The organism is Serratia sp. Sp408, assembly GCF_057180665.1.
In genome coordinates this window covers 57,672-115,342 of record NZ_JBXUFT010000007.1, presented here as the reverse complement: position 1 = coordinate 115,342, position 57,671 = coordinate 57,672, and the positions used below count along the sequence as shown (strand labels likewise).

The following is a 57,671-nucleotide window of genomic DNA, read 5'->3' as shown; positions in this document are numbered from 1 at the left end:
CGGCATTCAGCCCCCATCCGTGCAGCAGCACAAGATCGCGATCGCCTTCACCCATTGTTTTCCAGTACAGCGCACTCATCAGTTATTGTCCTTGTTGACCCGTCATGGAGGATCACTATGCTAGCAATCCACAGCCGTTGTTGGCTATGCCGACAACCCTTGCGTCTGGCGAAACAGGGAATTTGCAGCTGTTGCCAGCGCCAGTTACCGCGCATTCCGCTCTGCTGCCCACGCTGCGGTTTGCCGTCCGGCGACGCCCAACTGCCCTGCGGCCGCTGTTTGCTAACGCCGCCGCCGTGGCACGCGTTGGTGTTCGCCGGTGATTATGTCAGCCCATACCGCCAGTTGATTGGGCGTTTCAAATTCCGCCGTGCGCCCGAACTGGCGCCGGTGCTGGCTCGGTTATTGTTGTTGCGCTGGCTGCAAGCGCATCGAGAGCAATATCTGAACAGACCGGAGGTGATTTTAGCGGTACCCTTACACCATCAACGCTGCTGGCGTCGCGGGTATAATCAAGGCGATTTACTGGCTCGGCCACTGGCACGCTGGCTAGGCTGCGAATACCGACCGGCAGCGCTGGATCGCGTGCGGGCCACCGCGCCACAGCGGCAGCTGAGCGCCCGCCGCCGCCGGCACAATCTGCGCGCCGCCTTTTGCTGCCACGAAGATCTGGCCGGCAGGCATGTCGCCTTGCTGGACGATGTGCTCACCACCGGCAGTACGGTGACGGCAATCGCTACGATGTTACAGGCGCAGGGCGTGGCGTCGTTGCAGATATGGTGTATTTGCCGCACATTGTAGTACCACGGCAATGGGCGTATTATAACCTACTATAGAAGTCAACTATTGAGCTAATGCTATGATTCGTATAACAGATACTGCACAGGAACACTTTGCCAAACTGCTGGCAAACCAAGAGGAAGGCACCCAAATCCGCGTATTCGTGATTAATCCGGGTACACCTACCGCCGAATGCGGTGTCTCTTATTGTCCGCCAGACGCCGTAGAAGCCACCGACACCGAACTGAAGTTCGACAAACTGTCGGCCTACGTTGACGAGCTGAGCGCACCGTATCTGGAAGACGCCGAAATCGACTTCGTGACCGATCAATTGGGTTCCCAGCTAACGCTGAAGGCACCCAACGCCAAAATGCGTAAAGTAGACGAAAACGCCCCGTTGATGGAGCGCGTGGAATACGTACTACAATCGCAGATCAATCCACAGTTGGCTGGTCATGGCGGCCGCGTCACCCTGATGGAAATTACCGAAGACGGTCTGGCGATCCTGCAATTCGGCGGTGGCTGCAACGGTTGTTCGATGGTCGATGTGACCCTGAAGGAAGGGATCGAGAAAGAACTGCTGCAAAAATTCCCGGAACTGAAAGGGGTGCGCGATTTGACCGAGCACCAACGCGGCGAACATTCATATTACTGATGCGCCAACCGGCTCCCCCTGCCCGCCAGAGGGAGCCGTATCCGCTAGCCTACCGAGACTTTCCTGCGTCGCTTGTCCAAATCCTTTAACAGGCGATTCACCTGCCGATCGGCAAACATCTCCTCCAACGTATGGCTGAGCTTGCGCCGCCAGTTAGGGTATTGCGTACTGGTACCGGGGATATTCACCGGATCCGCCATGTCCAGCCAGTCTTCCGGTTGCAGACCCAACAACGCGCTGGCGCTGTCCGCCACGTAGCGCTGCAGGCCACGGTTTAACAACGGACTCATCTCCAGCAACGCCGCTTTCTTACCGACCTTCTGCGGCACGCAGCCGTAGTGATGCAACCCGTCCAGCAGACCCTGTTTGGCTCGTTCGCGATCGGCGTACAGTTCCGTCAGGATATCGGCGTCCGGATAAAGCCCCAGCGAAGCGCCCAACCGTAAATCCCCGCTCTGCCAATAACCGCGCAGGGTCGGCAAATCGTGAGTGGTTATGGTGGCCATTGCCTGCATTGGATAAGTCTGCGGCGCACGGAAACGGTTTTCGCCGTCGCGTTCGAAGTACAATACCTTGTAAGAATACACCCCGCTGTCGCGCAGTTTGCCAACGATTTCTACCGGCACGGTGCCTAAATCCTCGCCGATCACCATGCAGCGGTGGCGCTGACTTTCCAATGCCAGTACCGCCAACAGGTCGTCTACCGGGTATTGCACGTAGGCACCCCGATCGGCAGTTTCACCATACGGTATCCACCATAAGCGTAACAACGCCATGACGTGATCGATGCGCAGCGCGCCACAGCTGGTCATGTTGGCGCGCAGTAGATCGATAAACGGCTGATAGCCTCGCGCCGCCATCACGTGCGGATCCATCGGCGGTAAGCCCCAGTTTTGCCCCAGCGGACCGAGAATGTCCGGTGGAGCGCCAACCGATACCTGCAGGCAATACAGTTCGCGTTCACACCAGGTTTCCGCTCCCCCTTCCGCCACGCCAACCGCCAAATCACGGTACAGGCCAATCGGCATCCGCTGCTGCCGGCTCTGTTCGAAACATTCGGCAAACTGACTGGCGGCAAGCCATTGCAGCCACAGGTAAAAACTCACCTCATCCTGGTGCTGCTGGCAGAACTGCGCCACGGCGTCGCCGTTGCCCTGCCGATAGCGTTCCGGCCAGGCGGGCCAGCCCCACAGACCGTTGTCCTGTTTGCAAAGATGGGCATGCAGCGCATCAAATGACGCCTGCTGGTACAGGCTGCTGCCTCCTTCGACAACAAAGCTTTCAAACGCCTGTTTCTGCAGGTCTGCGGCGTTACGCGCCTGGAACAGCGGGAAGGCCAGTTTCAACGCCGCCAATTTCAAACGGGTCACCGTAGCGTAATCGACCCAATCACTGGCACGCGCTGTCGCCAGCTGCTGCTGGGTAGACGCGCTCTGCCACCATTGCTGTGCTGCGGCGCTGCGTTGGAAATCGTCTACCGCATTGACATCGATATACACCACATTCAGCCAGCGCCGCGATGACGGGCTGTACGGGCTGGCACTGTCCGGGCAGGCCGGATAAAGCGCATGAATCGGGTTCAAGCCGACAAACGCCCCGCCGCGTTCGCCTACTTCGGTCACCATGCGGCGCAAGTCGCCAAAATCGCCGATGCCCCAGTTACGATCGGAGCGCAGCGTGTAAAGCTGCACGCAGGCCCCCCACAGCTTCTTTCCTGTCAGCAGCGCATCAGGTTCGTAACAGCGTTTGGGAGCGACAATCAGACGGCAGGGCCAAGCCTTGTCTCCCTGACTCAACGTCAGTTGGTGATAACCCGTTGGCAGTTCTCCCGCCGGCAACGTCAACGTCTTACGCGCGCTGGCGCGCCCCTGCAAACGGCTGCCGTCTTCGCGTATCAGCTCCCAGTGATATTCGCCGCTGCCGGCCAGCGGCAGTACGATCGGACTGTCCTGATAAAACACTTTCACAACCGGCAGCGGCGCATCAGCCACCGGCACCACGGTACGGCTCATGGCATCCAGCAGTTTGCGCTTGGTTTCCTGCGCAATCGCCTGCCGCGTACCATGTGCATTGATGTAGTCGGCGGCGATGCCCGCCCGGGCCGCAGCCTGATCGATCCGTTTGCGCTCCATTCGCTCTCCTTAACGCTTGGCTTGCCAGATTCGCTGCTGATAATCGCGAATCGAACGATCCGAGCTGAACATTCCCACGCGCGCGGTATTCAGAATGGTGCGACGCGTCCATTCATCACTATCGCGGTAGAGTTCATCAACCCGCTGCTGCGCCTGGCAATACGAGGCGAAGTCCGCCAGCACCAGATACGGATCGCCGCCTTCCAGCAGACTGTGCAGCATCATGTCGAACGCCTTCTTGTCGCCATGGCTGAATGCGCCGCTGGCCAGTTCATCGAGTATCGCCTTCAGATGCTTGTCTTTTTTAGGGTAACTCAGTGGGTTATAGCCCTGCGCCAACAGCGCCTTCACCTGTTCGACCGTGTTGCCAAAGATGAAAATGTTGTCTTCGCCGACCTGCTCGGCTATCTCCACGTTGGCACCGTCCAGCGTGCCGACCGTCAAGGCGCCGTTCAGCGCCAGTTTCATGTTGCCGGTACCGGAAGCCTCTTTGCCGGCGGTAGATATCTGCTCGGAGATATCGGCCGCCGGGATCATCAGTTCTGCCACCGAAACGCGATAATCAGGAATGAACGCCACCTTCAAACGATCCTTCACCAGCGGATCGTTGTTGATCTTCTCGGCGGCCTGGTTGATCGCATAAATAATGTTCTTGGCCAGATAGTAGCCCGGCGCCGCCTTGGCGCCAAACAGGAATACGCGCGGCACCATGTCCAGGTTCGGCTCATCGCGCAATTGGCGATACAGCGACAGGATGTGCAGCAGGTTGAGGTGCTGACGCTTGTATTCATGCAGCCGTTTGATCTGCACATCAAAAATGGCGTCCGGGTTGAGCGTCAACCCCATGACACCGTGCACGTAGTTTGCCAGCGCCACTTTATTATCGCGCTTGATCTGCCGGTATTTTTGCCGGAACGCCGCGTCGTCGGCGTATTTTTCCAACTCTTTCAACGCGTCCAGATCGTTTGCCCACTCAACCTTCAGGGTATCGTCAATCAGCCCCGACAGCGCCGGGTTGCACTGCTTGAGCCAGCGGCGCGGCGTAATACCGTTGGTGACGTTATGAAACTTGTTTGGCCACAGCTGGTAGTATTCCGGGAATAAATCCTTCACCACCAGATCCGAGTGCAGTTGGGCCACGCCGTTCACCGCAAAACCGCTAACCACGCACAGGTTCGCCATGCGCACCTGTTTGTTGTGATGCACTGCCAGTTTGGCCCATACCGCGTCGTCGCCCGGCCAGTGTTTGGCCACCAGCTTCTTGAAGTTGGCATTGATCTGCTTGATGATCGAAAAATGGCGTGGCAACAGGCTGCGAACCAGCTTTTCATCCCAGCATTCCAGTGCTTCCGGCATCAGCGTATGGTTGGTATAGGCAAAGGTGTTGCTGGTGATCGCCCAGGCGGCATCCCAGGACATCTGGTGTTCATCCAGCAGGATACGCAGCATTTCCGGAATGGCGATGGTGGGGTGGGTGTCATTCAGCTGAATCACTTCGTACTTCGGCAAGTCTTCAATTTTTCGTCCGGCCTGATGATGCCGACGCAGGATATCCGCCACCGAACAGGCACACTGGAAGTACTGCTGCATCAAACGCAGCCGTTTACCAGCCTGGTGGTTGTCATTCGGGTACAGCACCTTGGTCAGCTTGGCCGCCTCGCAGCCCTGTTTCTCCGCCTGCAGGAACTTGCCGTCGTTAAAGTCGCCCAGGTCGAACGGATGCGGATGGCTCGCCTGCCACAGGCGCAGCGGCTGGCTGACGCCGTTACGATAACCGAGTACCGGCAGATCCCAGGCTTCGCCGCGCAGGGTCAGCGCCGGATGCCACAGTTCGCGGCCATCGGCCAGTTTTTCCAGCTTGCCACCGACGCCGACATCCACTGCCAGTGCTGAGTTATGCTGGAACCACGGGTAACGTTCGCGCTGCCAGTCATCCGGGGCTTCCTGCTGCTTACCGTCCTGGAAGGACTGGCGGAACAGGCCGTATTGATAATTCAGACCATAGCCGGTCGCCGGCTGCTCTACCGTCGCCATTGAATCGAGGAAGCAGGCTGCCAAACGCCCCAGCCCACCGTTGCCCAATGCCGGATCGGTTTCTTGTTCCAGCAAATCGGCCAGCTGTACGCCCTGCTCCGTCAGCGCCCCGGCTACCGTGTCATACCAGCCCAGATTGATCAGATTGTTGGCGGTCAGACGTCCGATCAGAAATTCCATCGAAATATAATTCACATGGCGCATCGATGTAGCCTTACTGCGCGGTGCCGGCTGCGCGGCCAATCGTTCGGCCAGCGCGCGGCTGACCGCTTGCCACCATTGCTGCTGGGTCATCTGCTGGGCGGAACTCAGGCCGAATTGCTGCCACTGGCGGGTCAATGCTGCCAGGAAATCGTCCTTTTTAAGCGTAGACTGTGACATAAGAGAACTCTCTGCTCTGTAGAAGTGTGCCAATTTTTCGCTATCCTGCCGGGAGGAACACGTCAAGGCATCATCCCGCCTGGGGATTAGCTGGGGAGGAGAGTTGGGGCGTAGTCAGAAGTGTGATCTCAGGCACTTTTTACCCCTCAGCAAGCAATGAGGCGACCCTAGAACATCAACGTCGCCAGCGGCGATCAAAGTGTAGTCGCTGGTAACCCTCTTCCCGCAACGATGTGTTATTTCTCTTGCCAGGCGATTAAACCAGAACGGCATTTTTGCTTGTCGATTTATGCCGAACGCGATAACGCCTCCGATGTGTAAAAAAGTGTGATCGACTGCAACTTACCGCCAAGCGAAAGCGGAAGCTTGTTGCAATACGTCTGGCGTTGTCAGAAGTTAAACGGGGTGATTAATTACGAACCCTAAAATAATTAACCTCACCCCGTTCCCGACAGGTAAAAAGCAACGGTGCCTGCGGGCAGGTTTCGGCGGCAGGAACCGCGCTTTGACTCTGGAATACTATGCTTATCCCATCAAAATTGAGCCGCCCGGTACGGCTGCAAAATACCGTGGTACGCGATCGTCTGCTGGCCAAACTGAGCGGTGCGGCGAACTATCGCCTGACGCTGGTCAACTGCCCGGCGGGATACGGGAAAACCACGTTGATCGCCCAATGGGCGGCCGGCAAGGCGGATCTCGGCTGGTATTCCCTGGACGAAAGCGACAATCAACCGGAGCGTTTTGCCAGCTATCTGATTGCCGCCTTGCAGCAGGCGTCCGGCGGGCACTGCGTCAAAAGTGAAGCGCTGAGCCAAAAACATCAATACGCCAGCCTGTCGGCGCTGTTTGGTCAGGTGTTTATCGAACTGGCCGAATGGCATCAGCCGCTGTACCTGGTGATCGATGACTATCACCTGATCACCAATGACGTCATCCACGAAGCGATGCGTTTTTTCCTGCGCCACCAGCCGGAAAACCTGTCGCTGATCCTGCTGTCACGCACCCTGCCACCGCTAGGGATTGCCAATCTGCGCGTACGCGATCAACTGCTGGAACTCGGCACGCCGCTGCTGGCATTTACCCATCAGGAAGCCAAACAGTTCTTCGACTGCCGTCTGAGCGCACCGCTGGAACAGCATGACAGCAGCCGGTTATGTGACGAGGTCGAAGGTTGGGCCACCGCCTTACAACTGATCGCGCTTTCCGCACGCCAGTCCAGCTCCTCCGCACACCAGTCCGCCAAGCGACTGGCCGGGCTGAATGCCAGCCATCTATCAGACTATCTGGTCGATGAAGTGCTGGATCACGTGGACGCCGAAGCGCGCGCCTTCCTGCTGCGCTGTTCGGTGCTGCGCTCAATGAACGACGCGCTGATTGTGCGCCTGACCGGCGAAGACAACGGCCAGCAGCGACTGGAGGAGCTGGAACGCCAGGGTATGTTTATCCATCGCATGGATGATACCGGCGAATGGTTCTGCTTCCATCCGCTGTTTGCCACCTTTTTGCGGCAGCGTTGCCAGTGGGAACTGGCGCTGGAGCTGCCGGGTCTGCATCGTGCCGCCGCCGAAGGCTGGCTGGCGCTCGGTTACCCGGCCGAAGCTATCCACCATGCGCTGGCGGCCAGCGATGTCAGCATGCTGCGCGACATCCTGTTGCAACACGCCTGGGCGCTATTCCATCACAGCGAACTGGCGTTACTGGAAGAGTGCCTCAACGCGTTACCTTACGATCGGCTAATTCAAAACCCGAAACTGGCGCTGCTGCAAGCCTGGCTGGCGCAGAGCCAGCACCGTTACATCGAGGTAAATACTCAGCTCGAACGCGCCGAACAGGCCATGCGCGATCAGCAAATCACCGTCGACCAAACGCTGCGTGCCGAATTCGACGCGCTGCGCGCGCAGGTGGCGATCAACGCCGGCAAACCGGAGGAAGCGGAACGGCTGGCGACCGAAGCGCTGAAGTTCCTGCCGCTGTCGAGCTATTACAGCCGCATCGTCGCCACCTCGGTAACCGGTGAAATTCATCACTGCAAAGGTGAATTGGCACGTGCGCTGCCCATGATGCAACAAACCGAACAGATGGCGCGCCGACATCAGGCTTTCCACTACGCGCTGTGGGCACTGCTGCAACAGAGTGAAATCCTGATTGCGCAGGGCTTCTTGCAGGCGGCCTATGAAACGCAGGACAAGGCATTCGAACTGGTACGTGAGCAGCATCTGGAACAGTTGCCAATGCACGAATTCCTGCTGCGCATCCGCGCGCAGGTTTTATGGTCATGGTCGCGGCTTGACGAAGCCGAAGACGCAGCCCGTCAGGGGCTGTCGATTCTGGCCAACTATCAGCCGCAACAGCAGTTGCAGTGCATCGCCATGCTGGCGAAATGTTCACTGGCACGCGGCGATCTGGACAACGCCCATGCCCATTTGCAACGCTGCGAAGCCCTGCTGCATGGCACCCAATACCACCGCGACTGGCTGACCAACGCCGATAAGCCACGGGTGATGCTGTGGCAGATGACCGGAGATACCGCCGCCGCCGCCAACTGGCTGCGCCACGCGGAAAAACCGGGCATGGCGGATAACCACTTCCTGCAGGGCCAGTGGCGCAACATCGCCCGCGTGCAGATCCTGCTGGGTCAGTATGACGAAGCCGAAGTGGTGCTGGATGAACTGAATGACAATGCGCGTCGGCTGCGGCTGGTTAGCGACCTTAATCGCAACCTGTTGTTAAGCAACCAGCTTTATTGGCAAATGGAGCGTAAAGGCGACGCACAGCGCGTGTTGATCGAGGCCCTGTCGCTGGCCAATCGCACCGGTTTTATCAGCCATTTCGTGATTGAAGGCGAAGCCATGGCGCAGCAGTTACGCCAACTGATCCAACTGAATACGCTGCCGGAACTGGAACAGCACCGCGCACAGCGTATCCTGCGTGATATCAACCAACATCATCGGCACAAGTTCGCGCATTTTGACGAGAACTTCGTCGATAAGCTGCTAACGCACCCACAGGTGCCGGAACTGATCCGCACCAGCCCGTTGACCCAGCGCGAATGGCAGGTGCTGGGGCTGATTTATTCCGGTTACAGTAACGATCAGATTGCCGGTGAACTGGCGGTCGCCGCTACCACCATCAAAACGCATATCCGCAACCTGTATCAGAAACTGGGCGTGGCTCATCGTCAGGAAGCGGTGCAACAGGCTCAGCAGTTACTAAAAATGATGGGTTATGGCGCCTGAAACTCCGCAAGACGGCCGGGTACCAGCGATGGGTATAAAACCTTAACAACGCTCTGGTCTTAAATGGCGCAGTTTTGGATACAATAGCAGCGTCCCCCCATTAAAAGGCAGTCGGAAGTCATGGAACAGTTTGAAGCGATCAATGTTGAGCAGGCCTACACGCGCTGGAAAGACGGCAGTGCGGCGCTGGTCGACATTCGCGATCCACAAAGTTTTGAAGCCGGCCATACGCCGGGCGCTTATCATCTGACCAACGCCACCCTGTCGGCATTTATGCAGCAGAATGATTTTGACCGGCCGGTCATGGTGATGTGCTACCACGGCAACAGCAGCCGCAGCGCAGCACAATATCTTCTTAATCAAGGATTTGATTCCGTTTACAGCATCGACGGCGGCTTTGAAGCCTGGCTACGTCAATATCCGCAAGAGGTAGAAACCTCCGTCTGACCACCGGCACTCCGAGGCTGTGACAACGCTGCTGGCTGCTACACCCCGCGGCGTTGATGGGATACCTCGGTGGATCCCAGCCGATGAGCCATGTCAGGGGTAAGGCAACTTCCCCCCGGCAAATTTGTCAGCACCGCCAAGGGCGCGCTCGCGCTTCCTGCGGACTTTATCCCACACCCTCAAGGCACTACCGCACCCTTTTCTTTGTCACAACATCGATTGCCCTCTCCCGTTAACGCACAATGCGTTGCCGAAAGTTAAAGCATTGCCAATGCCCGGGGCTTCGACGTTATAATCAGCCGTCGATTGCCGCTGGTGGTGCAAACCGCGGCAGAAATCATCTACTTATCACGGATCCCCCTATTTATGGTTCGAGTGATCGCCGTATCCAACCCCCGTCTGGCGCAGGCCTTTGTCGATTACATGGCTACGCAGGGCATCACGCTTGAGGTGCATAACACCGGCGAGGCGGCGGAAATCTGGTTGGCCGACGACGGTCGCCTGGAGCAGGTACAGCATGAACTGCAGCAGTTTATGATTGACCCGCTTAACCGCCGTTACCAGGCCGCCAGTTGGCAAACCGGCACCACCGGCACCGATATGCCCTACGAGCACGTCTCCTACCTGCAGATCATCCGCAGCAAAGCCGGCCCGTTGACGTTAACGGTGATGGTGCTGTGTATTCTGGTCTACCTGCTGATGCAGGTATTGGGCGATGATAACGTGATGTACTGGCTGTCCTGGCCGCAAAATAGCGAACAATATAGCCAGCTGTGGCGCTGGGTCAGCCATGCCCTGCTGCATTTCTCGCTGCTGCACATTACCTTCAACCTGCTGTGGTGGTGGTATCTCGGTGGCCCAATGGAAAAACGCCTCGGTGCCGGTAAACTGTTCGTGCTGGCGGTGGTTTCCGCCTTCTTCAGCGGCTGGGCGCAATCGCTGTTCAGCGGTGCGCTGTTTGGCGGTCTGTCCGGCGTGGTTTATGCGCTGATGGGCTACAGCTGGCTGAGCGGCGAACGCGCGCCGGAACGCGGCCTGATGCTGCCACGCGGTCTGATGGTGTTTTCCGTGCTGTGGCTGGTGGCCGGCTACTTCGATATTTTAGGAATGTCGATCGCCAACGCGGCACACGTCGCCGGTTTAGTGTTAGGGTTACTGATGGCATTTTGGGATACGCGACATCGCGCAAGCCACCAACAATAACAGCCAGGTACATATATAGGGGATTATCGTGAAGCAAACACAGCGTCATGACGCAATTATCGAGCTGGTGCGACTACAGGGATATGTCAGCACGGAAGAACTGGTCGAACATTTTGACGTCAGTCCGCAAACGATTCGCCGCGATCTGAATGACCTGGCCGATCAGAACAAGATTCAGCGTCATCACGGCGGCGCGGCGCTGCCGTCCAGTTCGGTGAACGCCGCTTACCACGATCGCAAGGTGATGTGGTCAGAAGAAAAGGCGCGCATCGCCCAACGCGTCGCCAGCCAGATCCCGGATGGCGCCACGCTGTTCATTGATATCGGCACCACGCCAGAAGCGGTAGCTCACGCGTTGATGAACCACAAGAACCTGCGGGTAGTGACCAATAACCTCAACGTCGCCACGCTGCTGACCGCCAAAGAAGATTTTCGGCTGATTCTGGCCGGCGGCGAAGTGCGCACCCGCGACGGTGGCATTATGGGCGAAGCGACGCTGGATTTCATTTCCCAGTTCCGCCTGGACTACGGCATCCTCGGTATCAGCGGTATCGATATGGACGGCTCGTTGCTCGAATTCGACTATCACGAAGTGCGCACCAAACGCGCCATTATCGAAAACTCGCGCTGCGTCATGCTGGTCACCGACCATTCAAAATTCGGTCGCAACGCAATGGTTAATCTCGGCAACATGAATCTGATCGACTATCTGTTCACCGACCAGCTGCCACCGCCGAGCGTGATGAAAATCATCGAGCAATACGACGTCCAACTCGAACTGTGCTAATCCCCGCCCGTTATTAACCCTCTCTCCCTGCGGGAGAGGGTCGCCCTAATTCCCCTGCATTCTGTATAGGTATTATCACCAAACTGTTATCTCTATCACGCCAGAATGTTTTTGTTTGGTTAAGGCTTGGCTTGTTTGTTGGTTTTTGATTACAATCATGAGCGAAAACGAACATGAAAGAGCTATTTCGAACATCTGGAGGAAGGTGACGTGGAAACCAAAGACTTGATCGTTATCGGTGGCGGCATCAACGGTGCCGGCATCGCGGCGGATGCTGCCGGGCGCGGGCTGTCCGTACTGCTACTGGAAGCGCAAGACTTGGCCTGCGCTACGTCTTCCGCCAGCTCCAAACTGATCCATGGCGGCTTGCGCTACCTGGAACACTATGAATTCCGTCTGGTGAGCGAAGCGCTGGCCGAACGTGAAGTGCTGCTGCGACTGGCGCCGCACATCGCGTTCCCGATGCGCTTCCGCCTGCCGCACCAGCCGCACCTGCGCCCGGCCTGGATGATCCGCACCGGTCTGTTCCTGTACGATCACCTGGGCAAGCGTACCAGCCTGCCGGGCAGCAAAGGGTTGCGATTTGGACCAGAATCGGTACTTAAGCCGGAACTGAAGCGCGGTTTCGAATATTCTGACTGCTGGGTCGACGATGCGCGCCTGGTGGTACTGAACGCGCAGGAAGTGGTGGAACGCGGCGGCGAAGTGCGTACCCGCACCAAAGTGACCCGTGCATGGCGAGAAAACGGCCTGTGGATGGTTGAAGCCAGCGATATCGACAGCGGCAAAACCTTCACCTGGCGCGCCAAAGGTCTGGTGAATGCGACCGGCCCGTGGGTGAAGCACTTCTTCGACGACGGTCTGAAGCTCAAATCGCCGTACGGTATCCGTCTGATCAAGGGCAGCCACATAGTGGTGCCTAAAGCGCATAACCAGCCGCAATCATACATTCTGCAAAACGAAGACAACCGCATCGTGTTCGTCATCCCGTGGCTGGACGAGTTTTCAATTATCGGCACCACCGACGTGGAGTATCACGGCGATCCGAAAGACGTGAAAATCGACGACAATGAAATCGACTACCTGCTGAAGGTGTATAACGACCACTTCAAGAAGCAGCTGGGACGCGATGATATCGTCTGGACCTACTCCGGCGTGCGCCCACTGTGTGACGACGAGTCCGACTCGCCGCAGGCGGTCACTCGCGATTACACCCTGGACGTGCATGATGCGGCTGGCCAGGCGCCGCTGCTGTCTGTGTTCGGCGGCAAACTGACCACTTACCGCAAGCTGGCAGAACATGCGATGGAAAAACTGGCCCGTTACTACCCGGGAGCCGGTCCGGCGTGGACCAAGAACGGCGCATTGCCGGGCGGTGACATCGGCGGCGATCGCGACGGCTACGCGGCCAAACTGCGACGTGAACACGGCTGGCTGCCAGAGTCGCTGGCACGCCGTTACGCGCGCACCTACGGCAGCCATAGCGCACTGATCCTGGCCGATGCCAACAGCCTGGCTGAACTGGGCGAAGATTTCGGCCACGGTTTGTATGAGGCCGAACTGCGCTATCTGGTGGAAAAAGAGTGGGTGGTCGAGCTGGATGACGCCATCTGGCGGCGTACCAAACTCGGCATGTGGCTGGATCAGGCGCAACAGGCCCGCGTCAAAGCCTGGCTGGCAGAACACGCGAAAGCGAAAACGCTGTCGCTGGCCTCGTAACAACCGCGTACTCACCCCGTGAAACCAGGGCCGGATAATCCGGCCCTTTTTTATTACAGCTTCACCGGCTTGATGTGCCAGATCTGGTCGGCATATTCCTGAATGGTGCGATCGGACGAGAAGTAGCCCATGTTGGCGATGTTCAGCACCGCCCGCCGCGTCCACTCATCCTGATGGCGATACAGCTCGTCGACCCGGTCCTGGGTGTCAACATAGCTGCGATAATCCGCCAGCAGCTGATAATGGTCGCCGAGATTAACCAGCGAGTCGAACAGATTACTGTAGCGCTTGGGCTCCTCCGGGCTGAAGGCGCCAGTGGCGATCTGCGTCAGCGCCTGGTGCAGTTCGGCGTCCTGTTCATAATACTGGTGCGGGTTGTACCCGTTACGCCGCAGCTCCTCGACCTGTTCGGCGGTGTTACCAAAGATAAAGATATTGTCTTCGCCGACGTGCTCGCGCATTTCAACGTTGGCACCGTCCAGCGTGCCGATGGTTAGCGCACCGTTGAGCGCAAACTTCATGTTGCTGGTGCCGGACGCCTCGGTGCCGGCCAACGAGATCTGTTCGGACAGGTCTGCCGCCGGAATGATCATCTGCGCCAGGCTGACGCCATAGTTGGGAATAAACACCACTTTAAGCCGATCGTGCACGCGCGGATCGTGGTTGATCACCTTGGCCACATCATTGATCAAGCGGATAATCTGTTTGGCGGCGTAGTAGGCTGACGCCGCCTTGCCGGCAAAAATCACCACGCGCGGCACGCGTTCGGTTTCCGGATCTTGCAGTAGCCGGTTGTAGCGGGTGATGACGTGCAGCACATTCAGCAGCTGGCGTTTATATTCATGAATGCGTTTGATCTGTACATCAAACAACGCATCCGGGTTGACCACCACGTTCAGCTTGCGGGCGATGTAAGCCGCCAGCCGCTGTTTGTTTTGCTGCTTGGCCTCCTGTACTGCCAGTAGAAAACTGGGGTAATCGACGTTGGGTTTAATCTCGCTCAACTGGCTGAGATCGGTGCGCCAGGTGTGGCCAATGGCATCGTCCAGCACCGCCGACAGCGGGCGATTGGCCAGCCCCAGCCAGCGTCGCGGCGTGACGCCGTTGGTTTTATTGCAAAAGCGATCGGGGAAGATACGGGCAAAATCGGCAAACAGCGATTGCACCATCAGTTCGGAATGCAGCGCAGAAACGCCGTTCACCTTGTGACTGACCACCACCGCCAGCCACGCCATACGCACTTTGCGGCCGTTCTGTTCGTCGATGATCGACAAACGCGCCAGCAGATCGTTGTCGCCCGGCGCCTCCTGTTGCACATACTTGAGGAAATGATCGTTGATTTCGAAGATCAGCTGCAGGTGGCGCGGCAGGATCTTGCCGATCATCTCCACCGGCCAGGTTTCCAGCGCTTCGCTCATCAGCGTGTGGTTGGTGTAGGAAAACACTTTTTCCACCACGCTCCAGGCGTCGAGCCAATTGAATTTGTGCTCGTCAATCAGCACCCGCATCAGTTCCGGGATCGACAGCACCGGGTGGGTATCGTTGAGGTGAATGGCGATCTTGTCTGCCAGATTATCAAAGGTCTTATGCATCGCCCAATGGCGATTGAGGATATCCTGCACCGTCGCCGATACCAGGAAATACTCCTGCCGCAGCCGTAGCTCACGCCCGGAATAGGTCGAGTCATCCGGATACAGCACCCGCGATACGTTTTCAGAATGGTTTTTATCTTCCACCGCGGCAAAATAGTCGCCCTGATTAAACTTGCCCAGGTTGATTTCATTACTGGCCTGCGCACTCCACAGCCGCAGGGTATTGGTGGCGTCAGTGTCAAAGCCGGGGATCACCTGATCGTAGGCAATCGCCAGCACCTCTTCGGTTTCTACCCAGCGGGTTTTCGCCCCTTCCTGCTGGACTCGTCCGCCAAAACGCACTTTGTAACGGGTGTTATGGCGCGGGAACTCCCATGGATTACCGTACTCCAGCCAATAGTCGGGTGATTCCATCTGCTGGCCGTCCACGATGTTCTGTTTGAACATACCGTATTCGTAGCGGATGCCGTAACCGCGCCCCGGCAGCGCCAGCGTCGCCAGCGAATCCAGGAAACAGGCGGCTAACCGCCCCAAGCCGCCGTTGCCAAGCCCCGGGTCGTTCTCTTCTTCCAACAGCTCGCCGAGGCTCAGGCCCATCTCTTCCAGCGCGTCCTGCAGATCCTGATAAATGCCCATCGACAGCAGGGCGTTCGACAACGTGCGCCCAAGCAGGAACTCCATCGACAGGTAATACACCTGCCGCACGTCCTGCGACAGCTGGGCACGGTTGGAACGCAGCCAGCGTTCCACCATGCGATCGCGCACCGCAAACAGGGCGGCGTTAAGCCAGTCATGCTGGGTAGCAATGGCCGGATCCTTGCCAATGATAAACATCAGCTTATAGGCAATGGAATGTTTCAGCGCTTCGACACTGACCGTGGGTGAGGTGTAGCTAAACGGTGAAGTCATTTTTCAATCCCGAGTGCGTGATTACAACAAGCATGGATATACCCTACCGGGCAGGTGTTACACCCAGGCGGCGCGCTGTGAATCGGTAAGCAGCCGCCTGGGACGAACCAGACCAGGAGCCGCCTCAAAGCAGCCGGCTATACAGCGACAGGTATTCTTTTGCCGCTACCTGCCAGCCAAAGTCGAGACTCATGGCATGACGCTGTACGTGACGCCAGTGTTTCTGGCGGCTCCACAACACCATGGCACGCCGAATGGCATTGCCCAGCGCGACGGCATCACAGTCATCAAACACGAATCCACTGGCGGTGCCGTCGGCCAGATTTTCCAGCGCGCAGTCCACCACCGTGTCCGCCAGTCCACCGGTGCGCCGTACCAGTGGTAACGTGCCATACTTCAGGCCGTACAGTTGCGTCAGGCCGCAGGGCTCGAAGCGGCTCGGCACCATAATCACATCAGCCCCGCCGATAATGCGGTGGGAGAAGGCTTCGTGATAGCCGATCTGCACCCCGACCTGTTCCGGATAATCGGCGGCCGCCGCCAGAAACGCCTGTTGCAATACCGCATCGCCGGCACCGAGCAGCGCCAGTTGCCCGCCCTGCTCCAACAACGCTGGCAACGCCTCCAGCACCAGATCCAGCCCTTTTTGGCTGGTCAGCCGACTGACCACCGCAAACAGCGGCACCGACTCATCCATTTTCAGCCCCATGGCCTTTTGCAGATGCAGTTTGTTTTTCACTTTTTCTTTCAGATCGTCGGCGTCATAACGCGCCCGGAGCCGCGCGTCGTTGGCCGGATCCCAGATTTTTTCGTCGACGCCGTTCAGAATGCCACTCAACCGCCCCTGATGCTGCCGCTCCTGCAATAGCCCTTCCATACCGTAGCCAAACTCCGGTCGGGTGATTTCACGCGCGTAGGTCGGGCTGACGGCGGTGATGTGATCGGCATAGAACAGCCCAGCCTTCAGAAAGGACATCTGCCCGTGAAACTCGAGGCCGTAAATGTCATAGAACGACTGGGGAAGCCACAGCTCGGTGACGTGATGTGCGGAAAACATGCCCTGATAGGCCAGGTTGTGCACGGTAAACACCGAACGTGCCGGGTGACCGTTTGCCGCCAGATAGGCGCAGGTCAGCCCGGCGTGCCAGTCATGGGCATGTACCAGCGTCGGCCGCCAATAGCGATCCAGCCCTTTGGCCAGTTCACAGGCCATCCAGCCAAGCAGCGCAAAGCGCCGGTGGTTGTCGGGGTAGGCATACATCGACTGGTCGTGGTACGGGCTGCCGGGTCGATCGTAAAGCCAGGGCGCATCAATCAGATAGATGCCAACGCCATGATAGCTGCCGTAGCGCAGCCCGACGCGGCCGGCGAACGAGTCGATTTCCGCCACCAGTACGGTTTCGGCAATGCCGGTGCGCAGATCAGGGAAAGCGGGCAATAACACCCGCACGTCGGCGCCGGCGTCAATCTGCGCCGCCGGCAGCGCGCCGACCACGTCTGCAAGCCCGCCGGTTTTGAGCAGTGGGAACATCTCAGAACATACGTGTAATACCTGCATCGCTACTCCTGAAATTCGGCCCGCTAACGGGCGCTGGGAGACACGTAAGGACGCGACCAGCGCGCCCACGGGGTCAAGGGCGACCCGCTATAACTTCGACAGCATGTCGCGCGTGACCAGCACGATGCCGCCTTCAGAGCGATAGAAACGCTTACTGTCTTCATCGGCATTTTCGCCAATCACCATGCCTTCCGGGATCTGACAGGCACGGTCGATGATGCAGCGCCGCAGTCGGCAGGAACGGCCGACGTTGACGTCCGGCAACAACACCGTGGAATCGATGGTACAGAAGGAGTTCACCCGCACACGCGGGAACAACACCGAATGCACCACCACCGAGCCGGAAACAATGCAGCCGCCGGACACCAGCGAGTTCATGGTCATGCCATGGCTGCCGGAGCGATCCTGTACGAACTTGGCCGGCGGCAACGGTTCCATGTGTGTGCGAATCGGCCAGGCGCGGTCGTACATATCCAGCTCCGGCGTCACCGACGCCAAATCCAGATTGGCGCGCCAATAGGCTTCCAACGTGCCAACATCGCGCCAATACGGCGGCAGCTCCGGATTGGAGGTTACGCAGGACAGCGTAAAGGGATGCGCCCAGGCGGCGTGCTGCGCGGTAATCTTCGGTATCAGATCCTTGCCGAAGTCATGGCTGGAATCCGGCGTCGACATGTCCTCTTCCAATAGGGTGAACAGATAGTCCGCATTAAAGATATAAATGCCCATGCTGGCGAGCGCCATATCCGGGTTGTCCGGCATCGCCGGCGGCTGCGCGGGTTTTTCCAGAAATTCCAGCACTCGGTCGTTTTCATCCACTTTCATCACGCCGAACTCGCTGGCTTGCTGCAACGGCACAGGCAGGCAGGCCACGGTGCACTGCGCGCCCTTTTCGACGTGGTCGATCAGCATGCGCGAATAATCCATCTTGTAGATATGATCGCCGGCCAGAATCACCACGTATTCCGCATCGTAACGGCGGATGATATCCAGGTTCTGATACACCGCGTCGGCGGTGCCCTTGTACCAGTGTTCGGTGCTAAGCCGCTGCTGTGCCGGCAACAGATCGACAAACTCGTTCATTTCCTCATTGAGGAACGACCAGCCACGCTGAATGTGCTGTACCAGGGTGTGGGACTGGTATTGAGTGATCACCCCAATCCGTCGGATACCTGAATTCAGGCAGTTGGACAGGGCGAAATCGATAATGCGAAACTTGCCGCCAAAGTGCACCGCAGGCTTGGCGCGGGTCGAGGTTAAGTCTTTCAGGCGTGAGCCGCGGCCACCGGCCAGAATCAGGGCAACGGATTTGATCGGCAATTGCCGCGCCAACATCAAAGGGTCTTTGTTTTCAAATCTAACCATGATTGACTCCTTTTAATTATTGTCTGCCAGTACGCAAAGCGAGTGCGCAGGCTGGCGCCAGGCGGGCAAATCCGCCTGCGAGTCTTCCTGAACAAACGGGGTGACTAGCTGCCAATCGCCGGCAGGCAAGGTCATATCGACCGTCTCGGGGCCGGCATTAATCACCACCAGCCAACGTTGGGACAGTCGAATTTGCAGCTGTGGTGGCGCATGCTCCCACTGCGATGCGCCAAGCGGCTGGCCCTGCGCATTCAGCCATTGCACGCAGCCATCCCCCTCCTGCCACCAGCGATCCTGACGCAGGGCGGGAATTTGTCGCCGCAGGCGGATCAGTGCAGCGGTATAGTCGAGCAGCGCCCGATCCGCCGACTGCCAGTCCAGCCAGGTAGTGGCATTATCCTGGCAATAGGCGTTGTTGTTACCGTGCTGGCTGTGACCATGCTCGTCGCCAGCCAACAGCATCGGCGTGCCCTGCGACAGCAACAGCGTGGCAAGTAGCGCTCGTTGGCTGCGACCGCGGCGCTGCCTCACCTCGGCATCATCGGTTGGCCCTTCCACGCCGTGGTTATAGCTGTAATTACGCCCGTTGCCGTCACGGTTGTCTTCGCCGTTCGGCTGGTTGTGCCGCTGGTTGTAGCTCACCAGATCCTGCAGGGTAAAGCCGTCGTGGGCGGTGAGCATGTTGACGCTGGCATAGGGTGCCCGGCCACGCCGGTCAAACACCTCGCTGGAGGCGGCAAAGCGCTGGGCGAATGCGCCAAGCGGCAAGTCGCCCAGCAGCCAGAAACGCCGCATATCGTCACGATAGTGGTCGTTCCACTCGGCAAAACGACCGGGAAACCCCCCCACCTGATAGCCGCCCGGGCCGATATCCCACGGTTCGGCGATCAGCTTGCAGCGGGACAGGGTGTCGTCCGCCAGCATCGCCTGAAACAGCGGCGCGTCACGATCGAATGCTGGCCTGCGGCCCAAGACCGTGCCCAAATCGAAACGAAAGCCGTCGACGTGGCACTCGCGCGCCCAAAAACGCAGGCAATCCATCACCCATGCCACGCCCGACGGTTGGTCAAGCCGCAGCGTGTTGCCGCAGCCGGTGACGTTGGTATAGTCGCCGTCCGGGTTCAGCCAGTAATAGCTCGGGTTGTCGATACCGCGCAGCGACAGCGTCGGCCCGTCGATATCCAGCTCGGCGCTGTGGTTAAACACCACGTCCAGAATCACTTCAATACCGGCGCGATGCAGGGCTTTTACCGCGTCGCGGAACTCGCGCAACGGCGACGACTGGCTGGCATAGCGATGATCCGGCGCGTACGGCGCCAGCACGTTATAGCCCCAGTAGTTCTGTAGCCCGAGCTGCTGCAAGCGTGGCTCGGTGGTATGTTGCTGGACTGGCAACAGCTCTAGCGCAGTAATGCCCAAGTGAGTGAAGTAGGCGATCATCGCCGGGTGACCCAATGCCGCAAAGCTGCCGCGCAGCGCCGGCGGGATCGCCGGGTGTTGCAGCGTCAGACCGCGCACATGGGCTTCGTAAATCACCGTTTCTCCCCACGGCGTGGCCGGCGCGCGATCGTCCTGCCAATCGTAGGTCTCATCCACCACGATACATTTGGGCATCAGGGTCGCGCTGTCGTGTTCATCGGCCTGCTGATAACCACCGTGCAGCCGAGGATCGTCGTCAACCGGGCCTTCGACCGCGCGGGCGGCCGGATCCAGCAGCAGTTTTTGCGGATTGAAACGCAACCCCTGCGCCGGCGCAAACGGGCCGTGCACCCGATAAGCGTAACGCAGGCCCGGCCGACCTCCCGGCAGATAACCGTGCCAGATATCGCCGCTGCGCGCCGGTAACGGCAGGCGGGTTTCACGCTGCTCGGCATCAAACAGGCACAGCTCCACCCGCGTGGCATTGGCTGAAAACAGCACGAAGTTGACGCCACTGCCGTCGAAATGGGCGCCGTAAGGGGCGGCAACACCGGGTTGCAATTCCCTCATGGCGCCTCCCGCAGCAGGTACAGCGTTGCCAGTGGCGGGACGGTAATGTCGATCGAATGATCGCGGCCGTGGCTGCCGATCGCCTGCGATTGAACCCGGCCCTGATTACCGGTATTGCTGCCGTGGTAATGGTGCGAATCGGTATTGAGTATTTCCCGATAGGTGCCCGGTTGGGAAAGGCCGATGCGATACTGGTGGCGCGGCACCGGGGTAAAATTGCTGACGGCAATCAGTTGGTTACCGTCGGCGTCGTAGCGGGCAAAGGCAAAGACCGAGTTGTCGAAATCGTCTACCACCAGCCATTCAAAGCCGTCCGGCAGATAGTCGCGTTGGTACAGCGGCGGCGTGTTCTGGTAGCAATGGTTGAGATCGCGCACCAGCCGCTGAACGCCGTGGTGCCAACCGTCCAGTCCTTCCAGCAAATGCCAGTCCAGGCTGGTGTCGAAGTTCCATTCGCGTCCCTGGGCAAATTCACAGCCCATAAACAGCAGTTTTTTGCCGGGGTGCGCCCACATAAAACCGTAATAGGCGCGCAGATTGGCGAACTTCTGCCAGGCGTCGCCCGGCATCCGATCCAGCACCGAACGTTTGCCGTGCACTACTTCGTCATGGGAAATTGGTAGCACGAAGTTTTCGGTGTAGGCATACAGCATGCCGAAGGTCATTTGGTTATGGTGATATTTGCGATGCACCGGATCACACTGCATGTAGTTCAGCGTGTCGTGCATCCAGCCCAGGTTCCATTTGTAATGGAACCCCAGTCCGTTAGACTCCGGCGGCAACGTGACGCCGGGATAGTCGGTGGACTCTTCCGCCAGCGTTACCGCGCCTGGCCGCGCCTTGCCCAGCGTGTGGTTGGTGTACCGCAGGAAGGCGATAGCTTCGAGGTTTTCATTGCCGCCGTAGTAGTTCGGTACCCACTCGCCCTCGGCGCGGCTGTAGTCGCGATAGATCATCGAGGCGACCGCGTCCACCCGCAGCCCATCGATACCGTAGCGTTCCAGCCAAAAAAAGGCGTTTCCCGCCAGATAGTTGCGCACCTCATGGCGACCGTAGTTGTAGATCAGCGTGTTCCAGTCCTGGTGGAAACCTTCACGCGGGTCGGCATATTCATACAGCGCGGTACCGTCAAAATTGGCCAGTCCGTAGGCGTCGCTGGGGAAATGCCCAGGCACCCAGTCAAGGATCACGTTGATACCAGCCTGATGCGCCGCTGCCACAAAAGCCCTGAACTCCGCCGGCGTGCCAAAGCGACGGGTCGGGGCATACAGCCCCAGCGGTTGATAGCCCCAGCTGCCGTCGAACGGATGTTCGTTGATCGGCAGCAGTTCGAGATGGGTAAACCCCATCTGTTTCACATACGGGATCAGCTGTTCCGCCAGCTCCTGATAGCTGAGCCAGAAATTGTTGTCACTGTGCCGACGCCACGAACCAAGATGCACCTCATAGATTGAAACCGGCCGATCGAAACCGTTGGCTTGCTGGCGCTGCGTCGTGTTTTCTACCACCTCGGGCAATGGGGCGACCAGCGAAGCGGTATCCGGGCGCATTTGCGCCTCAAACGCATAGGGATCGGCCTTGAGCTGGGTATTGCCGTAACAGTCGATGATTTCATATTTATACAGCTGACCTGCGCTCACCCCCGGCAGGAACAGTTCCCAGATGCCGTTCTCTTTGCGCAGACGCATCGGATGACGGCGGCCATCCCAAAAGTTGAACTCCCCCACCACCGAAACGCGCTGGGCATTTGGCGCCCATACCGCAAAGCTGACGCCAGCCACGCCGTCCAGTTCGCTCAGATGGGCTCCCAGGCGTTCATAGGGTCGCAAATGGGTGCCTTCAGCCAATAGCCAGCTGTCGATCTCCTGCAAAAGTGTGCCAAAACGGTAGGGATCTTCCAACAATTGTTGATGTTGTTGCCATTTAACCGAAAACTGGTAGTGAAAAGGATTTTTACGACGAGGAACGGTAGCGCAGAAGAAGCCTCTCGGTTCCAGGCAGTCGAGCTGCGTTACCCGACGACCGGTTTGTGCATCCACCAGCCATACCTCGCTGGCATCAGGGAATAACGCTCGCACCTGTAGGCCCGCTGCGGTGACATGCATGCCAAGCAGGGAGAACGGATCGGCATAATTACCGGAAATCAACTGATTAATCACGTCACGATCGGGAAGTACAGGCATGTTCTTCTCCCTTTGCTTAATAGCATGATCCCTAAGGGCTACATTTTTTAAACGTCCGCCGTTGTGTTTATCATGCAATTCATTCGATGACTAAAGCGTGATTGCGGTCGGTTATTGATTAAACTTTACGCGTCCGACCTGTAGATCGCTCTTTCTGCTTCTTTTTAGACATATTCCTAGCAGAGATGAAAATTCAATCATCTACACAGTAAGCATAGCCAAAGACGACTAAAAAAACGGCGATAGCGGTGAGGAAAATTTTTCAGCCACAATGGGGAAAACGGCAGAAATGGGGGCTTGATGGGGCTGGCTGGCACCAGCCCCGGTATGTGTCGGTTATTTTTACAGCAGAATGCGCAGCATGCGACGCAGCGGTTCCGCCGCACCCCACAGCAACTGGTCGCCGACGGTGAAGGCCGACAGGTATTCCGGCCCCATGTTCAGCTTGCGCAAACGACCGACCGGGGTGTTCAGCGTGCCGGTCACTGCGGCAGGCGTCAGTTCACGCATCGTCAGTTCGCGGTCGTTCGGGATCACCCGCACCCAGTCATTATGGGTTGCCAGCAGCTGTTCGATTTCCGGCAGCGGCACGTCTTGCTTGAGTTTCAGGGTGAACGCCTGGCTGTGGCAGCGCAGCGCGCCAACGCGCACGCACAGGCCATCAACCGGGATAACGCTGGAGGTGGACAGGATCTTGTTGGTTTCCGCCTGGCCTTTCCACTCTTCACGACTCTGGCCGTTATCAAGCTGCTTGTCGATCCATGGGATCAGGCTGCCGGCCAACGGCACACCAAAATTGTCGGTCGGCAACACGCCGGAACGGGTGGCCCCGGTCACTTTACGTTCGATATCCAGAATGGCCGACGCCGGGTTTTGCAGCTCTTTTGCCACGTCGGCGTGCAGCATGCCCATTTGCACCAGCAGTTCGCGCATATGGCGCGCGCCGCCGCCGGATGCCGCCTGATAGGTGGAGACCGATGCCCACTCCACCAGATCGTTGGCAAACAGGCCGCCCAGCGACATCAGCATCAGGCTGACGGTGCAGTTACCACCGACAAAGGTTTTAATGCCTTTATCCAGCCCTTGCTGGATAACCGCGTGGTTGACCGGGTCCAGAATGATAATGGCGTCGTCCTGCATGCGCAGAGATGACGCGGCGTCAATCCAGTAACCCTGCCAGCCACTTTCACGCAGCTTGGGATAAACTTCGTTAGTGTAATCGCCGCCCTGGCAGGTGATGATAATATCAAGCGCGGCTAGCGCATCGATATCGTAAGCATCTTGCAGCGTGCCGTTCTGCTGGCCGCCGATGGCTGGCGCGGCGGAACCGTGCTGAGATGTAGAAAAGAATACCGGGCGGATGGCGTCAAAATCGCGCTCTTCTGCCATGCGTTGCATGAGCACAGAGCCGACCATACCGCGCCAACCGACTAAACCAACGTTTTTCATGATAACTGTCCTGCCTTGGAGGATGACGACAAATTTGTAGAGAGGGACACAATGTCCCCACCTTACAAAATGTCGGCGCAGGCGCAAAGTGAATTTAATCGATGGCTGGGCATTTCTCAGCAATCCTTCTTATAGGCGGGAGGGCAGGCAGCCATTTTACTGCCCCTGACCGCGGTTGAGGTAATGATGACAGAGATGATTTCAGCGACGGTGTTGCTGTTTTTAATTATGGATCCACTCGGTAATCTGCCGATTTTCATGTCGGTGCTCAAGCATCTGGAACCTCGCCGTCGGCGCATTGTGCTAATCCGCGAGCTGCTGATTGCGCTGATACTGATGCTGATATTTCTGTTTGCCGGCGAAAATATTCTGGCCTTCCTCAACCTGCGCACTGAAACGGTCTCCATTTCCGGCGGCATCATTCTGTTCCTGATTGCCATCAAGATGATTTTCCCGTCACAGGAAGGCAACAGCAGCGGTCTTTCCGCCGGTGAGGAGCCTTTTCTGGTGCCGCTGGCGATCCCGTTGGTGGCCGGGCCATCGATATTGGCAGCGCTGATGCTGCTGTCGCATCAATACCCTAACCAACTGGGACATCTGGTGGTCGCATTGCTGATTGCCTGGGGGATTTCTGCCGCCATCCTGCTGATGTCGAACCTGTTTTTGCGTCTATTGGGCAGCAAGGGCGTCAGCGCGCTGGAGCGTTTGATGGGACTGGTGTTGGTGATGCTGTCAACGCAGATGTTTCTGGACGGCGTGCGCGCCTATCTGAAACTGTAGCAAGGGGAAAGGAAGCGCGAACAATAGGGCCGGTCAGCATTCACTGACCGGCCCTGTCAGGCAAATATCGCAGCAGATTACATCATCGAGAATGCAATCATGCCGACAACGGCACCGGTGGTGCCAAGAATGGTTTCCATCACCGACCAGGTTTTCAGCGTCTGCGCTTCGGTGGCACCGGTAAACTTGCCAAACAGCCAGAAGCCGGAGTCATTCACATGGCTCAGTACGATAGAGCCACCGGCGATGCAAATCGACAGCGCCGCCATCTGCGCGCCAGAATACCCCAGTTCACCGATCACCGGCATCACCAGGCCGACGGTGGTCAGACACGCCACGGTGGCTGAACCCTGAATCACCCGAACTGCCGCAGACAGCACAAAGCAGGCAATGGCAATCGGCAAGCCGGCGCCAATCAGCGCGTTACCCAGCGCCGGACCAACGCCAGAATCGACCAGCACCTGCTTGAATACCCCACCGGCACCGGTCACCAACAGGATGATCCCCGCAGGCTGGATTGCCGCAGAGCAGACTTCCATCACCTTGTCTTTGCTCATGCCACGGCGAATCGCCAGGCCGTAAATCGCCACCAGACAGGCGATCAGAATCGCAGTGAACGGGTGGCCGATAAATTGCAGCCATTGATACAGCGAGCTGCCTTCAACGGTGAAGCGCGCGCCGATGGTTTTCATCCCTACCAGTACCAGCGGGAACAGCACCAACGCCAGGCTGAAGCCAAACGACGGCAGCTTGCTCTTGTCGATGCTGGGTTCTTCGATATCTTTTGGCAGTTCCAGCGTCACGTGCTTGCTGATGAACGAACCGAACAGCGGGCCGGCCAACAGCATACCCGGGATTGCCGCAGCCAGGCCAATCAGGATCATCCAGCCAAAGTCGGCATTCATTTGCGAAGCCAGCAGCATCGGCGTCGGCCCCGGCAGCAGGAAGGCGGCGGCGGCGGCAACGCCGGCAAACAGCGGAATAACCTGCTTGATCAGATTGCCGCCGGTGCGGCGGGCAACGGCGAACGCCACGCCAATCAACAGTACGATCGCCACGTCGAAGAATAGCGGCAAGGCACAGACCAGACCGGCAATACCCAGCGCGTAGTGCGCACGCTGCTCACCGAAACCCTTCAACAGTTTGACCGCGATCTGATCCAGCGCGCCAGTTTCATGCAGGATTTTGCCGAACATCGCGCCCAGCGCCACAACGATCGCCAGGAAGCCCAAGGTGCCGCCCATGCCTTTTTGCATGGTGTCGGTGATTTTTTCCAGCGACATGCCAGAGAACAGGCCCGCCCCCATCGACACCAGCATCAGGGCGATGAAAGCATGCATGCGCGCCTTCATCACCAGGAAGAGCAATAGCAACACCGAACCAACGGCGGTGAAAACCAGCGTTAACGTATCCATAATTATTCCTGAGCGGTTACTGTGGTTATCAGTTTAATAGTGTCAGCAACCACGCCTTCTAAAGGCTGGTTGATATCGATCGCATGAACATCGCCTTCATCGGCGCCTGGTTCTTCCAGTGCTTCAAACTGGGAAACCAGCATCTGCGGCTTGAAGAAATGCCCTTTACGCTGTTTCAAACGTTCTTCAATGATCGCTTTGGAACCTTGCAGGTAGATGAAATGCAGATTGCTGTTACCGGCACGCAGGCGGTCGCGATAACGCTTTTTCAGTGCAGAACATACCAACAGAGCAACATCATTGGTCCGCTGCATGGCAAAAATGGCATCATTCAACGCCGTCAGCCAAGGGGCACGGTCGTCGTCATTGAGCGCATGGCCATCGGCCATCTTGTTGATGTTGCTGCGTGGATGCAGATAATCGCCATCCAGCATCGCAGCGCTGATTTCATGAGCAACAGCATTAGCTACCGCTGATTTACCGCTGCCAGATACGCCCATTAAGATAAAAACGTGGTGTTGTGTATTACTCATAATATTACTGCCCTGTTGGGGTCGCCAGCCAAAATGTTACTGGTAACAAGTTATCGGTAACATTGTCTTTGTAGATGAAGTATTAAGCAACAAACACCTATGATGATTTTACATATCTGTGAAGGCCATCAAAAATCCATGCTGGGCTGAAAAACTAGGAATATGCTTAAGCGCGCGATGGCGACGCTACAGACTGCCGCCAAGCAGGAGGGTAAAACCGGTGTCAATCATACGCGGATTAACCGCTTCGCCACGCAGTTTCGCCAGTAGGCTTTGTGCGGCCACTTGCCCCATACGCTCACGCAATGTCAACACGCTGGCAAGTTTTGGCACCATCACCTGACCGATATCATGGCCGTGGAATCCGGCAATCGCCATGTCCTGTGGAATCGACAGCCCCTGACGCTGGCATTCAAGCATCGCGCCCACCGCCAGGTCATCGTTGGTACAAAATATGCTGTCTACCTGAGGATATTCTTTCTGCGCCAAACGTAGCAGCTCACCGCCAGAAGAATACGAAGAAGCCCGATCGGTCATGATACAATGCGGCTGTAACCCTGCATCCAGCATCGCCTGCTCATAACCCTGTTGTTTAATCAGGGTTCGTTCATCAAGGCGTGCGCCAAGATACACCACGTGCCGATGGCCATGAGCAATGATTTGTTGAGTCATTTGGCGCGCGGCTTCAAAATTATCAAAACCGACAGCCAGATCCAGACAGGGTGTGACGCAATCCATCAACTCCACGACGGGGATACCGGCCACTTCAATCATTTTTAACGTACGTGGCGTATGGTTACGTTCGGACAGGATCAAACCGTCAATATTGAAGGAAAGCAGCGAAGTCAGGCGTTCTTCTTCGCGCTCCGGCAAATAGCCATAGTGCGCCAGCATGGTTTGATAATTATGCGCATCGGTAACGCTTTCGATACCGCGCAGCACTTCGGCAAAGACCTGGTTGGTCAACGATGGCAACAGCACGCCGATCGCCCGGCTGGTGGCGTTGGAGAGAATGTCCGGCGCCCGGTTGGGGATATATCCCAGTTCATCCAGCGCCACCGCAATTTTTTGCTGCAAAGCGGCGGAAACCTGATCGGGATTGCGCAAATAGCGGCTCACCGTCATCTTGGTGACGCCTACCTTATTTGCCACATCTTGAAGTACCGGCCGTTTTTTCTTCATTATCAATGAACTGGCTAACCATGAATGGGTGCTCATTTTAGCAAAAAAAAAGCCGTGCTGATATTGCTGGTTAACGAGCGTCAGTCACAAAAAAGGCTCAACCCGCAGGTTGAGCCTTAATGGCGGTTACCGCGTCAATCAGACCGGCGGCAGATCAAACAGCAGGATTTCACTGTCTTCATCGGCATGAATCGACAACTCGGCTTCGTCCCATATCGCGAACGCATCGCTGGTCCCGGCCTTCTGCCCATTGATGGTCACCGTACCGCGCACCACCTGGATCCAGATGCGGCGCTCGGCCTCCACCTGATAGGCTGACTGCCGATCTTTTTCCAGCGCCCAACGCGACAGCGTCATGTCCTGGAACACTTTCAGCGAGCCTTCACGGGCATCGGGCGACAACACCAGTTGGCGACCCTGTGGCGCATCGAACATGCGCTGCTCGTAACGCGGCGGCAGACCGTTGGTATCTGGAATAATCCAGATCTGATACAGGTGCAGTGGCCGATCGCTATTGCCGTTGTATTCGGAGTGTCGCACACCGGTACCGGCACTCATGATCTGGAACTCACCGGCATGAATCTGTTCTTTATTGCCCATGCTGTCCTGATGCTCGACGGTACCGCTGAGCACGTAGGTCAGAATTTCCATATCTTTATGCGGATGGGTACCAAAACCCTGCCCCGCATCGATCACGTCTTCATTGATCACCCGCAGTGCGGAGAACCCCATAAAGTCGGGATCGTAGTAATTGGCAAATGAGAAGGTGTGCCAGCTGTCCAACCAACCATGATTGGCATGACCGCGGTCTTCTGCTTTACGTACATAAATCATATTCAACTCTCCTCAACGTTTTTTACAGTCTAGCCCTGCATGGGAAATAAGAAAGCGTAAAAAACTCACCCCTCTGTTCAAAAAATTCGATGGAATTGGCAGAGGAGCCGCAGAAGATTTGTGGTGCGTAAAGGTGGATGATTTTGGGCAAAAAAAAAGCCAGCACCCGAGCTGGCTAAGTAACACTGGAAGCAATGTGAGCAATGTCGTGCCTTCTAGCGAGAGTGGCAAGGGTTGCAACCCTCCCGAGAACGCATAGCAATAATAATCATTATCATTCGCATCTGTAAAGCGTTTTTTTGACCAAGGCGAAATATTATTGACTCGACACAATAAACCGATAATTTTAGAGGTTATTCAAACGCTAAGCCAAAGGAGAGCAAGCATGGGAGACATTACCATCCGCCACGTCGAGATAACCGATGCCGCAGCACTACAGCAGCTCTATGCTCATCCGGCGGTGTACCGCGACACGCTACAACTCCCCTTGCCTTCCGAAGCCCTGTGGCAACAGCGTCTGGCCGACAGGCCCGCGGGGAACAGTAATCTGGTGGCCTGCATGGGGGACAAAATCGTCGGGCAATTGACGCTGGAACTCAATCAACGCGTGCGCCGTCGACACGTTGCAACTTTTGGCCTTGGCGTAGACCCGGCTTATCATGGCCAGGGCGTCGGCAGTGCGCTGATGCACGCCATGATCGACATCTGTGATAACTGGGCGGCGATACAGCGCATCGAGCTGACGGTGTTCACCGATAACCAGGGGGCCATTGCGCTCTACCGCAAGTTTGGTTTTGACATTGAAGGCACCAGCCGGCACTTCGCCATGCGCGACGGCAAGCTGGTGGATGCCTATCATATGGCGCGTTTTCATGGTGTTTAAATAAAGCAAAAGGGCTATCGCCGATAGCCCTTGGTTTATCCGAGATACGGTGCCGCCGTCGCCGCTTAGATCCCCGCCGTTTCCTTGATATAGCGTCGGGCTTTTACCGCATATTCAAACGGGTTGGCGAGCGCCGGATCCTGTTCGGCTTCAACCACCATCCAGCCTTTATAGCCACGCTCGTCCAGCAGTTTGAACACCGGGCGGAAGTCAATCACGCCGTCGCCGGGTACGGTGAAGGTGCCTTTCTTCACCCCGTCCAGAAAACTCAGGCGCTGCGCCTTGACCTGCGCTACCACGTCGTCACGTACGTCTTTCAAATGGACATGATTGATACGCGGCAAGTATTTTTCCAGTATTGCCATCATCGCCTGCTGACTGCCCTCGGAATAATAGGCATGGCCGGTATCAAACAACAGGTAAACATCGTCGTTCACCATGCTCATGTAGCGATCGATTTCTTCAGTGGTTTGGATGCCGGTACCCATATGGTGATGCAGACACACCTGCATGCCCTTTTCGGCAGCGATTTGCGCCAGTTGGTTATAGCCGTCGGCTACGCGCTGCCACTCTTCATCGCTGAAATGCGGTTTTTCTTCCAGCACCGGCTTGCTGGTGCCCTGAATGCTCTTGCTCTGCTCTGAACAGCCAATCACCCTGGCCCCCATGGCGTGCAGGAAATTCATATGATTGACAAATTCGTCGATGGTTTTTTCTTTCTGGCCATCGGCAAAGAAGGTGCTGAACCAGGCATTGCAGATTTGAATGCCGCGAATATCCAGCATCGGTTTCAATACTTTTGGATCGCGTGGATACTTGCTGCCAACTTCACAGCCGGTAAACCCTGCCAGCGCCATTTCACTGACGCACTGCTGGAAGGTATTTTCCTTGCCCAATTCTGGCATGTCGTCGTTGGTCCAACCGATCGGCGCAATCGCCAGCTTTACATTATCTTTGTTCATCTTAAGCCTCTGTCGCATTTCGGTGCACCGGCGCATTCCCTGCCGGCGTTACCGACAAGGTTATTTGCCCAACAGCTCTTTTTCGATACGTTCGCGCGTAGCTACCGCCTGGGTTTTCATTTTTTCCGGGTAGCCGAACAGTGAGGTACAGATTATCGATTCGCCGCCGACCTTGAAGTTGCGATTGGCAAATTCCATATCGCGCAACGTCTGGAACAGCGCATCAAAATCGACTTCGCCTTCGCCAATACCAACGTGCTGATGCACCGCGGCATCCACGCCGGGTGGATTGACGATGTAACGGCAATGGCGGGTATGGTTCATGGTGTCGGCGATCAGCACATGGGAAAGATCGTCGCCGGCGTATTTGAGCATGTTCGCCACGTCGCCCTGCCCTTTGTCGTAATAGAACGAATGCGGCACGCTATACAGATATTTAACGTGATCGCTGCGCAGCGACTTCACCATATCGGCGGTTTCATTACTCAATTCGCAAAAGTCCCACGGATGAGACTGGATCTCCATGCGAATGCCTTCACGTTCGACGATCGGCAACAGCTCTTCCATCGACTTGTACCACAGCTCTTCGCAGATCTCCGGTTCATTGGGGTTGCCAGCCAGTTCGGTATTAATCACCTGCACCCCCATTTCAACGGCGATCTCAATCATGCGCCGCCAGTTCTTCACCGCCGCCTGCCGGCGATCCTCCCCTGGCCCCGACCAGCGATACACCACGATAAATGAAGAGATCTCCACGCCGGTGGCCTTCAGCGCGTTTTTATATTCCGCCATGACTTCGCGTGCGGCTTTCGGATGCTTGTAGAAAGGGTTGATCTGCGGGTGCGGCGACTGCTCGATATACTTGTAGCCCCAGTCGGCCACCTGCTGCACCATCCGTGTGATCCCCAAATCCTTGATCACATCCACATCAAAGGCGATTTTCATGGTTGCTCCTCATTCAATCGGGTTTGGAGTGGTTGATTAATGGCCGTAGAACGACGGGCGCGTCGGCAGCGTCACCGGCACGATCTCGCCGCTAAGTTGGGCGGCCACACAGGCGTCGGCGGTCACCGCAGCAGCATAGCCATCCCAGGCCGATGGCCCCTGTAGCTGACCCGCAAGTACGTCGTTGATAAAACCTTGCAGTTCGACGTCATAGGCATCGATAAAGCGCTCTTTCCAGTCCATCAGGATCTCGTTCGACAATTTTGCGCTACTGCGCAGCTGGATTGACGACGGTTCCGGCAATTTGGCAATACCGGTTTCACCCACTACTTCGCACTGGATGTCATAGCCGTATTGGCAGTTAACGAAGATTTCAACGTCAATGCGCGTGCCCTTGGCGGTTTCAAACAGCACGATTTGCGGATCCTTCAGGTGGGCGAACGCCTTGGAGGTCTTGCGTGGGAACACCACCTGCACCGAAACGTAATCGTCGTCCAGCAGCCAGCGCAGCACGTCGATTTCATGAATCAAGGTGTCGGTAATTGCCATGTCGGTGGTATAGGCTTCGCCGACCGTCGGGTTGCGGTGCGCGCAATGCAGCATCAGCGGTTCGCCAATCTGGCCACTGGTCAGCACCTGTTTCAGGGCGCGATAGCCCTGATCGTAAGGGCGCATAAAGCCGACCTGCACCAGGCGCTTGCCGTGCTTTGCTTCGGCCTCGACGATGTTTTTACACCCCTGGGCGGTGACCGCCAGCGGTTTCTCGCAGAATACCGGTTTGCCGGCAGCGATCGCAGACAGCACGAACTCCTCGTGGCTCGGCCCCCAGGAGGTGACCAGCACCGCCTGTACGTCGGCCGCGTTAATCAGATCGTGGCCGTTATCATAGACTTTTGCCTCCAGCTGCAGGTCGCTGACCACCTTGGCGGCATTGTCGCGATTGATATCATTGACCGCGACCACCCGCGCACCTTGCAATACCTTGCTGCAACGACGGATATGATCTCGGCCAATAGCGCCGGTGCCGATAACCCCAATGTTCAATGTCATTTCGCTATCCTCTAGATTTGCCCTTCATGTTTCGGGTTGCCTGTTGGGCTGCTGGCCTTCGCTGATCCTGGTTGCACGGCGAGCCATGCGCTCAGGGGATTACCGATTTGCCGCTCAAAGCCCCCGAATTAGGTTGGGCAGAAAGTGTAGGGCTGAGATAAAAGCCGGTGACGCTTAATAATCACGGGCCTGGTCAATGTTTTCCTGCAGTTTGCGCGCTACCTCGACGATCCTGTCGCTGTTCGCCACCTGTGCACCGCCAACGCGCCACCAGCTGAGATATTTATGCACCATGGTTTTTGGCAGCACTTTTATGTCCAGCAGGGTGGAAACCGTCTGCTGACGGGCATCATCCAACGCCTCAATCAGTTGTTGTTCGGTAGTAATGCTGTAGGTTTTGCAGCCGTACGCCGCCGCCAGCATGGCGAAGTTCACTGGCACCAGGCCACCGTCCAGCCGGTCACCCTGACGGAAGCGGAACTCGGTGGTATAGCTGTCCATACCGTGTTCCATCTGCAGGTTGTTGATACAGCCGTTGGTCATGTTGTCGAACAGCACCACGTTGATTTTGCAGCCTTCCTGAATCGACGTGACCAGCTCTGAATGCAGCATCATGAACGCGCCGTCGCCGACCATGGCGTAGACCTCACGCTGTGGCTCCGCCAGCTTGACGCCAAGGGCAGCGTTGACTTCGTAGCCCATGCAGGAATAGCCGTATTCCACGTGATAGCCGTGTTCATGGCGGTTGCGCCAGACACGTTGCAAATCCCCCGGCAGGCTGCCCGCCGCCGCGACAATAATGCTGTCTTGCGGCAGGTTGTGGTTCAGCACGCCCAGCACGCGGCTTTGGGTCAGTGCCGAACCGGTCTGTTCGATAAACTCGGCAAACACTCGCTCGCGGTCCAGGTGGTCGGCAATTTCCGGCACAAAATCGGCGCCGGTATAGGCGACGGAATACACCCGTTCGGTCTCTTTTTGCTGCTGCGCCAGCGCCTGGGTCACGGCGTCGCCCCAACCGGCACGATAGTCGGCGTGCGCCGCCTGTTCGGCGAGCGCGGTCAATGCATCGCGGGCATCCGCCAGCAGCTGTATGCCGTCCAGCTTGCCGGCATCAAATGCGCTGACGTTGATATTCAGGAACGCTACATCGGGATTCTGGAACAGCCATTTGGAAGAGGTGGTGAAATCGGTATAGCGTGTGCCGACGCCAATCACCAGATCGGCATCTTTGGCCAGGGTATTGGCGGCCAGACAGCCGGTTTCACCAATGCCGCCGACGTTGAACGGATGGCTGGACACTACCGCGCCCTTGCCGGCCTGCGTTTCAGCAAACGGGATATGGAAACGTTCGGCAAACTGTTGCAGTGCCTGCCCAGCCTGAGAATATTTAACTCCGCCACCGCAGATCAGCAGCGGTTTGCGCTTGCCCGTCAGCATCGCCAGCGCGTCCGCCAGCATACCCGGCGTCGCGGGGCGACGCTCCAGCCGATGAACGCGTTTCTGGAAGAAATAATCCGGGTAGTCGTAGGCCTCGCCCTGTACGTCCTGAGGCAGACACAGCGTCACCGCACCGGTTTCCGCCGGATCGGTCAGCACGCGCATCGCGCTGATACAGGCGCTCATCAGCTGCTCTGGCCGCACGATGCGATCCCAGTATTTGCTCACCGCGCGGAAGGCGTCGTTAGTGCTGATACTGAGATCGTAGGATTGTTCTATCTGTTGCAGCACCGGATCCGGCTGGCGTGAGGCGTAAACGTCGCCCGGCAACAGCAATAAGGGAATACGGTTGGCGGTGGCGGTGGCTGCAGCGGTGATCATATTGGCGGCACCGGGCCCGACGGAGGAGGTGCAGGCATAGATTTGCTGACGCATTTTCTGCTTGGCGAAGCCGGTAGCGGCGTGGGCCATCCCCTGTTCATTACGCCCCTGATGAACAATCAGGCTGCCGCAATCCTGCTCCAGCGCCTGCCCCAGCCCCAGCACGTTGCCGTGGCCGAAAATGGCGAATATGCCCTTGACGAACTTGGTTTCGACACCGTCCACCAGCAAATACTGGTTGTCGAGGAATCTGACAAGCGCCTGCGCCATGGTCAATCTGATCTTACTCATGTTTCCCCCTTGTTGGCGGCGCGTCTTTAACCCGCCGGTTAATACTGTCGACAACCTGAAACGTGAAGCGATTATAAACAAATATATTTTCCATAAAATCACATTCCAGAAGAAACATTTCATTTTGCGATAAAGATCGCATTCTCATGAAAACACCGTTTCATCACGCCGGGTCAAACCAGGGCGTAGCCCGCGCCTGTAGCGGTATTATCACCGGGCGGTGTCTCTGCCGTCGCTCCCCCTGCCGTTGCCCCTACCGGTGACGCGGTGATTTTAAATGCATCACATTTTTGGGGTGTTAATTTCATTCTGCCTTGAATTTGAAATTTTTATTCCTCATACTGCCAATCATGCTTCCTGCGTATCTCCGCTTGCCGGGTGGCAGTCGGGTTTTGCTTAAACAGAAGGAAACGGGTATGGCTTCACAACAAAAACAGCTTGATGTCATCTGCCTCGGCCGCATCGCCGTCGATTTCTATGCACAACAAATCGGCGCTCGCCTCGAAGATGCCAGCTCATTCGCAAAATATCTGGGCGGATCGTCAGGCAACGTCGCTTACGGCACGGCGATCCAGGGCCTGAAATCCGGCATGCTGGCGCGTGTGGGTGACGAGCATATGGGGCGCTTCCTGCGTGAGGAGTTGCAGCGTGTGGGCGCAGATACCCGCAGCCTGATCACCGACAAACACCGGCTGACCGGCCTGGTGATCCTGGGGATTAAGGATCAGGAAACCTTCCCGCTGATTTTCTACCGTGACAACTGTGCCGATATGGCGCTGACCCCTGAGGATATCGATGAATCCTACATCGCCTCATCGCGCGCGCTGGCGATTACCGGCACCCATCTGTCGCACCCGAATACCCGTGCCGCAGTGCTGACGGCGTTGGAATATGCGCATAAGCATGGGCTGCGCACCGCGCTGGATATCGATTATCGCCCGGTGCTGTGGGGGCTGACGTCGCTCGGCGACGGTGAAACACGTTTCGTCGAGTCGGCGCAGGTCACCCGTGAACTGCAGGAGGTACTGCATCATTTTGATCTGATCGTCGGTACCGAAGAGGAATTCCACATCGCCGGCGGCAGTACCGATACCCTGACCGCACTGGCCAACGTACGCAAGGTCAGCCAGGCGACGCTGGTGTGCAAACGCGGTGCGCAGGGCTGCTCGGTGTTTGAAGGTGCCATCCCCGCCGATTGGCAGCAGGTGAAGCTGCATTCTGGCGTGCGGGTGGAAGTGCTTAACGTGTTGGGCGCCGGCGATGCCTTTATGTCCGGCCTGCTGCGCGGCTATTTAAATGACGAAGGCTGGGATCAGGCCTGCCGTTATGCCAACGCCTGCGGTGCGCTGGTGGTTTCCCGCCACGGCTGCGCGCCGGCGATGCCGACCCGGCAAGAGCTGGATGATTATCTGGCACGCGAACAGCAGGTGAAACGGCCGGATCGGGACGCACGGCTTAACCATCTGCACCGCGTCACCACCCGTAAACGGCAATGGTCGGAGCTGTGCGTATTTGCCTTCGACCATCGCAAGCAGCTGGCAGATATGGCGCGCGAGGCCGGCGTTGGTGAAGAACGCATTCCGCAATTGAAGTCCCTGCTGCTGACCGCCGCCAGGCAGGCGGCAGCAGAAGCCGGACTGGACGGCAACAGCGGCATTCTGGCGGACACCACCTACGGCCAGGCGGCCTTGAATGAAATTACCGGTCAGGGCTGGTGGATAGGTCGCCCGATCGAACAACCGAGTTCACGACCGCTACGTTTGGAACACGGCAATATCGGCTCGCAGCTGATTGATTGGCCACAGGAGCACGTCGTTAAATGTCTGGTGTTCTATCATCCTCACGATGCCGAGGCGCTGCGTCGGCAGCAGGATGAGCTGATCGACGACGTCTACCGCGGCTGCTGTAAGTCGGGCCACGAGTTGCTGTTGGAGGTGATTCTGCCGGAAGACAATGCGGATAAGGACGAACGGTATTATCTCGACATTATTGCTCACTTCTATCAGATGGGCATTCAGCCGGACTGGTGGAAACTGCCGCCGCTCAGCGCGGAAAACTGGCAGAAGGTCGGCGCGTTGATTGAGGCCAACGATCCCTACTGTCGCGGTGCGGTGATCCTGGGGCTGGATTCACCAGAAGAAACGCTCAAAGCCGGCTTTGCCGCCGCTGCCGATGCCCGTTGGGTCAAAGGCTTCGCCGTCGGGCGCACCATCTTTGGCCAGCCGTCACGCCGTTGGTTGCAGGGTGAACTAGATGATTCTGCTTTGATCGCGCAGGTGAAACAGAAATATCTCACGCTGATCGGTTTCTGGCGTTTATATCGTCCGCAGCCAGACAGCGCTCACGGCAGCCGTTGATCGCTGCTCGGTAACGCAGAAACTTCCCCTTAAAGTGATTTTCGCGACTTTAAGGGGATTTTTTTGCCCATTTTCTGTGAACTAACGCAACTTGCGATGAAATAAATCGCTTTTTGAGGAAATGAAATTTCCGCTCCGTCTGTTAGAATGACGAGTCAACAATTCAGGCGTCAGAACCGCTGCGCCTCAGCCAATACTGCGAGCCGAATGGATGAATAACCCAACTCAACTTTCGCTGTTACAAGACGAAATTCGTCACCGCTATGAGACGCTCAGCAAACGTTTGAAGCAGGTCGCGCGTTATATTCTGGATAACAGTAACAGCATTGCTTTCGATACCGTCGCTTCCATCGCCGCACAGGCCAGCGTGCCGCCGTCGACCCTGATCCGCTTTGCCAATGCGTTCGGCTTCAGCGGCTTTAACGAAATGAAACAGGTTTTCCGTCAGCATCTGATGGAAGAAACCGTCAACTATACCGAACGGGCCCGCCTGTTCCGCCAAACCTCGACCGACGATAACGTCGCACCGGAAAAACCGGCCGAAATCCTCAACGTATTCACCATGGTGAACGCGCAGGCGTTGCAGCAGCTGGCGATGCAGATTAGCGCAGAGCAGTTGGACAAAGCGGTCGAGTTGCTCAACAACGCCGAAAATATCTATGTGATTGGCCTGCGACGTTCATTCAGCGTCGCCTCATACCTGACCTATGCGCTACGCCATCTGGAGCGCCGCGCATTTTTGATCGATGGCCTGGGCGGTATGTTCACCGAACAGCTGAGCATGGTGAAGCCGAAAGATGTGGTGATCGCCATCAGCTATTCGCCGTATGCCAAGGAGGCGCTGGAACTGGTGGAGTTGGGCGCCAAGCAGGGCGCGCAGCAGATTGCCATCACCGACAGTCAGGTGAGCCCACTGGCCGCCTTCAGCGACGTATGCTTTGTGGTGCGTGAAGCGCAGGTGGACGGCTTCCGTTCGCAGGTGGCGTCAATGTGTCTGGCGCAAACCCTGGCCGTTTCGCTGGCCTTGAACAACGCCAAAGAGGTCTAAAAGCAAAAGGGCGAATAGCAGATTCGCCCTTTTGTCCTCGATCGGCACGATCCTATGCCTTGGGATAATCGTCGCTGTTGATCCAGGCGTGATCCTGCTCCCAGGTGAACTTCCACAGGCGCACCGGCCCGGCCATCACGTTGAGGTAATAGTTGTCGTAGCCGGCCATGGTCGCCACCGGGTGATAACCGCGCGGCACTTTCACCACGTCACGGTTGTACACCGGCATACATTCGTCCAACGATCGATCGTCGGTGTAGACCCGTTGCAGGCAAAAACCCTGTTCCGGCTGGATGCGATGATAATAGGTTTCTTCCAGATAGGTTTCGTCGGCCGAATCCTCCTGGTCATGCTTGTGACTGGGATAAGAGCTGGTATTGCCCTCATCGGTATAGACTTCCACTACCAGCAGGCTATCCGCCGGTTCGCTATCCGGCAAAATGTTGTGCACCAGCCGCTGGTTGCGACCTTTGCCACGGCGTTCCACCCCCACCTCCGCCGGCGTGATCAAGCGCGAAGGCAGATGCCCGTGCCCCGGCGCGCTACACACCGCCAGTTCGAGATCGCTTTCCGCCCGCACCTGTACGCGATCATGATGTGGCACATAGACGGCATACGGCGGCGTGCGTTCGAACGGGCTCATGCGTTTACCGATATGCGGGTACTCCGCGCGCTGCGTTGCCACTGAAGCGATGCCGGCCACCAACACCAGGCACAACTCCTTGTCCGCGCTTTCCAGTTGCAGCGTTTGCCCGGCCTCAAGGCGGTAAACATCAAAGCCGACGAAGCGCCAACCGGCGTTTTCCGGCGTGACATGCTGGACTCGGCCTTCGGCGTTCGGTTGCTGATATTTAGCGAGTAATGAAGACATGCAATCCTCCGATAAGCCCCAGCGTCATTCAGCTTGCCGGCCATTGCCTGTCTGGCGGCTGCCGTTGCCCGACGTTGCACAGGCTTATGCGACCACTGCCTTGACGCCGTTTGCATGCGCTGGGTGATGAATGTAACAGCGGCCGCGACCCCACTGGAGTAACGGCCACTGGCGACTGCCCGACGCAAATCAGCCGAGCGTCGGCATGCTGTATTCAGATACCGTTTGCTGACCGGAAGGCCAACGCGCGGTGGTGGTTTTCATCCGCGTATAGAAACGCACACCGTCGGTGCCGTGCACATTCAGCGCACCAAACACCGAACGCTTCCAGCCGCCAAAGCTGTGGAAAGCCATCGGTACCGGCACCGGTACGTTGACCCCCACCATACCGGCCTGCACTTCATGCACAAACTGGCGTGCATAGTGACCATTGCTGGTAAAGATGGCGCTGCCGTTGCCAAACTCGTGGCCATTGACCGTGTCGATTGCCGTCTGGTAATCGGCGACGCGGACAATGCCCAATACCGGCCCGAAGATCTCTTCACGGTATATGCGCATGCTTGGCGTCACATGGTCAAACAGGGTGCCGCCAACATAATAGCCTTGCGGATGCCCTTCCACCTGATAGTTGCGACCGTCGGTTACCAGCGTAGCACCTTCTTCCACGCCCAGGCTGATGTAGCCCAGCACTTTTTTCTGGTGCGCCGAGGACACCAGCGGGCCCATTTCGTTTTCTTCGCCACCGTGCTGCAGGCCAGGCCCGACGCGCAACTGGGCAATCAGCGGCTTCAGTTTGGCGATCAGCTTATCGGCGGTATCGTCACCGACCACGACGGCGATCGGCAATGCCATGCAACGTTCGCCGGCCGAACCGAAGGCTCCGCCCATCAAGGCATTAACCGTCGCATCCAGATCGGCGTCCGGCATGATGATTGCCTGATTCTTGGCGGCGCCGAACGCCTGCACCCGCTTGCCGTGCGCGCTGGCGGTGGTGTAGATATGTTCCGCCACGGTAGAGGAACCCACGAAGCTGACCGCCTGAATACGTGGATCGGTGCACAACTGCGCGGCATTTTCATTGGCGCAGTGCACCACGTTGAACACGCCGTCCGGCAGGCCGGCTTCTTTCAGCAGTTCAGCCAGGCGCACGGAGGCGGAAGGCACCAATGCTGGTGGCTTCAGTACAAAGGTATTGCCGCAGGCGATGGCAATCGGGAACATCCACATCGGCACCATCGCCGGGAAGTTGAACGGGGTAATACCCGCAACCACACCCAGAGGCTGCATCAGAGAAAAACTGTCGACGCCGGTGCCGACGTCGGCGGAATACTCGCCTTTAATCAGATGCGGAATACCGCAGGCAAACTCCACCACTTCCATGCCGCGCGTCAGTTCGCCCAGCGCGTCAGAATAAACCTTGCCGTGTTCGCTGACGATCAGCGCCGCCAGCTCTTCACGATGCTGTTCCAGCAACGCCTTGAAGTTGAACATAACCCGTGCGCGGCGCAGCGGCGTGGTGCGTGACCAATCGGCAAACGCCTGATGGGCAACGTCAATCGCCTGCTTCACTTCGGCTGCGGTGCTCTGCGTGACAAGACGCTCAACCTGGCCCGTTGCCGGATTATGCACTTCAACGGTCTGGTTGCTGCTACTCAGGCAAACCTGCCCGCCAATAAAATTACCCACGGTTTTCATGTTTCACCCTCATTTCAAGTGCCGCTGACGCCAGGAAGTCTAGGCAGAATCCTGACCGGATGATGCAAACTCTATTTCATTGAAAAAAAAGTTTCAAATAAATTATTTTAGAAAATTTGTTTTTAGTGCGGGCGATCGCACTTTTCTGCCACAGCCTACCGAGCGCATTACATCGCACGATTGCTGCCGATGCCCTTGAAAACCACGGAATGTAACGATGATTAATCACTTTTATTCAGCATAAACCCTCCAAATCCTGCCACTACTCTGCATCCTGCATCGCAGGAAAATCCGGTCATTAGTGCCGTTTCCGTTGATTTTTTTGAACTGGATCTAAAAATCAATATTTCATTATTCCATAGTTATGAAATAAATGTTCTTCTCCGTGACAGGATTCCAAGAATAGACACCGCCTTGTTGACAGGCACGGCTCACCTTGCTGCCCCCTCTCTCCATAGCGTCAGCCGCGGGCAGAAAAATGGATTAAAATCGGAGCGTTATATGTCACATCAGCGAAAGCACAATACAGGATACGTACTGCGGATCTGCGGTATTGCCGCCCTCGGCGGTATTCTGTTTGGGTATGATACCGCCGTGATTTCCGGCGCCATTGAAGCGTTGAAAAGCTATTTCGATCTCAGTCCGGCGCAAACCGGCTGGGCCGTTTCCAATGTGGTGCTCGGCTGCGTGCTCGGCGCGTTTGCCGCCGGGCCGCTGGCCGGTCGCTATGGCCGTAAAAAAGCACTGATTCTGGCCGCCGTGCTGTTCACCATTTCCGCCGTCGGCGCGGCGCTGGCGGCCAGCTTTACCGAATTTATCATTTATCGCATGATCGGTGGGTTGGCGGTGGGCATCGCGGCCACCGTGTCACCGATGTACATGTCTGAAGTCTCCCCAAAAGACATGCGCGGCCGTGCCCTCAGCATGCAGCAATTCGCCATTGTCTTCGGCCAGATCCTGATCTTTTACGTTAACTTCAAAATCGCCAGTTACGCGTCGGAAGCCTGGCTGGTTGAAATGGGCTGGCGCTGGATGCTCGGCTCGGAAGTGATCCCCTGCCTGCTGTTTTGCCTGCTGGTGTTTATCATTCCTGAATCACCGCGCTGGAACGTGATGGTCGGGCGGGAAGATCAGGCACTGGCAATGCTGACCCGCGTATCCAATGAAAGTCATGCGCGCAGCGTATTGCAGGAGATCAAGGACTCGCTGCAAGAAGATTTGAAAAGCGCCAAGCAAAAGCTCGATTACCACGACAAACGGGTGCGTTTCATTCTGTTTGTCGGCTGCATGATCGCCATGCTGCAGCAGGTGACCGGCGTCAACGTGATGATGTATTACGCGCCGGTGGTGCTGAAAACCGTGACCAGCAGCGCGCAGGAAGCGTTGTTCCAGACCATCTGGATCGGCGTGCTGCAACTGGTTGGCTCGGTGATCGGTGCCATGCTGATGGACCGCATCGGCCGACTGCCACTGATGCGCTACGGTACGCTGGGCACCATCGCCGGCCTGTTGATTACCTCTTACGCCCTGTATAGCGAAACCACCGGTTATCTCGCGCTGTTTGGCATGCTGTTCTTCATGCTGTTCTATGCCCTTTCCTGGGGCGTCGGCTGCTGGGTGCTGATCTCCGAAATTTTCCCGAACCGCATGCGTTCACAAGGGATGAGTATCGCGGTCGGCAGTATGTGGGTTGCCAACTTTGCCGTTTCGCAAACCTTCCCGATGATTAACGATAATCCGTACCTGTTCTCGACCTTCCACGGCGCCTTCCCAATGTGGGTGTTCGCCGCCTGCTGCGTGTTCAGCTACTGGTTTATCTGCCGTTTCATCCCGGAAACCAAAGGGGTTTCACTGGAGAAAATGGAGGGCGTGGTGATGGCGAAACGTTATCGCCAGCCGATCGTCGATGGCAAACCTCTGCCATTGTCTAATGAAAAACCGTAACCGTGACCAATCCAATAGCTTATGTACTCGGGAGTAATGCTCATGACCATTGCGCTAGACCGTTTCTGTATTAACCGCAAGATCGCCCCCAACCTCGATTTGGAACGTTTTTTCCAACTGGTGAACAGATGCGGGCTTCACAACGTCGAGCTGCGTAACGATATGCCCAGCGGCAAAGTATGCGATAACCTGAGCGATACGCAGGTCAATGCATTGGCGGCCAAGTACGGTATCAACATCGTGACCATCAATGCCCTCGGCATGTTTAATCTGCTGGACGACAAAACCCAGTTGCTGGATCGTGCTGAAGCACTGCTGGGTACGGCAAAGGCAATCCACAGCAAGGCGCTGGTGCTGTGCCCACACTGCAGCAGTGCCGACCAGCGCAACGACGCGCAAAAACAGTACGATACCCTGTCGGCATTAACGCTGCTGGCACCGTTATTGCAAAAATATGGCATTGAAGGATATGTGGAACCGCTCGGCTTCGGTATCAGCTCATTGCGTTCATCATTGCTGACCCAGGCGATCATCCGCGATTCCGGCGCACCGTATAAAATGGTGCTGGATACCTTCCATCATTATCTCAGCGACGTCGATCAGGCCGAATTCGACGGACAAATCCAGGTTGGGCAAATTGGCCTGGTGCATCTTTCCGGCGTGGAAGATCCTCGCGACAAAGGCACGCTGAGCGATGAGGAGCGCATTATGCTCAGCGCGCAAGACCGGCTGGAAAGCAAAAAACAGGTGCAGAATCTGGAACGCCTTGGCTACCAAGGTATTTACGCGTTTGAGCCATTCTCTTCCCAATTGAATTCCTGGACAGAAGCGGACATTGAGCGGGAAATTCGCCAAAGCATTGCACTGTTGCAACAACCCTAACCCTCTGAAAACGGCCTCGCTAGAGGCCATTTGGCGGTGGTGACAGAGTTGTCTGCTGGAACGAGATACTCGGGCCTAACGCACCTCGGGGCTCTTCGGCGGCTCACGCCGCTACGACCCCAACGGCACGCTTTCCCTAATATCCGACGTTGTCAGCCGTCTGAAAACGGTCTCTAGCGAGGCCGTTTGGCGGTGGTGACAGAGTTGTCTGCTGGAACGAGATACTCGGGCCTAACGCACCTCGGGGCCCTTCGGCGGCTCACGCCGCTACGACCCCAACGGCACGCTTTCCCTAATATCCGACGTTGTCAGCCGTCTGAAAACGGTTTCTAGCGAGGCCGTTTGGCGGTGGTGACAGAGTTATCTGCTGGAACGAGATACCCGGGCCTAACGCACCTCGGGGCCCTTCGGCGGCTCACGCCGCTACGACCCCAACGGCACGCTCTCCCTAATATCCGACGTTGTCAGCCGTCTGAAAACGGTCTCTAGCGAGGCCGTTTGGCGGTTATTTCAGGTTGCTGACTATCAGTTGGTGCCGCGGGTTATAAAACTTGCGGTACGCCAGGTAGCAGGCAAGGATGGTCGACAAACTGGCCGTCGACAACATCATAAACGTCACCATGATTTGATATTTGATGGCTTTGACCGGATCGATACCAGCAAAAATCAGGCCGGACATCATGCCTGGCAGACTTACCAGACCCACCGTTTTCGCCGAGTCGACCGTCGGGATCAACGAGGCACGAATACTGTCGCGGATAAGCTGCGCCGAGGCGAATTTCGGTGATGCGCCCAGGCTCAGCATTTCCTGAATCTTCTGCTGTTCACCTTTAAACCGCTGACCAAGATTGTTGTAACACAACCCCACAGCGACCATCGCGTTGCCGGCAATCATGCCGGAGATCGGAATCACCTGCATGGGGGTAAATTCAATCGAGCCAGTCAATACCAGCACCAGCAGCGTGAGCACCGCCCCGGTGGTGATGGCAATAAACGAGATCACAAACGCGTGCTCGATATATTTACTGCGTTTTTTGGCGTTATACGCCGCGTTAAAGCAGATAAACAGCACCATTAGCACCGTCAGCATGGCGTTATTGATATCGAAAATATACTTCAGTACGTAACCGACGATAATCAACTGCACCACCGCCCGGCAAATACTCCAGATGATGTCTTTTTCCAGTGCCAGTTTTTCTTTATGACTGATGAGAATCGCCACCAGCACCAATATCATCGACAGGCCCAGGGATTCATTGGTGATGTTATGCTGACTCATGTAATGACTCCGATTGCGGTGCGTGATGCGCCTGCAGTTCAATGACATCATCTGCATGGGCAATTTCGTCTCTATCGTGCGTTACCCACAGCACGGCCACGCCCTGCCCAGCCACCAGTTGATGTATCATCTCGTTGACGTTGCGCTTGTTACTTTCATCCAGCGCGCTGGTAATTTCGTCCAATAGCAGCACCTTGGGTGTGAACTGCAAATTGCGAATCAGCGAAACACGCTGCTTTTCGCCGCCGGACAGTTCATTGATGCTTTTCGACAACAGGTTCTCCGGCAGCATCAGACGCGCCAAATCCTGCTTCATTTTTTGCTCATCGGGTTTTTGCTGGCGAATTTGATAGGGCAGTGCCAGATTGTCATATACCGTACTGCCGAATAGCGATGGCGTTTGGAAACAGTACGAAACCTGTTTGCGGTACTCTTCCGGCTGTATGTCGTTAATATTTTTACCATCAAAAACGATCTCGCCGCGCGTAGGGCCGATCAACGAAGAAACAATTTTCAATAATGTGCTTTTGCCGCAGCCTGAAGGCCCGGTGATCAATTTAAATTCCCCGACATTCAGGCTGAACGATACCGAGTCCAGAATAATCGCCTCATCTATTTGATAATTGATCTCATTTACTCTCAGCAAATTACCGCCACGCATTACAACTCCGGTTATGGCTGGAAACTGGCCGCCAGTATATGACCGAATAAATGTGACTGGCAAATAGCCGGCGGCAGAGACAAAAAAACCCCGGCGATTAAGCCAGGGTCAGATTGTTGCCGGTTACTTTCCCGGCCGTCATAATTGTGGCGTAAGCGTTCATCGAACACTCCAACGTTACGCGGCCTAAGCACGACCATGGCACAACAGAAAAAAGTACGGCGAAAGAAAATGGGGCAATACGCTTTGCTGTTGGTCATCGACATTCGGGCTGGCGCCGAAAGATAAAGCAGAGGGTCAGACGGGGAGAGATTAATCCCGGCGTAAAACCGGGATTAACAAAGCGGGTGACGGTATCTTGACTGCTCCGGCTGACGCCATCTTCGCTATTGCAAGAACTCAGACCCGACTTTATATCTTACAGAACAACCACGTTGCCTGCAGATGGGCCTTTCTGACCATTTTCGATGGTGAATTCGACCTTTTGGCCTTCATCCAGCGTTTTGAAATCGTTGCTCTGGATAGCAGAGAAATGCACGAATACATCTTTGCTGCCGTCCGCAGGAGAAATGAAACCAAAACCTTTACCAGCGTCAAACCATTTTACTAAACCAGTCATTTTATTAGACATAGAAATTTCCTTCATTATTTATTGGCCGCCATAAGGCGATAGGGGCTTGTTTTCGGCGTTAACTTATGGGGGCACTAAATAAGAGAATTCACGGGAAAAGAAGTATCTGGAAGGATATCGCTAATACTGAGAACTGCTTTACTAAAACTGCTTTCATAAGGTCTGTACCACAAACCGGTGACGCTATTTACACATAGCCATGAGTTATTAGCAAACCTTTTTTATAATTATTTTAAATAAACCAGGGTTATTAGCAGCTTGGCTGCCGGCAAAATCGTCCTATAGCCAGTAACGCCACACTTCCATTACCGGCCACTCACTCGGCACCCGCTAGAAGCGGTATTACCGGGATGATTAGCCGCTTCAAGGCGAGAGCGCCGACGCTCATTACGAACCAGAACGTAACCATGGCGTGATGGTCACACCGGTCAGCAACCCCTCCGGGCTCAGCAAACGCGTCACCGTCTGACCCCAGGGCTCTTCACGCTGCGGGACCAGCAACTGATAACCGCGATCGCGCAGGATACGGGTTGCCGCAGCAATATCCTCAACTTCAAATTCGATCCAGCCTTGAGGCACCGGAACATCATCAGGCCATTGCGCACTGCCAAAACAGGAGTATGCCGCCTGGGATAGCGGCCACAGTGCAAAATGCTTAACGCCGCCGAGCACGTCGGCCTCTGTCAACAAATAATCGCTATTGCCATCCATAGACTTCAGCGGCAGTCCCAACGTTTCGAGATAGAATGTCTTGCTGGTTGGCGTATCTCGGGTTATCGGGCCAAACCCCGCGACAAACAGGACATTGATACCGCTTAATTCTGCTGCCATCGTTTACTCCTGTTAACCGGGTTTCATCGCTTAAGCGAACGCCTTAAGCACACAACGCCCGCAATAGGGTTTACTCAGCGCGCCAACCGCCTGTCAGCCGCGCGGCGCCGCCGCCAAGGCCTGTGCACAGGCCCAGGCAGAACTCCAGGCCCATTGGAAATTATAGCCGCCCAGCCAGCCAGTGACGTCCACCACTTCGCCAATAAAATAAAGGCCGGGCACACGACTGGCCTCCATGGTTTTGGAAGACAGCTCGCGAGTGTCTACGCCGCCCAGCGTCACTTCTGCGGTGCGATAGCCTTCGGTGCCATTTGGCTGCACGCGCCAATTTTGCAGGCTGTCCACCAGCGCCGCCTGCTGCGCAGGGGTAAGCTGCTTCAGCGTGGCTTCCGGTAATTGACCCAGCGTCTGCAGGCATTCGACCAACCGTTTCGGCAGATGCAACGCCAGCGTATTCTTCAGGCTCTGATTGGGGTGAGCCTGACGCTGTTGGTCAAGAAATCCCGCCAGATCTAGCTCAGGAAGTAAGTTAATACTCACAAACTCACCAGGTTGCCAGTAGCTGGAAATTTGCAGCACCGCCGGACCGGACAACCCGCGGTGGGTAAACAGAATTGCTTCGCGGAACAGGGTGCCGTTTTCGGCGGTGACGGTGGCCGGCACCGAAACCCCGGACAGCGTCTGTGAATGCTCCAGCAACGGTTTATGCAGGGTGAATGGCACCAATGCGGCGCGGGTCGGCAACACCTGCAAACCAAACTGTTGCGCCAGCTTGTAACCAAACGGCGAGGCGCCAAGCCCCGGCATCGACAGTCCACCGCTGGCCACCACAAGTGAGCGAGTGCTTACAACCTCACCATTCAGCGTCAGTTCGAAGCCACCGTCGGTTTTTTCGACGCTCAGCACCTCGCTGCGCAATCGGGTAGTCACCTGGCCCAGCGCACATTCCTGTACCAGCATCTCCACTACCTGCTGCGCCGAATCGTCGCAGAACAGCTGGCCAAGAGTTTTCTCATGATAGGCGATGCCATAGCGGTTGATCAGGTCGATAAAGTCCCACTGGGTATAACGCGCCAGCGCGGATTTGCAAAAATGCGGGTTATTGGACAGGTACGCTGCCGGTTCGGCGTACATATTGGTGAAGTTGCAGCGGCCTCCCCCCGACATCAGGATCTTGCGGCCCGGTTTTTTGCCGTTATCGAGCAGCAGCACCCGGCAGCCGAGTTGCCCTGCCTGCGCAGCACAAAACATGCCCGCCGCACCGGCACCGATTACTACGACATCAAACTGTTCCACCTTCGCCTCACTTGGATAAAATCACAATCACCGCAAAAGCGCGCCATTTTACGCGATTTCGCCGCCGGTCTCCGCTTATTTGCGACGGGCGATTGTAAAGGCTTGTGGCCGCCGGCACCATAGTAAGGAAATGTGATCATCGGTAAATTGGTGTAACACGCTGATATTTATTTAGTTTACACCATCAATATCGGCGTGCTGTCATCAGGAAATCAAAAAAACGTCATATTTTCCTTTTCCCCAACACCGGTTGTCGCAGATAATGCGCGGCGTTCATGTCCACAAACCTGGCGTAACGCTTATGCTGCATTTGTTCGCTGGCCTGGATTTCAATACCGGCCTGATGTTGATACTCGCATTGCTGTTCGTACTGATTTATGAAGCCATCAACGGCTTCCACGATACGGCCAATGCGGTTGCTACTGTAATCTATACCCGCGCCATGCGCTCGCAACTTGCGGTCGTGATGGCAGGCGTATTTAACTTCCTTGGCGTGATACTCGGTGGTTTGAGTGTTGCCTACGCCATTGTCCACCTGCTGCCAACCGATCTGCTGCTGAACGTCAGTTCCGCACATGGTTTAGCCATGGTCTTTTCCATGCTGCTGGCGGCGATTATCTGGAACCTCGGCACCTGGTATTTTGGTCTGCCGGCCTCCAGTTCCCACACGTTGATTGGCGCCATTATCGGTGTCGGCCTGACCAACGCCCTGATGACCAACACCTCGGTGGTGGATGCGCTCAATGTGCCGAAAATGATCAGCATTTTCCTGTCATTGATCTTCTCCCCGCTGGTCGGGATGATGGTGGCCGGGCTGATGGTCTTTGTGCTGCGTCGCTACTGGAGCGGCACCAAAAAACGCCAGCGTATTCACATGACGCCAGCGGAGCGTGAAAAGGTCGACGGTAAACGCAAGCCGCCGTTCTGGACGCGCATCGCGTTGATCCTGTCCGCCGTCGGCGTCAGTTTCTCGCACGGCGCCAACGACGGTCAGAAAGGCATCGGCCTGATTATGCTGGTACTGATCGGCGTCGCCCCGGCCGGCTTTGTGCTCAATATGAATGCAACCGGTTATGACATCACCCGTACGCGTGATGCCGTAAACCACCTGCAACAATATTATTTGCAGCACAGCGATTCACTGTCGCACGTGGTCGCCATGACACCGCTGGTGCCAACGCCGGAAGAGTCCGTTTCCGCCAATGAGCCGCCACAGTTCCATTGTGACAGCTCGCGCGCCATGCCGGCTATCCAGTTGGCTTCCGGGTTACTGAACGGTCTGCAAAGCTATGACCAGCTATCGGTCGAACAACGCAGCCATCTGCGTCGCTTGCTGATGTGCGTCACCGATACGGCCGATCGCGTCGCCAAGCTGCCAGAAACGCCTGCCGAAGATAAACGCTTCCTGAGTAACCTGCGTCAGGATCTGCTGCAAACCGTCGAGTATGCGCCGATCTGGATTATCGTTGCGGTAGCGCTGGCGCTGTCTCTCGGTACCATGGTTGGCTGGAAGCGCGTTGCCACCACTATCGGTGAGAAAATTGGCAAGAAAGGCATGACCTATGCCCAGGGCGTTTCTGCTCAGATGACTGCAGCGCTGTCGATTGGCGTTGCCAGCTACACCGGTATGCCGGTCTCCACCACGCACGTGCTGTCCTCGGCGGTTGCCGGCACGATGATCGTCGATGGCGGTGGCGTACAGAGTAAAACCGTGAAGAATATCCTGCTGGCCTGGGTATTAACCCTGCCGGTGGCGATTGTCCTGTCGGGCTCGCTGTACTGGTTGGCGTTGAAGCTGATTTAAATCGGCAAGTGACGAGAAGGCGGCCCTGGTGGCCGCCTTTTTTATGCCGTCAGTACCAGATAGCCATCGCCACCAGGCTGATGACCACCAGCCCACACAGCGCAGAAGTCAGCATGAACTGGCCTCGAACCCGCTCGCAACGGCGAATGAACTCTGGATCGTGGTGATCGGTATAGCGCTGAGCATAGATATAGCGCACCAGCCGTAGCTGCTTGCTGGGCTGGCCGTGGGCAGTAAAGAACCCGCCACCGTCAACGTATTGGTACAGCAAAGGATCGCAACCGCGCAACACCACCAGCAGCGCACGCAAAGAAGAGTAATACCGCACCATGTTTACCACACATACCACACACAAAGCCCAAAATAGCGCGACGGTACTGATCATGATTCCTCCTCAAGGCGTTGTGATCCACGGCAACCCACCGGGCCAACTGCCCTACTTCGCATCCAATACTCAGCCGGAGCCTGCTGCTCCTGTCCGCTTTACAACCCCACACAGGCCGCGATACCCGTAACTACTGGCGACGGGGCATCGATACGCAAATGCATATTGAACGCCGTCCGGCTCAAGGAAAAAGGGTGAGGCCTTATCATCATTGTAGAATAATCAAACGCAAACTGGCCCCGGTAAGCGAGAAAATTTACCCCAGTGCGTAAATCGGCCACAGGCCTGTGCCGCCGCGCGACACGGCATTACCCCGCTTTTCAACTATACTCACAGCAACAATGCTTATATTTCAAACGGTCAAATACAAATTAACCGCATAAAGAATAGGATTTTTTACGCTTCGGGTGTAAAACTGAAAGGGTAAACATGGCAAAACTTATTGATACGTTGCGGTGTGATCGGCCCAACATATCACCGCATTATCTGAATGATATTATGCAGGTAAACAAATGTGCCAGGCTGGTACGCTGATGCCTGCTAACCCTTTAATCGGCATTAAATGGAAGGAGTATTCTCATGGCTTACAAACACATTCTGATTGCGGTGGACCTGTCGCCGGAAAGCAAAGTCCTGGTGGAAAAAGCAGTATCAATGGCGCGACCGTACAATGCCAAAGTCTCCTTGATCCACGTTGATGTGAATTATTCGGATCTGTATACCGGCCTGATCGACGTTAACCTGGGCGACATGCAAAAACGCATTTCCGAAGAAACCCACCATGCGCTGACCGAACTGTCGCAAAACGCCGGCTACCCAATTACCGAAACCCTGAGCGGCAGCGGTGATTTGGCACAGGTATTGGTGGATGCCATCAAGAAATACGATATGGATCTGGTGCTGTGCGGCCACCATCAGGATTTCTGGAGCAAGCTGATGTCTTCCGCACGCCAGCTGATCAACACCGTGCACATCGATATGCTGATTGTACCGCTGCGCGACGAAGACGATGAGGAAGAAGAAGCTTAAAGTAAGCGCTTCCTAACATCGAATGCCTACGCCCGCGCCTGCGGGCGTTTTTTTTGCCCGTACCGTGCAGAATAGCGTGTTTAACACGCACCCCGCAGTGATATAGTCAAAAAAGACACAATATCTTCCCCCGTATTTTCAAACCGATAACCATAAAGGGGGCAACCACTATGCCACAGGAGTTCTCCATGGATCAGGCCGTATCTCTTGACGCTTTCCTCGCGACTTTACAGCAGCAAAATCCTTATCAACCCGAATACCTGCAAGCGGTGCGTGAAGTCTTCACCTCGCTTTGGCCGTTTATTGAGCAAAACCCGCGCTACCGCGAATATGCCCTGCTGGAACGGCTGGTCGAACCTGAGCGCACCATTCAATTCCGCGTCAGTTGGGTGAACGACGCCGGCCAGGTGCAGGTCAACCGCGCCTGGCGCGTACAGTTCAATTCCGCCATCGGACCGTATAAAGGCGGTATGCGTTTTCATCCATCGGTTAACCTGTCGATACTGAAGTTTCTCGGCTTCGAGCAAACCTTCAAGAACGCGTTGACCACGCTGCCAATGGGCGGTGGCAAAGGCGGTGCCGACTTCGACCCGAAAGGCAAAAGCCAAGGTGAAATCATGCGCTTCTGCCAGGCGCTGATGAGTGAACTGTATCGCCATCTTGGGCCGGATACCGACGTGCCAGCCGGTGATATCGGCGTTGGCGGGCGTGAAGTCGGTTTTATGGCCGGCATGATGAAGAAACTGTCCAACAATACCGCCTGCGTATTTACCGGCAAAGGTCTGTCCTTTGGCGGTAGCCTGATACGTCCGGAGGCCACCGGCTACGGCCTGGTGTATTTTACCCAGGCCATGCTGCAGCGCCACGGGCTCGGATTTGAAGGCATGCGCGTGGCGGTTTCCGGCGCTGGCAACGTGGCGCAGTTCGCCATTGAAAAAGCGCTGGCGATGGGCGCCCGCGTTGTCACCGCGTCCGATTCCGGTGGCACCGTGGTTGATGAAGCCGGTTTCACCAGCGAAAAGCTGGCGCACCTGGCCGAGATCAAAAACCAGCGTTACGGCCGTATAGAAGACTACGCCCGTGAGCGCGGCCTGATTTTCTTGTCAGGAGAGCAGCCGTGGAACCTGCCGGTGGATATCGCGCTGCCGTGTGCCACTCAAAATGAACTCGATCTGACCGCCGCTCGAACGCTGATTCAAAACGGCATCAAAGCCGTGGCCGAAGGTGCCAACATGCCAACCACCATTCAGGCCACCGATGCTTTCCTGGAGGCCGGCGTCCTGTTTGCGCCCGGCAAAGCGGCCAATGCCGGCGGGGTAGCCACCTCCGGGTTGGAAATGGCGCAAAATGCCGCGCGCATCGGCTGGAAGGCGGAGAAAGTTGATGTTCGTTTACAACATATCATGGCGGATATTCACCAGGCCTGCGTGGAACACGGCGGCAACAGCAAGCAGACGCACTACGTTCACGGTGCCAATATTGCCGGTTTCGTCAAGGTTGCGGACGCCATGCTGGCGCAAGGGGTACTGTAACCGCCACGGCGGGTGATCTGCCTCACAAAGCGGGTAAAACCTTTCATGCCGGCGTCAACGTCGGCATTTTTTTATTCTCGCCATCGCGAAAATGTTATTTATATGTATGTAAATTGATAATTATTTGGTTAATAACGGCTAACAAACTGTAGTAAAATTACCACGCCATATTTATTTAACTTATATTTAACATATTAAACCGCTAAATTTTACCTTAATCTGCACAGATCACATTTCTCCAACTTTGGCTACGCCCCCTCTTCCATTCCTTTGTAACCTGCAGCGGTGGAAAAACCGCCACCCCTACAGATAAGAAAAGGTACAGCTATGAAATTTAACCTCGCATTATTAAATGCATGTGTGGTTTCTGCGTGCATGTTATCAACACCGGGCTTTGCTGCTGAAAAATATGAAATCGCCGTGGTCGCCAAGGTCACCGGCATTCCGTGGTTCAACCGCATGGAAGTCGGCGTCAACGACGCGGCGAAAAAGCTCGACGTCAACGCCTATCAGACCGGTCCGTCAACGCCGGACCCCGCCGCGCAGGTCAAGGTGATTGAGGATCTGATCGCCAAAAACGTCAATGCCATTATCGTGGTGCCAAACGACGCCAAGGTGCTGGAGCCGGTGCTGAAGAAAGCGCGCGACAAAGGCATTGTGGTATTGACCCACGAATCGCCGGACCAGCAGATCGGTCAGTGGGATATCGAAACCATCGATAGCGAGATATATGCGCAGGCCAATATCGATGAGCTGGCCAAGGATATGGGCGGCAAAGGCGGCTACGCCATCTATGTCGGTTCGCTGACCGTGCCGTTGCATAATGCCTGGGCCGATTCCGCGGTTAAATATCAAAAAGAAAAATACCCTGACATGTTCGAAGTCACCCAGCGTCTGCCGGTGGCCGAAAGCATCGACAAGTCCTATTCCACCACGCTGGATCTGATGAAAACCTACCCGCAAATGAAGGGCATCATCGGCTTCGGTTCATTGGGGCCAATCGGCGCCGGGCAGGCAGTGGCCAAGAAACGCGCCAAGAACAAGATCTCGGTGGTGGGCATCGCCATGCCAGCGCAGGCAGCGCCTTACCTGATGCGCGGCGACATTAAAAAAGCGCTGCTGTGGGATCCGAAAGACGCCGGCTATGCGCTGGTGACGGTGGCCGATCAATTGCTGCAAGGCAAGGCGGTGACCAAAGATTTGTCGATCGAAGGGCTGGGTAAAGCCGACGTCGATATGGACAACAAAGTGATTCGGTTTAATAAAATTCTGGAAGTTACCAAAGATAACGCCAAGTCACTGGGCTTTTGATTTTTAATATTCGCCACACCGGGAATTTATAAACGTAACGGCGCAGTTCTCGACCGGCTGCGCCCACGGTTTATACCGTCGCAACATAGGTTATTGCCATGACATCCTCTACCGCATTTATCACGCTGGAAAATATCAGTAAAAAGTTCCCCGGCGTGCTGGCATTGGACCAAATAAGCCTGACGCTCAATAAAGGCGAGGTGCATTGCCTGGCCGGGCAAAATGGCTGTGGTAAAAGTACCATTATCAAAGTTATTTCTGGCGTCTATCAGCCGGAAAAAGGTGCCAACATCTCACTGGAAGGAAAATTATTCCACGCCCTGACGCCACAGCTGTCCGGCCATTATGGCATTCAGGTGATTTATCAGGATCTCTCGTTATTTCCCAATCTGACGGTGGCGGAAAACATCGCCATTCACCGCTACCTGCCCGGCGGCCATTTCTGGGTCAAACGCAACCGCATGCGTCAGATGGCGCTGGACGCCATGGCACGGGTTGGCGTCAGCATCGATCCAGACAAAAAGGTCGAGAAACTGTCGATTGCCGATCGCCAACTGGTGGCCATCTGCCGCGCCATCGCCGCCGAAGCCCGGCTGGTGATCATGGATGAACCCACCGCCTCGCTGACGCGTCAGGAGGTTGACGGTCTGCTGCGCGTGGTCAATGAGTTGAAAGCCGCCGACATCTGCGTGGTTTTTGTCAGCCACCGACTGGATGAAGTGATGGAAGTTGCCGATCGCATCAGCGTGATGCGTGACGGCAAGTTGGTCGGCACCTACCCGGCGAGCGAATTGGACAGCCACGAACTGGCGTTCCTGATGACCGGCCAACGCTTCCACTACAGTCATTTGCCCGCGCGGCCACCGGTGGAGAGCACCCCGCTGCTGGAGATCAACAACCTTAGCCGCCGCGATAAATACCGCAATATCAATCTGGCACTGCGTGGCGGCGAAATCGTGTCGATCGTCGGTCTGTTGGGGGCCGGCCGTAGCGAACTGTGCCTGAGCCTGTTCGGCATGACGCAACCGGACAGCGGTGAAATACGCGTTGACGGCCAGCCGGTACGCCTACACAACAACCGCGAAGCGGTGCGCCACGGCATTGCCTACGTCTCGGAAGATCGCCTGACGCAAGGGCTGATCATGGAGCAATCGATTTACGATAACACCATCGTCACGGTGTTCGACCAGCTGCATACTCCACTCGGCCTGCTGGATCACCAAAAGGCTCGCCATCTGGTGAACTCGCTGATTCGCGAACTGAATATCAAAGTGTCCGACAGCGCGCTGCCGGTAAAAACCCTGTCCGGCGGCAACGCTCAGCGCATCGCCATCGCCAAATGGGTGGCGACCCAACCCAAGATCCTGATCCTCGACTCGCCGACCGTCGGCGTCGATATCGCCAACAAGGAAGGGATCTACCAGATCGCCAAAGATCTGGCCGAACGCGGCATGGCAGTACTGATGATCTGCGATGAGATCCCGGAAGCTTATTACAACAGTCATCGGGTACTGGTGATGCGCAAAGGCGAACTGGTCGCCGAATTTTCGCCGCATCACTGCACCGAACAACAGATCGCCGAGGTGGTGAATGGATAAGTCGTTTCTCGCTCGCCTGGCCGGGCGGCATGAATTCTATCTTGGCCTGCTGGTGTTGGTATTGGCGCTGGGGCTGAGTATCGGCACCGATGAATTTCTGACGCTGGGCAACCTGACCGACGTCGCCACCAGCTACGCCATTCTCGGCATTCTGGCCTGCGGCCTGTTTGTGGTGCTGATTGCCGGCGGAATTGATATTTCATTCCCGGCGATCACCGCCATCGCCCAGTACGTGATGGCCAGTTGGATCATTACTCACGGCGGCAGCTTTCCGCTGGCGTTCGCCATGGCCATCGGCGTCGGCCTGCTGCTCGGGCTGATGAACGGTTTCCTGGTGTACTGGCTGAAGGTACCGGCGATTATCATTACCATCGCCACGCTGAATCTGTTCTACGGCCTGCTGGTGTATGCCACCAATGGCACCTGGCTGTACGGTTTTCCAGACTGGTTCATGGATGGCATCAACTGGTTCTCGTTTACCGCCGGCGACGGCTATGACTACGGCCTGACGCTGCCGCTGCTGTGCCTGCTGGCGGTGATTATCGTTACCGGCGTCCTGATGAACTTCACCCGCCTCGGCCGCCAGATTTTCGCCATGGGCGGCAACCGCGACGCCGCATCGCGCCTGGGGTTGAATCTGCTGCGGCTGCATTTTTATGTCTATGGCTATATGGGCATTCTGGCAGGCATCGCCGCGGTAGTGCAGGCGCAAATCACCCAATCGGTGGCGCCAAACTCGCTGCTCGGCTTTGAACTGACGGTGCTGGCGGCGGTGGTGCTTGGCGGTACCAGCATGACCGGCGGACGCGGTTCGCTCACCGGCACCCTGCTTGGCGTGGTATTGCTGGCCTTCCTGCAAAATGGCCTGACGTTGCTCAGCGTGTCCTCATACTGGCACACGGTATTCAGCGGGCTGATTATTCTGATCAGCATCAGTAGCACCGCCTGGAATGAAAAACGTAAGCTGGCCAAGGAGATATGACATGACGCAATTAACCCGCATGATCCCACGCGATCGGATCATCCGCCTGCAAAGCGCGATCATTATCATCGTCGCCCTGCTGTTCGCCGGATTACTGGGATCGCGTTTCTTCAGCGCCGGCAATTTCCAGTCGATCGCCTCACAGTTGCCGATCCTCGGCATGTTGGCACTCGGCATGGGTATCACCATGCTGACCGGCGGTATCAATCTGTCGATTATTGCCGGCGCCAACGCCTGCTCGCTGGTGATGGCAGCCATCATCGTCAGCCACCCGGACCAACCGTTGTTCCTCGGACTGGCGCTGCTGGCCGGGCTGGCCGTTGCCGTCGCCATCGGTATGCTGAACGGCGCGCTGGTTGCCTGGATTGGCGTTTCGCCGATCCTCGCCACGCTCGGCACCATGACGCTGATAACCGGTCTGAA

Annotated in this window: 45 protein-coding genes (2 of these 45 cut by a window edge); 20 read left to right on the top strand and 25 right to left on the bottom strand. The window is 56.5% G+C overall.

All coding sequences use genetic code 11. From position 1 onward, the window contains the following. Positions 1-79 carry the 5' end (the start) of a pimeloyl-ACP methyl ester esterase BioH gene (gene bioH, locus AC2AXP_RS18535; protein WP_004956364.1) on the bottom strand. Its footprint begins 704 nt before the window's first position, so 79 of the gene's 783 nt are visible here — the first part of the coding sequence; the start codon lies at positions 77-79; the stop codon falls past the left edge of the window. A 38-nt stretch (positions 80-117) separates the two neighbouring features. Between bioH and gntX the strand changes: the two genes are divergently transcribed. Both gntX and nfuA read left to right on the top strand, forming a co-directional pair. After that, the gene (gntX, locus tag AC2AXP_RS18530) at positions 118-801 is read left to right on the top strand and encodes a DNA utilization protein GntX (protein WP_039991369.1); all 684 of its coding nucleotides are present in this window, start codon (positions 118-120) and stop codon (positions 799-801) included. Positions 802-859: 58 nt separating this feature from the next. Continuing rightward, the gene (gene nfuA / locus AC2AXP_RS18525) at positions 860-1,435 is read left to right on the top strand and encodes a Fe-S biogenesis protein NfuA (protein ID WP_004956366.1); all 576 of its coding nucleotides are present in this window, start codon (positions 860-862) and stop codon (positions 1,433-1,435) included. A gap of 44 nt (positions 1,436-1,479) precedes the next feature. Here nfuA and malQ read toward each other — a convergent pair whose 3' ends face one another. Together malQ and malP are read right to left on the bottom strand one after the other, a co-directional pair. Continuing rightward, entirely contained in the window at positions 1,480-3,567 is a 2,088-nt protein-coding gene (gene malQ, locus AC2AXP_RS18520; RefSeq protein WP_484381860.1) for a 4-alpha-glucanotransferase, read from the bottom strand. 9 nt (positions 3,568-3,576) lie between these two features. Beyond that, positions 3,577-5,982: a maltodextrin phosphorylase gene (malP, locus tag AC2AXP_RS18515; protein WP_484381859.1), complete on the bottom strand. Its 2,406-nt coding sequence runs from the start codon at positions 5,980-5,982 to the stop codon at positions 3,577-3,579. Between the two features lie 521 nt (positions 5,983-6,503). Between malP and malT the strand changes: the two genes are divergently transcribed. The 5 genes from malT (at position 6,504) to glpD (ending at position 13,374) form a co-directional block, all read left to right on the top strand. Next, the gene (gene malT, locus AC2AXP_RS18510) at positions 6,504-9,218 is read left to right on the top strand and encodes an HTH-type transcriptional regulator MalT (RefSeq protein WP_004956369.1); all 2,715 of its coding nucleotides are present in this window, start codon (positions 6,504-6,506) and stop codon (positions 9,216-9,218) included. A gap of 120 nt (positions 9,219-9,338) precedes the next feature. After that, the gene (gene glpE / locus AC2AXP_RS18505) at positions 9,339-9,665 is read left to right on the top strand and encodes a thiosulfate sulfurtransferase GlpE (protein ID WP_004956371.1); all 327 of its coding nucleotides are present in this window, start codon (positions 9,339-9,341) and stop codon (positions 9,663-9,665) included. Positions 9,666-10,031: 366 nt separating this feature from the next. Further along, positions 10,032-10,868 (top strand): rhomboid family intramembrane serine protease GlpG, encoded by an 837-nt coding sequence (gene glpG / locus AC2AXP_RS18500; RefSeq protein WP_198773701.1) that lies wholly within the window; start codon positions 10,032-10,034, stop codon positions 10,866-10,868. Between the two features lie 28 nt (positions 10,869-10,896). Further along, the gene (locus tag AC2AXP_RS18495; protein ID WP_004956373.1) at positions 10,897-11,655 is read left to right on the top strand and encodes a DeoR/GlpR family transcriptional regulator; all 759 of its coding nucleotides are present in this window, start codon (positions 10,897-10,899) and stop codon (positions 11,653-11,655) included. Between the two features lie 210 nt (positions 11,656-11,865). Further along, positions 11,866-13,374, top strand: a complete 1,509-nt coding sequence (gene glpD / locus AC2AXP_RS18490) for a glycerol-3-phosphate dehydrogenase (RefSeq protein ID WP_004956374.1) — start codon at positions 11,866-11,868, stop codon at positions 13,372-13,374. Between the two features lie 53 nt (positions 13,375-13,427). On the opposite strand, the gene glgP is transcribed toward glpD, so the two are convergent. The 6 genes from glgP to asd all read right to left on the bottom strand — a co-directional run bounded on the left by glgP (position 13,428) and on the right by asd (position 24,419). Further along, entirely contained in the window at positions 13,428-15,875 is a 2,448-nt protein-coding gene (glgP, locus tag AC2AXP_RS18485) for a glycogen phosphorylase (protein WP_004956375.1), read from the bottom strand. Between the two features lie 124 nt (positions 15,876-15,999). Further along, positions 16,000-17,433, bottom strand: a complete 1,434-nt coding sequence (glgA, locus tag AC2AXP_RS18480; protein WP_039991370.1) for a glycogen synthase GlgA — start codon at positions 17,431-17,433, stop codon at positions 16,000-16,002. Positions 17,434-17,520: 87 nt separating this feature from the next. Then, positions 17,521-18,798: a glucose-1-phosphate adenylyltransferase gene (glgC, locus tag AC2AXP_RS18475; RefSeq protein ID WP_004956377.1), complete on the bottom strand. Its 1,278-nt coding sequence runs from the start codon at positions 18,796-18,798 to the stop codon at positions 17,521-17,523. 12 nt (positions 18,799-18,810) lie between these two features. Further along, on the bottom strand, positions 18,811-20,787 hold the full coding sequence (gene glgX, locus AC2AXP_RS18470) for a glycogen debranching protein GlgX (protein WP_273871255.1): 1,977 nt from the start codon (positions 20,785-20,787) through the stop codon (positions 18,811-18,813). Next, on the bottom strand, positions 20,784-22,970 hold the full coding sequence (gene glgB, locus AC2AXP_RS18465) for a 1,4-alpha-glucan branching enzyme (protein ID WP_039991372.1): 2,187 nt from the start codon (positions 22,968-22,970) through the stop codon (positions 20,784-20,786). Before glgB ends, glgX begins: the two co-directional genes overlap by 4 nt. Positions 22,971-23,312: 342 nt before the next feature. Further along, positions 23,313-24,419, bottom strand: a complete 1,107-nt coding sequence (gene asd, locus AC2AXP_RS18460) for an aspartate-semialdehyde dehydrogenase (RefSeq protein ID WP_004956381.1) — start codon at positions 24,417-24,419, stop codon at positions 23,313-23,315. A 186-nt stretch (positions 24,420-24,605) separates the two neighbouring features. Between asd and AC2AXP_RS18455 the strand changes: the two genes are divergently transcribed. Continuing rightward, positions 24,606-25,199, top strand: coding sequence for a YhgN family NAAT transporter (locus AC2AXP_RS18455; RefSeq protein ID WP_039992462.1), 594 nt, complete (start codon positions 24,606-24,608; stop codon positions 25,197-25,199). 77 nt (positions 25,200-25,276) lie between these two features. Here AC2AXP_RS18455 and gntU read toward each other — a convergent pair whose 3' ends face one another. The 4 genes from gntU to AC2AXP_RS18435 form a co-directional block, all read right to left on the bottom strand. Continuing rightward, on the bottom strand, positions 25,277-26,614 hold the full coding sequence (gntU, locus tag AC2AXP_RS18450) for a gluconate transporter (protein ID WP_004956384.1): 1,338 nt from the start codon (positions 26,612-26,614) through the stop codon (positions 25,277-25,279). Positions 26,615-26,616: 2 nt separating this feature from the next. Further along, positions 26,617-27,147, bottom strand: a complete 531-nt coding sequence (gene gntK / locus AC2AXP_RS18445; RefSeq protein ID WP_004956385.1) for a gluconokinase — start codon at positions 27,145-27,147, stop codon at positions 26,617-26,619. A 186-nt stretch (positions 27,148-27,333) separates the two neighbouring features. Further along, complete coding sequence (gene gntR / locus AC2AXP_RS18440; RefSeq protein WP_004956386.1) at positions 27,334-28,329, bottom strand: gluconate operon transcriptional repressor GntR; 996 nt, start codon at positions 28,327-28,329, stop codon at positions 27,334-27,336. A 138-nt stretch (positions 28,330-28,467) separates the two neighbouring features. Continuing rightward, complete coding sequence (locus AC2AXP_RS18435; protein WP_004956387.1) at positions 28,468-29,163, bottom strand: pirin family protein; 696 nt, start codon at positions 29,161-29,163, stop codon at positions 28,468-28,470. A gap of 385 nt (positions 29,164-29,548) precedes the next feature. Between AC2AXP_RS18435 and AC2AXP_RS18430 the strand changes: the two genes are divergently transcribed. Then, a complete protein-coding gene (locus tag AC2AXP_RS18430) occupies positions 29,549-30,046 on the top strand; it encodes a GNAT family N-acetyltransferase (protein ID WP_004956388.1) in 498 nt (165 codons plus the stop codon). Positions 30,047-30,111: 65 nt separating this feature from the next. Here the strand turns inward: AC2AXP_RS18430 and iolE are convergent, their stop codons facing one another. From iolE to iolD, 4 genes are all read right to left on the bottom strand, one after another. Continuing rightward, positions 30,112-31,008, bottom strand: coding sequence for a myo-inosose-2 dehydratase (gene iolE / locus AC2AXP_RS18425; protein ID WP_039991373.1), 897 nt, complete (start codon positions 31,006-31,008; stop codon positions 30,112-30,114). Positions 31,009-31,068: 60 nt separating this feature from the next. Further along, the gene (locus tag AC2AXP_RS18420) at positions 31,069-31,953 is read right to left on the bottom strand and encodes a sugar phosphate isomerase/epimerase family protein (RefSeq protein WP_004956390.1); all 885 of its coding nucleotides are present in this window, start codon (positions 31,951-31,953) and stop codon (positions 31,069-31,071) included. A gap of 36 nt (positions 31,954-31,989) precedes the next feature. Beyond that, positions 31,990-33,003, bottom strand: coding sequence for a bifunctional inositol 2-dehydrogenase/D-chiro-inositol 1-dehydrogenase (gene iolG, locus AC2AXP_RS18415; RefSeq protein ID WP_004956391.1), 1,014 nt, complete (start codon positions 33,001-33,003; stop codon positions 31,990-31,992). A 174-nt stretch (positions 33,004-33,177) separates the two neighbouring features. Then, positions 33,178-35,112 (bottom strand): 3D-(3,5/4)-trihydroxycyclohexane-1,2-dione acylhydrolase (decyclizing), encoded by a 1,935-nt coding sequence (gene iolD / locus AC2AXP_RS18410; RefSeq protein WP_484381858.1) that lies wholly within the window; start codon positions 35,110-35,112, stop codon positions 33,178-33,180. 416 nt (positions 35,113-35,528) lie between these two features. Here iolD and AC2AXP_RS18405 point away from each other — a divergent pair, with 416 nt between their 5' ends. Then, positions 35,529-37,469, top strand: coding sequence for a bifunctional 5-dehydro-2-deoxygluconokinase/5-dehydro-2-deoxyphosphogluconate aldolase (locus AC2AXP_RS18405; RefSeq protein ID WP_039991376.1), 1,941 nt, complete (start codon positions 35,529-35,531; stop codon positions 37,467-37,469). Between the two features lie 211 nt (positions 37,470-37,680). Next, positions 37,681-38,517 carry a MurR/RpiR family transcriptional regulator gene (locus AC2AXP_RS18400; RefSeq protein ID WP_004956397.1) on the top strand — a complete coding sequence of 279 codons (837 nt, stop codon included), beginning with the start codon at positions 37,681-37,683 and terminating at the stop codon, positions 38,515-38,517. A gap of 52 nt (positions 38,518-38,569) precedes the next feature. On the opposite strand, the gene iolB is transcribed toward AC2AXP_RS18400, so the two are convergent. Continuing rightward, a complete protein-coding gene (gene iolB / locus AC2AXP_RS18395) occupies positions 38,570-39,388 on the bottom strand; it encodes a 5-deoxy-glucuronate isomerase (RefSeq protein WP_484381857.1) in 819 nt (272 codons plus the stop codon). A gap of 189 nt (positions 39,389-39,577) precedes the next feature. Continuing rightward, entirely contained in the window at positions 39,578-41,083 is a 1,506-nt protein-coding gene (locus AC2AXP_RS18390) for a CoA-acylating methylmalonate-semialdehyde dehydrogenase (RefSeq protein ID WP_004956399.1), read from the bottom strand. 501 nt (positions 41,084-41,584) lie between these two features. On the opposite strand from AC2AXP_RS18390, the gene AC2AXP_RS18385 reads away from it, so the two are divergent. Then, positions 41,585-43,027, top strand: a complete 1,443-nt coding sequence (locus tag AC2AXP_RS18385) for a sugar porter family MFS transporter (protein WP_039991378.1) — start codon at positions 41,585-41,587, stop codon at positions 43,025-43,027. Between the two features lie 42 nt (positions 43,028-43,069). Continuing rightward, positions 43,070-43,909, top strand: a complete 840-nt coding sequence (locus AC2AXP_RS18380) for a TIM barrel protein (RefSeq protein WP_039991379.1) — start codon at positions 43,070-43,072, stop codon at positions 43,907-43,909. 505 nt (positions 43,910-44,414) lie between these two features. Here AC2AXP_RS18380 and fetB read toward each other — a convergent pair. From fetB to AC2AXP_RS18355, 5 genes are all read right to left on the bottom strand, one after another. Continuing rightward, positions 44,415-45,188 (bottom strand): iron efflux ABC transporter permease subunit FetB, encoded by a 774-nt coding sequence (gene fetB / locus AC2AXP_RS18375; protein WP_004956402.1) that lies wholly within the window; start codon positions 45,186-45,188, stop codon positions 44,415-44,417. Further along, a complete protein-coding gene (fetA, locus tag AC2AXP_RS18370; RefSeq protein WP_004956403.1) occupies positions 45,175-45,849 on the bottom strand; it encodes an iron efflux ABC transporter ATP-binding subunit FetA in 675 nt (224 codons plus the stop codon). The genes fetB and fetA overlap by 14 nt, the downstream gene beginning before the upstream one ends. Before the next feature lie 418 nt (positions 45,850-46,267). After that, on the bottom strand, positions 46,268-46,480 hold the full coding sequence (gene cspE / locus AC2AXP_RS18365) for a transcription antiterminator/RNA stability regulator CspE (protein WP_039991380.1): 213 nt from the start codon (positions 46,478-46,480) through the stop codon (positions 46,268-46,270). Positions 46,481-46,867: 387 nt separating this feature from the next. Further along, on the bottom strand, positions 46,868-47,311 hold the full coding sequence (locus tag AC2AXP_RS18360; protein ID WP_004956405.1) for a VOC family protein: 444 nt from the start codon (positions 47,309-47,311) through the stop codon (positions 46,868-46,870). A 93-nt stretch (positions 47,312-47,404) separates the two neighbouring features. Continuing rightward, positions 47,405-48,607 (bottom strand): BaiN/RdsA family NAD(P)/FAD-dependent oxidoreductase, encoded by a 1,203-nt coding sequence (locus AC2AXP_RS18355; RefSeq protein WP_273871222.1) that lies wholly within the window; start codon positions 48,605-48,607, stop codon positions 47,405-47,407. 301 nt (positions 48,608-48,908) lie between these two features. Here AC2AXP_RS18355 and pitA point away from each other — a divergent pair, with 301 nt between their 5' ends. Next, positions 48,909-50,411 carry an inorganic phosphate transporter PitA gene (pitA, locus tag AC2AXP_RS18350; RefSeq protein WP_004956409.1) on the top strand — a complete coding sequence of 501 codons (1,503 nt, stop codon included), beginning with the start codon at positions 48,909-48,911 and terminating at the stop codon, positions 50,409-50,411. 49 nt (positions 50,412-50,460) lie between these two features. Here pitA and uspB read toward each other — a convergent pair whose 3' ends face one another. Continuing rightward, positions 50,461-50,796 carry a universal stress protein UspB gene (gene uspB / locus AC2AXP_RS18345; protein WP_004956410.1) on the bottom strand — a complete coding sequence of 112 codons (336 nt, stop codon included), beginning with the start codon at positions 50,794-50,796 and terminating at the stop codon, positions 50,461-50,463. Between the two features lie 579 nt (positions 50,797-51,375). Between uspB and uspA the strand changes: the two genes are divergently transcribed. The 6 genes from uspA to AC2AXP_RS18315 all read left to right on the top strand — a co-directional run. Beyond that, positions 51,376-51,825, top strand: a complete 450-nt coding sequence (gene uspA / locus AC2AXP_RS18340) for a universal stress protein UspA (protein ID WP_004956411.1) — start codon at positions 51,376-51,378, stop codon at positions 51,823-51,825. A 188-nt stretch (positions 51,826-52,013) separates the two neighbouring features. Further along, entirely contained in the window at positions 52,014-53,357 is a 1,344-nt protein-coding gene (gdhA, locus tag AC2AXP_RS18335; protein ID WP_039991382.1) for an NADP-specific glutamate dehydrogenase, read from the top strand. Between the two features lie 327 nt (positions 53,358-53,684). Then, positions 53,685-54,668, top strand: coding sequence for a substrate-binding domain-containing protein (locus AC2AXP_RS18330; RefSeq protein WP_484381856.1), 984 nt, complete (start codon positions 53,685-53,687; stop codon positions 54,666-54,668). A gap of 98 nt (positions 54,669-54,766) precedes the next feature. Then, positions 54,767-56,266, top strand: coding sequence for a sugar ABC transporter ATP-binding protein (locus tag AC2AXP_RS18325; protein WP_004956414.1), 1,500 nt, complete (start codon positions 54,767-54,769; stop codon positions 56,264-56,266). Beyond that, complete coding sequence (locus tag AC2AXP_RS18320) at positions 56,259-57,248, top strand: ABC transporter permease (RefSeq protein ID WP_004956415.1); 990 nt, start codon at positions 56,259-56,261, stop codon at positions 57,246-57,248. The genes AC2AXP_RS18325 and AC2AXP_RS18320 overlap by 8 nt, the downstream gene beginning before the upstream one ends. Position 57,249: 1 nt before the next feature. Next, positions 57,250-57,671, top strand: partial view of an ABC transporter permease gene (locus tag AC2AXP_RS18315; RefSeq protein ID WP_004956417.1) — the 5' end (the start) only. It continues 532 nt past the right edge of the window; the window shows 422 of its 954 coding nt (coding positions 1-422); its start codon is at positions 57,250-57,252; the stop codon falls past the right edge of the window.

What these genes read in the sequence shown, in the direction of transcription:
- AC2AXP_RS18390 (WP_004956399.1), bottom strand. Translation starts at nt 41,083, where the DNA reads ATGAAAACCGTGGGTAATTTTATTGGCGGGCAGGTTTGCCTGAGTAGC.
- AC2AXP_RS18430 (WP_004956388.1), top strand. Translation starts at nt 29,549, where the DNA reads ATGGGAGACATTACCATCCGCCACGTCGAGATAACCGATGCCGCAGCA.
- malT (WP_004956369.1), top strand. Translation starts at nt 6,504, where the DNA reads ATGCTTATCCCATCAAAATTGAGCCGCCCGGTACGGCTGCAAAATACC.
- AC2AXP_RS18360 (WP_004956405.1), bottom strand. Translation starts at nt 47,311, where the DNA reads ATGGCAGCAGAATTAAGCGGTATCAATGTCCTGTTTGTCGCGGGGTTT.
- AC2AXP_RS18420 (WP_004956390.1), bottom strand. Translation starts at nt 31,953, where the DNA reads ATGAAAATCGCCTTTGATGTGGATGTGATCAAGGATTTGGGGATCACA.
- pitA (WP_004956409.1), top strand. Translation starts at nt 48,909, where the DNA reads ATGCTGCATTTGTTCGCTGGCCTGGATTTCAATACCGGCCTGATGTTG.
- glgP (WP_004956375.1), bottom strand. Translation starts at nt 15,875, where the DNA reads ATGACTTCACCGTTTAGCTACACCTCACCCACGGTCAGTGTCGAAGCG.
- fetA (WP_004956403.1), bottom strand. Translation starts at nt 45,849, where the DNA reads ATGCGTGGCGGTAATTTGCTGAGAGTAAATGAGATCAATTATCAAATA.
- AC2AXP_RS18435 (WP_004956387.1), bottom strand. Translation starts at nt 29,163, where the DNA reads ATGATTTATGTACGTAAAGCAGAAGACCGCGGTCATGCCAATCATGGT.
- cspE (WP_039991380.1), bottom strand. Translation starts at nt 46,480, where the DNA reads ATGTCTAATAAAATGACTGGTTTAGTAAAATGGTTTGACGCTGGTAAA.
- glgX (WP_273871255.1), bottom strand. Translation starts at nt 20,787, where the DNA reads ATGAGGGAATTGCAACCCGGTGTTGCCGCCCCTTACGGCGCCCATTTC.
- glpE (WP_004956371.1), top strand. Translation starts at nt 9,339, where the DNA reads ATGGAACAGTTTGAAGCGATCAATGTTGAGCAGGCCTACACGCGCTGG.
- gntU (WP_004956384.1), bottom strand. Translation starts at nt 26,614, where the DNA reads ATGGATACGTTAACGCTGGTTTTCACCGCCGTTGGTTCGGTGTTGCTA.
- AC2AXP_RS18385 (WP_039991378.1), top strand. Translation starts at nt 41,585, where the DNA reads ATGTCACATCAGCGAAAGCACAATACAGGATACGTACTGCGGATCTGC.
- gdhA (WP_039991382.1), top strand. Translation starts at nt 52,014, where the DNA reads ATGGATCAGGCCGTATCTCTTGACGCTTTCCTCGCGACTTTACAGCAG.
- AC2AXP_RS18325 (WP_004956414.1), top strand. Translation starts at nt 54,767, where the DNA reads ATGACATCCTCTACCGCATTTATCACGCTGGAAAATATCAGTAAAAAG.
- AC2AXP_RS18400 (WP_004956397.1), top strand. Translation starts at nt 37,681, where the DNA reads ATGAATAACCCAACTCAACTTTCGCTGTTACAAGACGAAATTCGTCAC.
- AC2AXP_RS18330 (WP_484381856.1), top strand. Translation starts at nt 53,685, where the DNA reads ATGAAATTTAACCTCGCATTATTAAATGCATGTGTGGTTTCTGCGTGC.
- asd (WP_004956381.1), bottom strand. Translation starts at nt 24,419, where the DNA reads ATGAAAAACGTTGGTTTAGTCGGTTGGCGCGGTATGGTCGGCTCTGTG.
- nfuA (WP_004956366.1), top strand. Translation starts at nt 860, where the DNA reads ATGATTCGTATAACAGATACTGCACAGGAACACTTTGCCAAACTGCTG.
- gntR (WP_004956386.1), bottom strand. Translation starts at nt 28,329, where the DNA reads ATGAAGAAAAAACGGCCGGTACTTCAAGATGTGGCAAATAAGGTAGGC.
- fetB (WP_004956402.1), bottom strand. Translation starts at nt 45,188, where the DNA reads ATGAGTCAGCATAACATCACCAATGAATCCCTGGGCCTGTCGATGATA.
- uspB (WP_004956410.1), bottom strand. Translation starts at nt 50,796, where the DNA reads ATGATCAGTACCGTCGCGCTATTTTGGGCTTTGTGTGTGGTATGTGTG.
- malP (WP_484381859.1), bottom strand. Translation starts at nt 5,982, where the DNA reads ATGTCACAGTCTACGCTTAAAAAGGACGATTTCCTGGCAGCATTGACC.
- AC2AXP_RS18405 (WP_039991376.1), top strand. Translation starts at nt 35,529, where the DNA reads ATGGCTTCACAACAAAAACAGCTTGATGTCATCTGCCTCGGCCGCATC.
- AC2AXP_RS18455 (WP_039992462.1), top strand. Translation starts at nt 24,606, where the DNA reads ATGACAGAGATGATTTCAGCGACGGTGTTGCTGTTTTTAATTATGGAT.
- glgB (WP_039991372.1), bottom strand. Translation starts at nt 22,970, where the DNA reads ATGCCTGTACTTCCCGATCGTGACGTGATTAATCAGTTGATTTCCGGT.
- iolB (WP_484381857.1), bottom strand. Translation starts at nt 39,388, where the DNA reads ATGTCTTCATTACTCGCTAAATATCAGCAACCGAACGCCGAAGGCCGA.
- glgC (WP_004956377.1), bottom strand. Translation starts at nt 18,798, where the DNA reads ATGGTTAGATTTGAAAACAAAGACCCTTTGATGTTGGCGCGGCAATTG.
- AC2AXP_RS18320 (WP_004956415.1), top strand. Translation starts at nt 56,259, where the DNA reads ATGGATAAGTCGTTTCTCGCTCGCCTGGCCGGGCGGCATGAATTCTAT.
- malQ (WP_484381860.1), bottom strand. Translation starts at nt 3,567, where the DNA reads ATGGAGCGCAAACGGATCGATCAGGCTGCGGCCCGGGCGGGCATCGCC.
- iolE (WP_039991373.1), bottom strand. Translation starts at nt 31,008, where the DNA reads ATGAACAAAGATAATGTAAAGCTGGCGATTGCGCCGATCGGTTGGACC.
- glpG (WP_198773701.1), top strand. Translation starts at nt 10,032, where the DNA reads ATGGTTCGAGTGATCGCCGTATCCAACCCCCGTCTGGCGCAGGCCTTT.
- iolG (WP_004956391.1), bottom strand. Translation starts at nt 33,003, where the DNA reads ATGACATTGAACATTGGGGTTATCGGCACCGGCGCTATTGGCCGAGAT.
- gntX (WP_039991369.1), top strand. Translation starts at nt 118, where the DNA reads ATGCTAGCAATCCACAGCCGTTGTTGGCTATGCCGACAACCCTTGCGT.
- glgA (WP_039991370.1), bottom strand. Translation starts at nt 17,433, where the DNA reads ATGCAGGTATTACACGTATGTTCTGAGATGTTCCCACTGCTCAAAACC.
- uspA (WP_004956411.1), top strand. Translation starts at nt 51,376, where the DNA reads ATGGCTTACAAACACATTCTGATTGCGGTGGACCTGTCGCCGGAAAGC.
- iolD (WP_484381858.1), bottom strand. Translation starts at nt 35,112, where the DNA reads ATGAGTAAGATCAGATTGACCATGGCGCAGGCGCTTGTCAGATTCCTC.
- AC2AXP_RS18380 (WP_039991379.1), top strand. Translation starts at nt 43,070, where the DNA reads ATGACCATTGCGCTAGACCGTTTCTGTATTAACCGCAAGATCGCCCCC.
- gntK (WP_004956385.1), bottom strand. Translation starts at nt 27,147, where the DNA reads ATGAGTAATACACAACACCACGTTTTTATCTTAATGGGCGTATCTGGC.